We start from the raw sequence: 55,241 nt of genomic DNA, 5'->3' as shown, positions 1-55,241 counted from the left end.
CGGGCCCCCGTCAATTCCTTTGAGTTTCAGCCTTGCGGCCGTACTCCCCAGGCGGAGTGCTTAATGCGTTAGCTGCAGCACTAAAGGGCGGAAACCCTCTAACACTTAGCACTCATCGTTTACGGCGTGGACTACCAGGGTATCTAATCCTGTTTGCTCCCCACGCTTTCGCGCCTCAGTGTCAGTTACAGACCAGAAAGTCGCCTTCGCCACTGGTGTTCCTCCAAATCTCTACGCATTTCACCGCTACACTTGGAATTCCACTTTCCTCTTCTGCACTCAAGTTCCCCAGTTTCCAATGACCCTCCACGGTTGAGCCGTGGGCTTTCACATCAGACTTAAAGAACCACCTGCGCGCGCTTTACGCCCAATAATTCCGGACAACGCTTGCCACCTACGTATTACCGCGGCTGCTGGCACGTAGTTAGCCGTGGCTTTCTGGTTAGGTACCGTCAAGGTACCAGCAGTTACTCTGGTACTTGTTCTTCCCTAACAACAGAACTTTACGACCCGAAGGCCTTCTTCGTTCACGCGGCGTTGCTCCGTCAGACTTTCGTCCATTGCGGAAGATTCCCTACTGCTGCCTCCCGTAGGAGTCTGGGCCGTGTCTCAGTCCCAGTGTGGCCGATCACCCTCTCAGGTCGGCTACGCATCGTCGCCTTGGTGAGCCATTACCTCACCAACTAGCTAATGCGCCGCGGGCCCATCTATAAGTGACAGCGTAAACCGTCTTTCCATCTTCTCTCATGCGAGAAAAGAACGTATCCGGTATTAGCTCCGGTTTCCCGAAGTTATCCCAGTCTTATAGGCAGGTTGCCCACGTGTTACTCACCCGTCCGCCGCTAATCTCAGGGAGCAAGCTCCCGTCGATTCGCTCGACTTGCATGTATTAGGCACGCCGCCAGCGTTCGTCCTGAGCCAGGATCAAACTCTCCGAAGAAATGTTTGACTTGCTCATTTGCTTTTTTGGTAGTGTGTGCTCACTTAAAATTTAACGTTGGCGCTTTGTTTTGTTCAGTTTTCAAAGAGCAATTTTCGTTGTCGTTTACCTCGTAAGCGACTTTTACATCTTATCATGTTTTCAACTTCATTGTCAACATGTTTTTTTATTTTTTTAAGTTGTTTTCGTTTTGATGAAGCTGCGAAAGCTGATGTCCCGCAGCGACATGTATTAATATAACACCTATATTATTAATGGTCAACAATAAAATTGCATTTTTTTAAAAGTTTTTTGATACCCTATAAAACCGATGATATACCTCGTGCCCTTTTGTCTCCGCTTTGATGACGTCGATTACCTTCTTCTCTATCAAATATTCCAATAAAACACCTAGGTCCACTGAATAAAACTTCACTTCAGTATGCTCCATTAGCTCCGCAATCGTCCACGGGTCTTCTTTCGTCCCCATTATTTCAACCAAATGCTGTGAACCCGCATTCGTCCGAGAATAAATAAGAAACTCACTCGCAAGGAATAGAAGCTCCAATCTTTTTTCGAGAGTTTCCTCACTGCTGATCAATTCTTTATACAACTTGAAGATTTCAGGTTCCATATGCTTCACTTGGTTCCAGACCGTAACCTCCGGATAAAAGCCTTGTTCAATTATTTCCAAACGGGCCAAGTGATGCAGGGAATGAACGATATGGTTGTATGCCTCAAGATGATGGCCTTTTTCAAAGAAGCTTTTCCCATCCATGTACCTGCGAATTAACTTTGCAAATTCCATCCCCATCTTTAACTTCCTTCCATAGAAGGGGAACTCACGGATTTCGGTTTTCAAACGGTCCAAATATTCATTCCGGTCAAAAAGGACTTTCCCGTTATATATCCAGTCAATCACTTTTCGGTTCGTGCCTAATAGAAGCCATTCTTTTAACTGGTCTTCCTTTACGATATGCAAGGCTGCCTTTTTATCCTGATAAGTGTAATGTTTTAAAAACACGGCCTCTTCGGCTTCGTCTGCAATTACAAAAAGGATGTAGTCAAATGTATCGGTGATTGCGCTATTATCATCTCTTTTTTCTATTAACAAGATTCCAAGTGTAGATTTTAAACTTGCTCGCTCTTGATAAATCGGGCGAAGGATATCTTCCATCATAAATTCCTCCAAAACCTTTTTTTTTTAGATTTTCGACAAAACTCTTCAAATTCCTGCTTATTTCCCTTACCCCAAACTATTTCAATCCAAAAGTAATATGTATCCTTTATTTCTTTTTTGTTCCATCCATTGTTTATGTTATAGTTAAAGTTATATTTTAGGAGGGACAATCCATGGCTAAATATTCTAGCAAAATCAATAAAATACGTACTTTTGCTTTGAGTTTGATTTTCATTGGCTTTATCGTAATGTACCTTGGACTTTTCTTCAAAACGAATCCTGTTGTCATGACGATTTTCATGGGGCTGGGCCTTTTATTCATCATCGCAAGCACAGGGGTTTATTTTTGGATTGGAATGCTTTCTACAAAATCGATCCAGGTTGTCTGCCCTAACTGCAGCAAACCCACAAAAATACTAGGGCGTGTAGATATTTGCATGCATTGTGAAGAACCATTGACACTTGACAAAAAGTTGGAAGGCGAAGAATTCAACGAAAAATATAACCGAAAAAGCCTGCATGACTAGAGGAATTCCGCTAGCTGAATTCCCTTTCAAGAAGTCTTTAACAATTGTATCATTTCTTGATAACATGAAAAAAAGTTCCAACCAAGTGGAGGAACTTTTTTTAATGCGATTCTTTTTTCGCACAATCCGTACAGTCGCCGTAAATCTCCATCCGATGGTGACTAACATTGAAACCGGTGACTTGTGCAGCGAAATGCTCGACTTCATCCAATGCAGGATAATCGAAATCTACAATTTTCCCGCAAGTTTGGCAAATTACATGATAATGATTCGTCGTCACAAAATCAAACCTTGCTGAAGAATCACCATACGTAAGTTCTTTTACCAAACCAACCTCACGGAACACACGCAGATTGTTATAAACCGTTGCCACGCTCATATTCGGAAACTTGCCTTCCAGCGCTTTATATATATCATCAGCGGTGGGGTGGGACATGGAGTTTATCAAATACTCAAGTATCGCATGGCGTTGAGGAGTTATTCTTACACCGGTATCTTTTAAGGAATCCAACGCTTCTTTTAACTGAACTTCAGACACCGTCATCCACCTCTTTTTCTCATTAAGTATGAATTCTTAAATTATAATATTTATAAATAGTGTACCTTTTATGCGTTGAATTTGTCAATAATTCAATGGCTTAACCATTCTTTTTTAGTTTATTCATGAACACAATGAATCTATACCATTACTGCTTTGAGTTTAGTATCCCCTAGATAAGTCGATTACGTTGGTGAAGTCATTTCCAGCTTTCAGGTATTCACGCATGTTTTTTTCGAAAATGGCAAAGGTTCTTGGTAGATATTCTCCGCTTTTACTTGATAGATGCGGTGTGACTGTGACATTCTCCATCCTCCAAAACGGATGCCCTTTTCCCAAAGGCTCCGGGTCAAATACATCCAAGATGGCATGAGAGAACTCCCCGGCGTCCAGGGCTTCGATCATCACTTCATCGTTAATCAGGTCTCCGCGGCCAATATTCACGAAAACTGCAGATTCTTTCATTGCTTTAAAGTGCTCTTTTTCCAGAAGGCCCTTCGTTTCATCCGTACTTGGCAGGACGGATACGATATAATCGGCTCCCGCTATGGCTTCCAATAAATTATCCAGAGTATAAAGGTGATCGATGGATTCCACTGGCTTCCCGCTCCGGTTCACTCCCATCGTCGTCATCCCAAAGGCTTTCCCAAGACGAGCCACCTCCCCTCCAATTGCACCGGCACCAATAACGAGCATAGTCTTGCCATTCAATTCCCCTACTTCAATCTTTCTATCCCACAATTCTTCCTTTTCATTCTTGATAAGCATTTTCAATTTCTTTTCATATTGCAAAAGCATCCCTATCGTATACTCGGCCATCGGGATTTTATGAATGCCTCTTGCGTTTGTCACCAGAATGCCACGTTCCTCAATGGCTTTAAATGGCATTAATTCCATCCCTGCACTCATGACCATGATCCATTTCAAGTTCGCCGCTTTCCCAATGATTTCTTCAGTTAAGTCTTCACCATATGTAATTAGGATTTCCGCTTCACGAAGCGGCCCATCCGTCCATCCTTTTTGATAAATTAAGTTCAAATCTGGAAAAGCTTCCATCATCTTCGTTTGGATGCCTTCATTCGGAATGACAGTCGAAAGTATTAACATGTTTATCTCTCCCTTTTAATTAACATAAAAAAAAAACACGGGCTCTATGTGTCCCGCGCAACTTTCTCTGAGGAGGTATTCCCTTAATAAAGCATATTCAGGTGTCCCCTTTTTGAGTTGGACAAAAGCCTTACCCTTATTAAAAAAGGCTTTATTTTAAACAATTTGGGTTTAATGCATGTAATTCCGGCAAAATGAAATCGCCATCCCTTCTGATCGGAACGTCGTCAAAATAGATGTCACCGCCCCCATATTCCGGACGCTGGATCAAGACCATATCCCAATGTATCGATGAACGATTTCCATTATCCGCTTCTTCATAGGAGAGCCCAATAGCCAAGTGCAGACTCCCGCTTATTTTCTCATCGAACAATATATCGTCCATAGGTTCCAATATATATGGATTGATTCCAATTGCGAACTCCCCTATAAACCGGGACCCTTCATCAATATTCAGAATTTGGTTCATTTCTGAGTCACGATTGGAAGTTGCTTTAATGATTTTTCCCTTTTCAAAGTTTAATTCTATGTCACTAAAGGTGATTCCTTCATAGGTTGTGGGTGTGTTAAAGGATATCCTTCCATTGAGACTATCTTTTATAGGTGCCGTAAACACTTCCCCATCCGGTAAATTCTTTTTTCCGGCACATATGATGGCCGGCATACCTTTAATGGAAAAGGTCAAATCTGTTCCTGGTGAAACGATCCTGACTTTGTCAGTCCGTTCCATCAATTGTTTTAATGGTTTCAAGGCCGCCTCCATTTTCCCGTAATCCATGGTGCAGACGTTCAACAGAAAGTTTTGGTACGTGTTGAAGGGCATGCCGGCTTTTTGCGCTGATGCGTTGGTGGGATAATTAAGTAAGACCCAACGTCGGTTGTTTACATAGAAAAGAGTGGGGGAATTCATGGCCTCCCCCTGAAGACGGTGCCTCTCGATGGGAACATCAGTCATTTCCACTTCGTTTTCTTCCCCAGTGATGATGATGACTGCATCGATATCTGTATATTTCTTCAGAGCCCATTGCGAAGATGTGTCAAGTTGTTCCTTCACATTCCCTTGTAACAGGTGGCGGCTTATCTCATCGTCTTCGAGTTCTACATATGGATAAGCACCCACTCTGTAAATTTCATCAATCAGCTCTTTCAATAATGGTTTCGTGTTAATATGCCCCCGTATGAGGATTCTCTCTTTTGGCTGTATTTGTATCGAATGATGAATCAGCCTGGCTGCAAGCTTCGTTATTCGCTCATCCTTCATCTGCCTGTCCCTTATTTTTCGAGGTCACGAAGAGTTTCAAGAGCTTCTTCGACGTGGCCTTTGACTTTTACTTTACGCCATTCTTTGACTATCTTACCAGCCTTATCTATCAGGAAAGTTGAACGTTCAATGCCCATATACTCCTTGCCAAAGTTCTTTTTCAATTGCCAAACATCAAATGATTCAGCCGCTTCATGATTTTCGTCAGCCAGCAGCAGAAAAGGCAATCCATGCTTTTCGATGAACTTTTCATGACGTGCCGCTGGATCTGGGCTGATACCAATGATGACCGCGTCCAATTCCTCGAATTGCTCATTATGGTCCCGGAAATCACAGGCCTCCGTCGTGCAACCTGGCGTCATGTCTTTTGGATAAAAATATAAAACAATGTTTTTCCCCTTAAAATCCGATAGGGAAACCATTTCACCATTGTTTGCAGGGAGTTTGAAATCAGGTGCTTTTGCTCCAATTTTAACAGTCATATTGAACCCTCCATTTCCTTCATTATGGTAAGAGTACCCAATAATCGAAAGAAACACAACTTTCATTTATTCCTCCTATCATTCTGTTCCAGATCGATAACTGTCCGAATCACGAACGCTGCCGGTAGTGTATACCCGATGAAAGCCTGAATGGTAGCTATCATCCTGCCCATGCCAATCGGGGCTATATCTCCATACCCTACAGAAAACATCGTCATCGCACTAAAGTAAAAGGAAGTCTTCAACTGTTCATAGAAAGTGCCATCCAGCCGATTGCCCATATCAAGAATCACCGAATGATTCTGAAGCTCGTATAATAAATAAATCAGTGCGAACCCAACCAATATCGTCGCATATAAATTGCCAAGCCACAGCATATCCTCCAGAGAAAACTTCTTTCCTCCCGACTCAACAAGAAATAACGTACGAATGCTCATCACCATGCAAAAAATGATTCCTGCAATCAAGATGTAGAAAGTCATCCCCAACGCCCCATTTCAATACGCCACTCCCTCTATACATACTCCCTGTCCAAACAATATATTCTTTTTTAGGAACAGACCTTATCCTCATCACCCACACACTCAAAAAAACGGATTCTTTTCCCGAATCTCATGTTGACCCTTTTGGTCGGATATGTTAAGATTGTCTAAATTTTTATAATAGTTTTTATTTTAAAAATTTTAGACTTGTAAACAGTTTATAAAGGCAGGTTTTGTAAAATTTCATATGTGGAAATAGGTTCCTAATTATTAATTAGGATTAAAAGGGAAGTCCGGTGTAATTCCGGCACGGTCCCGCCACTGTAATGGGAGTGTTAGCGCCATCCAATATGCCACTGATCAACGGATCGGGAAGGCCCGCCGCTAATGATAATCCCTAAGTCAGGAGACCTGCCTATTTCAACAACACTGTTTTAACCTACGGGAGATAGGGAGGTGTTAGGGACCTTATAATTGTAAGGGGCATTCTGAATGCCTCTTATTTTAAGCATTTCTAACTTTCTCTTTTGACGGTTAGGGATGCTTTTTTTATTGTTCAATAATATGAATTGGGAGGATGGGAATTTTGAAAAGCAGTAGTTTGGGTTACCCTCGAATCGGGGAAGATCGTGAATGGAAACGTACATTGGAAGCTTACTGGTCAGGTAAAATCGATGAAGCGGAATTTACGGCACAACTAAAAGCAATCCGTTTAGGCAACTTACAAAAACAGAAGCAACGGGGCATTGATATCATTCCTGTCAACGACTTCACTTTCTATGATCAAATGCTCGACATGTCCGTCATGTTCGGTCTTGTTCCTGAACGTTATTCAGCCTATGAAGGCGGTAGAGTTCCTCTTTCCGTATATTATTCAATGGCTCGCGGAAACAATAATGAAGTCGCTTCCGAAATGACGAAATGGTTCAATACGAACTATCACTATATTGTCCCTGAATTAAAACTGCCACAGCTGACTTTAACAGAAAATAAACCACTTGCAGCATACCGGGAAGCCAAGGAAAAGCTAGGGATTGAAACGAAGCCCGTATTGATCGGACCTTATACCTTCATCTCCCTTTCCAAAGGCTTCAATAAACAAGAGATCCCTGGCATCATCCTGAGCTTCCTTCCCCTATACACGCAAATCCTGCGGGAGTTGGAGCAAGAAGGAGTGAAATGGGTACAAATGGATGAACCTGCTCTTGTTTCATCCATTTCCAAAGATGATATGCAAACTGTTACTTACCTCTATGAAAAGCTGAATGAAGCAGCACCGAACCTGAACATCATGCTACAAACATACTTTGATGCCGTGGAACACTACCAAGAAGTCATCGAATTAAAAGTCCAAGGAATCGGTCTTGATTTTGTACATGATAAAGGGAGGAATCTAAGTAATCTTGAAGCATTCGGCTTCCCGAAGGACAAAGTACTTGCTGCAGGTGTGATTGACGGAAAAAACATTTGGCTATCTGATTTATCGAAAAAAATTCAATTGATCGAGACTCTTAAGAAAAAGGTAGCCGAAGACCAAATCTGGCTTCAGCCCTCTTGTTCCCTGCTTCATGTCCCAGTGACCGTTCGTAATGAATCCGCCCTTTCAAAAGAAGTGAAACAGGCCCTTGCTTTCGCTGACGAGAAACTTGAGGAAATCACACTCTTGGTCAAAGGGAATAATCAAGGCTTTGAAGCAATCGCCGAAAAAGTCGATGCCAATAAAATTACGGTTCAAACGTTAGCAAGTTCAAATGCACGGAATCATGGGGCTGTACGATCGAAAGTCGAAAAGGTTAAAACCAGGACTGCCGGCCGTCAAATTCCATTTAAAGAGCGTTACCAAAAACAACAGGAATTTTTCAAATTGCCTTTCCTTCCTTCGACTACGATCGGTAGCTTTCCGCAGACACTTGAAGTTAAACAAGCACGCGGGAAATTCAAAAAAGGAGATTGGACCGCTCAGCAATATGAAACATTCGTTAACGAAGAAATCGGCAAATGGATCGAAATCCAAGAAGAAATCGGTTTGGATGTTCTCGTTCACGGGGAATTCGAACGGACGGATATGGTTGAATACTTCGGCCATAAGTTGGGCGGATTCATCTTTCTGGAAAAGGGTTGGGTCCAATCCTATGGATCCCGCTGCGTAAAACCACCAGTCATCTATGGCGACATCCATTTCATCGAACCGATGACAGTCAAGGAAAGTGTTTACGCACAATCACTGACGAAGAAGACGGTAAAAGGAATGCTTACAGGTCCTGTTACGATTTTGAATTGGTCATTTGTCCGTGATGATATTTCCAGGGAGAATGTTTGTTATCAGCTGGCGCTCGCTTTGGAAAAGGAAGTCATTGCATTGGAATCTGCTGGAATTAAAATGATTCAGGTTGATGAGCCTGCACTTAGAGAAGGTCTGCCATTGAAAAAAAGCGATCGCGACGAGTATTTGAACTGGGCTGTAAATTCATTCTTGATATCCACATCAAGCGTGGAGGAAACAACCCAAATCCATACGCATATGTGCTATTGCGACTTCAACAGTTTCATGGATGTCATCTCCTCCCTCGATGCCGATGTAATTTCCATCGAAACATCTCGTAGTCATGGGGAGCTTGCTTCCGCATTCGAGGAAAAAACATATGAAAAAGGCATTGGCCTGGGTGTGTATGATATTCACAGCCCGCGTGTGCCGGCAGTGGAAGAAATGGTCGATATGATTGAACGGGGCATCAAGGTATTGGATAAAGACCAGTTTTGGATCAATCCCGACTGCGGCCTGAAAACAAGGGGTATCCCGGAAACCGTCGCTTCCCTGAAAAACATGGTCGAAGCAGCAAGAATCGTCCGTGAAAACCTTTTGGCCAAACCAACAGGCCTATGATGGAAAAGAATGTGGCCCATCCAACACAGCAATCACGGACTTTTTTAACCGACCTTGTTTTTCCACCGGATACAAATCATCACAATACCATCTTTGGCGGAAAAGTAATGGCCTATGTTGATAAAATAGCCTGCATTTCAGCTATGCGCCATTGTCGAAAACCCGTTGTGACTGCTTCAAGCGACTCTTTTGATTTTTTGGCCCCCATCAAGACAGGGGATGCGATCAACCTTGAAGCTTATGTCACCTGTGCTCATCGCACATCAATGGAGGTATTCGTGAAAGTGGAGCGTGAGAACCTATTAACAGGTGAAAAACAGCTTACAGCACGCGCTTTTTTAACGATGCTGGCCATTGATGAAGACGGTAAGCCGACAAAAGTACCTCAGGTCATTCCGGAAACGGAAGAGGAAAAGCAGCAATATGTTGAAGCACAAGCAAGATATATTGAAAGAAAGAAAAAAAGGAACTAAACAAAAACCCCTTCAACATGAATGCTGTTGAAGGGGTTTTTTTAGTTCCCTGCCCCGCGGTACCTCTTCACTCCCTGATTCCATATGAAAACGGATATCACGAAAAAGGCGACCCCGATTACAGGTGTGGCAAATGCATATGCATACCACTCTTCTTTTCTTAGGAAATAAGATGCCGGATAGACACCAACAAACGCGAATGGCAGCACCCACGTAAGGACAAAACGGATGACCTTATTATAAATATCAACTGGATAGCGCCCGTAGTTCCCGATATTGTACATCATTGGCATGATGGATGTTTTCGCATCCGACCAGAACCCGATACTAGCTATCGCAACGAATATGGCTGCATAAGCAAGGGCCCCTCCTATTGCAAAAATGATGAAAAGAATCGGGTCATACCACGCAAGCTGAAGATCCAATGAAATCCCCGAATAGAATATAATGATCAAACCGGTCACAACACCAAATAACGCTTCTAGCTCGATTCTTTCTAAAATAACTTGAAAGAGGCTATGTATCGGCCTTGTTAATATCCGATCCATTTCACCTTTGACGATATAGCGGTCATTAAAATCCCAGATGTTGAAAAAGGCAGAAAAAAGGGCAAACGGGATGAGGAAGAATCCATAAATGAATATGATTTCTTCACGGCTCCAGCCGTTTAAAAATTGGGTATGCCCAAAAACGACTAAGATAAATACCAGATTCACGACCTGATTCAGCAGGTCAGATAGGATTTCCATGAAGAAATCGGCTCTATATTGCAATCTGGTTTTCATATATTGACTCACATATTGAAAAAACATCGATACATAAAACATCCCGTCAACCTCCTTGAATAATCAGCTGTTTTTTTGCGACTATCCATAAAAGCTGAATCGGTATTATGAGAATGATGCACCAAATTAACTGTTGTAAAAGCGCCATGGCAATTTCGCCTGAACTGTACCCGTTCGTAAAAATCATGCTTGGTACATAGCTGATCCCTTGAAAGGGTAGATATTTCATCACTTCCTGCGCCCATACCGGATAGAAACTGATGGGCAGCAGCAGACCGGAAAATAAATCAATGATAACCCTTTTAGCCCGGATCAATCCGGCATTATTATATAAGAAAAAGGTAGTGATTCCCGTCAATAAGTTAATTTGTGTATTGATGATGAAACTGAACAGCAAGGAAATGCCGAACATCCCCCATGTAGCCGGCTCGTGCGGCAATTCGATAGGAAAAATGAAAGCTACCAGCAGCATTCCTGGAATCGAGAAGAAGAAGAAACGGAATATCCCTTCCCCAAGTCCTTGCATCGTTTTCATGCCTAAATAGTTATACGGCCGGATCATTTCAATGGCTACCTTGCCGTCTTTAATTTCAGTGGCGATTTCGCGGTCAATATTATTGAAATAAAAAGCGCGCGCCATCCATGCAACCGCGACATAGGTTGTCATCTGCATACTTGATAGTCCTTCGATGGAGCTTTTCTCTCCATATATCGCATTCCATAAGAAATAATAGGCACCGATATTGATGCTATAAATTAAAATGCCGGTATAATAATCCGTTCGATACGCAAGCATCATCAAAAAACGCATGCGGATCATTGCAAGATACTTTCCCATGGCCCTCCCCCTTCTTGATAGACACGTTGTTTCTTAATGATAAGAGAGTCAGACAGTGCCTTCTTCGTAAATGTTGCGAACAATCTCTTCAATGGACGTTTCATGGATTTTGATGTCCTTTATTTTAAAATGAGATACAACAGCCGAAACAAGCTGTGAAATATGATCATTTTCTTCTTTCAATAAGGCAATGTATGTTTGATCTTTCTCATCATAAACCCAGTTAGCAGTAAATGGGAGCGCCAATGATTGCAATTCCTTCAATGCGATCGGCTCGATGAATTGAAAATGGATCTGTTTTTCCTCAGCCCAGTTATCTTTCAAACTCTGTAATTCCCCATCATAAATGATCTGTCCTTCATCAAGCATGATTACGCGCTCACATAATGCTTCAATGTCACCTAAATCATGGGTTGTCAAAAGGATCGTCGTATTATATTTCTCATTTATTTCTTTCAGGAACTCACGAATCTTCATTTTCACGAGTACATCAAGTCCAATCGTCGGCTCATCCAAGAACAGCAAAGGCGGATTGTGGATCAATGCTGCCGCAAGCTCGCAGCGCATTCGCTGACCAAGTGAGAGCTTACGCACTGGCTTGTCCAGCAAAGGTCCGATATCGAGCGTCTTGATGACATGTTCCATATGATCGTTATATTGTTCATCCGTTACCTTATAGACCTTTTTTAGCAGCCTAAAGGATTCTTGAACTGCAATATCCCACCAAAGCTGTGAGCGCTGACCGAATACGACTCCGATTGTCTGAGTGAACTTTTCCCTTTCTTTATGTGGATTCATTCCATTGACCGTGATTTCACCTGCTGTCGGTTCCAAAATACCTGTCAGCATTTTGATCGTGGTCGATTTCCCTGCACCATTTTCCCCGATATAAGCTACCATCTCACCCTTTTTTACAGTAAAATTGATATCATTGACGGCAGGGACGATTTTATAATTTCTGGTAAGTAAATCCCGGAAGGCCCCCTTTAACCCTGTACGGCTTGATGCCGACTTAAATTCCTTCCGAAGCTGTTTCACTTGAATTGCATCACTCATCCTGTTACATCCTCCGTAATCTCTTGTCCTAATGAATTAGTTTATCCAACCTACCCTTTTTAGACAATAAAAATGCTTGGATGCCCAATACCATTTTCAGGGCGAAAAGATCGTTGTATCAGACACATATATAAAGGAGACGAGTATGCTATGAATATCAAAAAATTATTACTATCACAAATTGAAAAGGTCGTTTTCGACCTTCGATATGACTTCCTTTATGAAGATGAGTACGGGGAATTATTATGCCAGGTCATCCAAAGGGATTCCAGCGGGTCGATTGAAAGCACCCCCATCAGTTTCCATCTTTGCATTAATGAAGAGAAAGGGACCGGCCAACTAATCTATTACCACGCCCAGGGCGAAATGAACCGTCAATCATTCGACATCGAAAACCCAGAAACCATCTTGGCCATCCTTACTTTCATAACCGGATTTTTAGGATCCTCCCCCATTTCGCAAACAAAATGAAGTCCCTGAATCCTGATGTTCTAGGGGTGCAGTGCTTCCATGAGGGGACGAATCACATTTCCTAGCCTTCGACCCAGATTTACGGACGGAAAAGTGCTATGATTAAGAGGAAATATGTTTATATTTTTTAGGAGGTTTTAAGATTGGATTTTAGTAATTCGGAGCTTTTACATAAAGAGGCATTGGAACATATCGTTGGCGGGGTTAACAGTCCATCCCGTTCTTACAAAGCTGTAGGAGGCGGTTCACCTGTTGCGATGGATCATGCCAAGGGTGCTTATTTCTGGGATGTTGACGGCAATAAATATATCGATTATTTAGCTGCATATGGCCCGATCATCACAGGTCATGCGCATCCACATATTACGGAGGCTATCGTTAAAGCTGCAGAAACGGGCGTTTTATACGGCACTCCGACAAAACATGAAGTCAAGTTTGCCAAAATGTTGAAAGAAGCCATACCATCCATGGATAAAGTCCGCTTCACCAATTCAGGAACCGAGTCCGTCATGTCCACCATCCGCGTTGCCCGCGCTTACACAGGACGGGATAAGATCATCAAGTTTGCAGGCTGTTACCACGGACACTCCGACCTTGTTCTCGTCGCTGCAGGTTCCGGCCCGTCCACTTTAGGTACACCGGACTCTGCCGGCGTTCCAAAAAGCATCGCACAAGAAGTCATCACGGTACCTTTCAATGATATCAAGTCATTTAAAGAAGCACTGGATAAATGGGGCAATGAAATTGCTGGCGTTCTGGTTGAACCGATCGTCGGCAACTTCGGAATCGTGGAACCAAGCCCTGGCTTCTTGGAAGAAGTCATTTCATTATCTCACGAAGCCGGATCACTCGTAATTTTCGACGAGGTCATCACAGCATTCCGCTTCATGTATGGAGGGGCACAGGACTACTTGGGAATTCAACCCGATTTGACCGCGCTCGGAAAAATCATCGGGGGCGGGCTTCCTATTGGAGCCTATGGCGGTAAAAAAGAAATCATGGATTCTGTCGCCCCGCTGGGACCAGCCTATCAAGCGGGTACAATGGCAGGAAATCCAGCTTCCATGCTTTCCGGGATCGCTTGCTTAGAAGTGCTTAAAGAAGACGGGCTGTATGACGAGCTTGACCGGCTGGGGAAAATCCTTGAAGAAGGCATCCTGAAAGCGGCTCGCCAATATAATGTACCGATCACCATCAACCGCCTTAAAGGAGCGCTGACGATTTATTTCACGACAGAAAAAATTGAAAACTATGAGCAGGCGGAAAATACGGATGGCGAAATGTTCGCTAAGTTCTTCAAACTCATGCTCAACCAGGGAATCAATTTGGCACCGTCAAAATACGAAGCCTGGTTCTTGACAATTGCTCACACGGATGACGATATCGCTTATACTCTAAAAGCGGTTGAACATGCATTCAAAAACCTAATATAATAAATCGAATCAGCATAATTATTCATTTTTTATACACCCTCAGGATGTACATCTATCTTGGGGGTTTCTTATTTCCATGTAATAAATCTTTAATATTGGCATTTTAGGCCACTTTCCACCTAAATCCCATCAATCACAGCATCCATCCCATTGTATAAAAAATTGATTTCTGAATATTTAAATGATATGATATGGATACATTTATACACTTTCTTTCAATCTATCAAAACTTGGACTATTGTTCGGGTTTACTAATATTTCCCCCACTAAACACATGCTACAGGAGGTGAAAGGCAGAGAATAAGGGTAACCTTATTCATGCCACATTTATGGCCCAACAATGGACACCTGCTACATTCAAGGAATTTCACAAGGAAGAACATGATGCCTGCGGTATCGTTTCCTGCATCGAAAAAAAGAAAATCCCTACTAACGAAAACATCTTTGCCTGTATCGACGCCCTGGTTAAAATGAACCATCGCTGTGGCTTCATCAATGGTGAGGGCGATGGCGCCGGCATCCATATCGATATTCCCCGGGCTCTTTGGAAAAAGAAGCTTGAAGCGGTAAATGTCGATTCAAGCATCGTCGATCAAGATTCCTTCATAGTCGCCCACTTATTTTTAAGCAAAAAAACAGAAGCTAACGACTTAAAAATCGAAGTCAAGGAGAAACTGCTCCAGCATGGTCTCTCATTGATATTCGAAACGGATAAAGCCTACCGTTCCGAGGCATTGGGACCGATTGCCATTCAAGAAGACCCAGTGTTCTGGCAATTTGCCTGTACCTCCACCATCAATAATGACCAGGAGCTTTCAAATGTTCTTTTTGAGCTGACTTCCGACATCGAAAAAAGTGATTTCATCCATGTTGCATCTTTAAGCCAGCATCATGCGGTATACAAAGTGATGGGCGCGGGGGATACGCTCCCTGCCTATTATCTTGATCTTGCTGACCCTTTGGCTGCCTCCACCATGACACTGGGACATAATCGTTTTTCAACTAATACCCTCTCAAGCTTCTTCCGGGTCCAGCCTTTCAGTGTACTTGGTCATAATGGCGAAATCAATACCATCGCCAAATTGCGTGATGAAGCGAAAATGATTGGAGTTCCCATCGCTAAAGATGGAAGCGACTCACAGGATTTAAACAAGACGATCGAGACTTTCATCTGCCGTCATGGCTACTCTTTATTTGAAGCTGTCGATCTTATGTTCCCGCCAATCATCAACGAAATCAAGGAGTATCCAGAGCATTTACAAGACTTATATACGTATTTAAGGGAAGCATGGGGTCATTTTGCACAAGGTCCGGCAGGCATCATCTCCCGTTTCGGCGATGAAGCCGTGTTCTCTGTCGACTCTTTAGGCTTGCGCCCACTATGGAATATAGAAACGGAATCATCCTATATGTTCACTTCCGAACCGGGAATCATCCCTTCCAGTGAATATACCGGAGATCCGAAACCGATGGGTCCTGGGGAAAAAATCGGTTTGAAATGGAACGGCGACCGTATTGAATTGTACACATACAAGGATTACCAGGATAAAGTATTTGAACTCTTCAATGATCGTTTTGTCCTTTCCAATGACCGAGTCCGCTTACAGTCCCAAGTTTTTGAAAAGGTTACCTCCATGACAAACACGCAAGCCATTCATAATGGTCAATATAAAGCCTTTGGGTGGGAAAGGGAGCATGTACAATTAGTGGAACAGATGGCCGAAAAAGGCGCTGAGCCCATTCGTTCACTTGGTCACGATGCGCCACTGGCAGCACTTAATCCCCAAAGGACCAACATCGCTGATTTCATCAAGGAAAGTGTGGCCGTTGTAACTAACCCAGCGATCGACCGTGACCGGGAAACCGAGCACTTCTCAACAAGAACCATCATCGGAAAACGTCCTTCCCTATTCGAAGCGAATAAGGCAGGAAATGTCACGGAGCTGCTGACTCCTTTATTGATTGAAGGGTCAACGGGTTATGAGTGCTCGTCAATCGTATCGCAGCCAAGCTATGATCAGTTCATTAAATATTACCAAGATCAAAAACTCGTGCACTTCATTTCAAGCACGTTCAAAGAGGATGAAAACATCAAAGATGCCTTGACCAGGATAACGGATGAAAGTGTCAATGCAGTGGATGAAGGAAAAACGCTGCTTGTTCTGGATGATGCCCTTGCCCATCAAAACGGCAACCTTTGGCTTGATCCCCACCTTGTCACTTCAGCCGTCGACCAAGCATTGGTCCGCACAGGCAAGCGCCGTGATTGTTCCATCCTTTTACGTTCAGCATCGTTAAGGTCACTGCATGATATCATCGTTTCTTATGGTCTAGGGGCCAACTTAATCAGCCCCTATTATATGTTCCTTTCTTTATCTTCAGATGACATCAAGGGGGTTACCAATCTATATAACTCCTTGACGAAAGGGCTTGAGAAAGTCATCTCCACCATTGGCATTCATGAGCTGCGCGGCTATGGAAGACTTTTCTCAAGCATCGGTTTACATGAGGAAATCGCGGAATATTTAAATGTGGCTAACTTCTTCGGATCGAATGATCTGGACTATAATTTTGATAAAATCAAGGCAGATGCCATTCAGCGGGCGGAAGATTACGCCAATGAAAAAGAACGTATGGGTAAGACCTTCCATCTGTTCCCCAGGATTTGGAAGTCTATCGGGGAAGTTGCTTCAACCGGGGAGTATGATGCTTATCGCGAGAAGATCACCGAACAGGAAGAATCCAATCCTACGACGATCCGCCACTTGACATCATTAAAAACTTCAGATGTTTCCATCCCTTCTGAAGAAGTCAGTCTTTCGGTCGGCGAACAGGAATTGCCGTTCGTCATAGCATCCATGTCCTTTGGATCACAAAATGAGATTGCCTTCCGTGCCTATGCGGAAGCTGCCGAGAGGTTAGGCATGATCAGCATGAATGGTGAAGGCGGGGAAATAAAGGATATGCTGGGCAAGTACCCGAAATCCCGCGGCCAGCAAATAGCTTCCGGCCGTTTCGGTGTCAATGCAGAACTCTTGAACTCTTCAAATCTATTGGAAATTAAAATTGGGCAAGGGGCAAAACCTGGTGAAGGCGGTCACCTTCCCGGTTCCAAGGTCACAGCGAAAATCGCGGAAGCCCGAAATGCAACAATCGGTTCCGATTTGATCTCCCCTTCCAATAACCATGATATATACTCAATTGAAGATTTGGCCCAAATGATCCATGAGCTAAAAACGGCAAATGACAAAGCGAAAGTTGCTGTCAAAGTACCAGTCGTTCCAAACATCGGCACGATTGCTGTCGGCGTCGCAAAAGCGGGGGCCGATATCATAACGCTGTCCGGTTTTGATGGCGGAACGGGTGCTGCCAGGATCCATGCACTCGCACATGTCGGTCTACCAGTTGAAATTGGTGTGAAAGCGGCCCATAATGCGCTGCTTGAGTCAGGTATCCGACAGAATGTTGAAATTTGGGCTGACGGTGGGCTAAAAAGCTCAATGGATGTATTAAAGGTAATGCTCCTTGGTGCAAACCGTGTAGGTTTTGGTACCCTTTCGATGATTGCCGTCGGCTGTACAACGTGCCGCGGATGTCACCTTGATACTTGCCATGTGGGAATCGCCACCCAAATTGAATCGGAAGCGCAGGCGAAAGAACATGGGCTGCGCCGTTTTGTTCCACGAAAATTCGATTTAGCCGTTCAAGGATTAACGAATATGTTCAGTGCATTTGCAAAAGAACTTAAATCTTTGACCGGATCACTTGGGGTGAAGAATCTTCAGGAAATCGTCGGACGTTCCGATTTGCTCCAGCAAGTTAAAGGTCAACAATCATTGGATTTAACCTATTTATTAAAAAACCTGGATATTACTCCGTTCTCCCATAAAGAAACGGCGGCATATTTGAATGAAGGCTCCATGCAGGTAGCCGTTGGCGCTGAATATCTTGATTCGCATGTAGATGATCTGCAGCAATCCCGCAGCTATAACTCGATCACTTCCGAGCAGCGTGTACTCGGCAGCAGGGTGTCCTGTCACCGCGTTAGGGGCAGATTGGATGGATCATACAAAAAACTTCCTCCCGTTCACCTATCCTACCAGGATGGTTCCATCCCGGGCAATGGACTTGGGGCATACAATACGGAGGGAATTTCAATCAGCGTGAATGGCGGTGCCCAGGATGGCATTGGCAAAACATCGATTGGCGGTAATATTGCCATCTTTAAATCTCCAGGAAAAGATGGGAAGTTCTACAATGGCTCCGTTGGTAAGGGCTTTGGTTACGGTGCACAGCATGGTCTCCTCATTGCCCAAGGCGATGCCGATGCCAGGGCGGGAATCCGGCTTTCCGGAGCGGATATGATCATTGGGGGATTATTAAAACAACCGCTTCCTGAAAAGGAAAACGGTAATATTGCGGTAACTTCCAATATTAAGGGATTCGCTTTTGAATACATGACAAATGGAAGAGGTTTAGTTCTGGGTGATCCCGGTCCATGGATTTGCGCAGGGATGACAGGCGGTGTCGTTTATTTACGGCAACAGCCCGAATCCGGATTAACCAAAGAGGTCATTAAGAAGCGGGTTGCGAAAGGGGCAAAGATTTCCATTGAGCCCCTATCCGAAAAAGGCCTGCAGGATGTGGCCGAACTTCTGGGCAAATACACGGCCCTCTTGAAGGATCATGGTCAACCCGAAGAAGCGGCCTTTTTAGAGACACTGCTTCAAAATCCTGGGGAGCACTTCCTTCAGGTCGTTCCAGTTAAAGAACAGGCGGATCCTGCCGTATCCACGGAGTGATGCCAAAAGTATATAAAAAAGGCTGGTGCTCTTCAATTCGAGCATCAGCCTTTTCCAGTCATATACCTCTGGGATAGTCTTTAAACGATGGAAAACATAGTTGAAAGGCTCAAGAAATTGCCTATCGTTTCTTTATATATTAAACTTGATTTTAGCAACCCTTAGGAAAATCCTGTATATTACTTTTTGTTTACATCTTCTTTTTTTAGTGTAAAGTACTAACAAATAAGTTAGAATACAACTTTAGGCAAAAGTCTATATATAAATAGAGTCTTTTCGTACCACGTTCCATTACAACACAAAGAAAGGATTAACCCATATATGAAGTTTGGTGCCCGCATTCTCAAAACAGGAATAGCAATTGTTTTAGCGCTTTATCTATCGGAACTGCTTAATCTTCCTGCTCCTGTCCTTTCTGGGATTGCTGCAATTTTTGCAATACAGCCGACCATTTACCGTTCATATCAAACGGTGTTGGAGCAAATTCAAGGAAATATCATCGGAGCATTGGTTGCTGTCTCCTTTGTTTTGTTGTTCGGAAATGATATTTTTATAATCGGTCTTGCCGTAATGGTTGTCATAACCATCAATTTAAAACTGAAAATGGATAAAACGATTGTCCTTTCTATCGTGACGGCCATTGCCATCATGGAAAGCCATGACGGGGAATTCCTGAATTTTGCCTTTATTCGTCTCTCATCCGTTTTGCTTGGTATCATTTCTTCGTTCATCGTGAATCTGGTTTTCATTCCTCCAAAGTACGAAGCAAAGCTTTATGCACGCATTACAGATGTAACGGAAGACATCTTGAAATGGATCAGAATCAGCACAAGGCACGCTACAGAACACACTTTATTGAAAAAAGACATCAGCCGATTGAAGGCGGAGTTACTCGATCTGGAACAGATCTATTCCATGTACAAAGAGGAACGGGAATATTTCAAGAAGAACAGTGTGGCTAAAGCAAGAAAGCTTGTCGTTTATCGTCAGATGATCATAACGACAAAAAAAGCGTTTGAAACCTTGAAGAGAGTCCATAAATTCGAGAATGAAGTATATCAAATGCCTGAAGATTTCCAACGGAGCATCTTACAGCAGCTTGATTCCTTGATCCGCAAGCATGAACAGTTGATATTACTGCATATCGAAAAAATCAAGGCCATCGACGAAATTGAAGATTGGGACCAGGATTGTCTAAGTCGTAAAGAGCTGCTCGCCCACTTTTTCGAACAGCAAAATCAAGTGGACGAAATGCATGATAATCTGGGCCATCTCTCTGCCCGCCTTGTACCATTGATTTCCGCAGTCATAGAATATGACGAACAATTGGAACATCTTGAAAAGCTGATCGTCAGCTTCCAGTCCTTCCATAAGGAAGATAACGAATTATCTGTCCAGTATGTAGAAGATTAAAAAAAGACGGTTCCCGGGAACCGTCTTTTTTCGTCTCTATTTCGAGCAGGCCCCTCATTCAATTATCCAAAAGGTTCTTATCAGCAGCCTTTTCAATCGTATCCAATTTATGCAAAAGATCCTGCAGCTCATCTTCTGAGAATGAGTTGAAGTTCTTGCCCATCAATTGGTTATGATCCGCAAGGACTCTCCCCAAAATAGCTTCCCCTGCCTCTTTCAATTCAAGATTGATGACCCTGCGATCCTTTTCAGAGGGCTGCCGTTTCACATAATCCATTTCGACGAGCTTATCTACAAATACGGTAATCGCACTTGGCTTTACTGTTAAGAAGTCAGCCAGCTTGGTCGATTTGATCGACCCCTCTTTTTTCAAAATCAATAATATGAAAAACTGAGGCGACGTTAATCCATAAGGCTGAAGATTTTTTGCTACGATGGCCCTAAGCTTCTTCCTAATCCGAAAAATCTGCATTTCTATACTATTAGTTACTTCCCATTTGAATTCCAGCCTTCTCACTCCTTATATAGGACAATCCTACCTCTTAAATTTAATTAAATGCCATTCCATTGTCAAATTTACTTTCCATATATCCTTAAAACTAAAAAAAATTCAAATTTTTACTATTCAACTGTATTTATTTCCCATTATTATTCAGAATATTTTACATGACAAAAAATAATTAAACTGGTAAACTCTTTACTTATAATATTAATACTTACAAAAATTAATATTTATTAAAATTAATAAATAAACATAAGAATAGGAGGCGATATCATTTCTGGCTAATGAACGTTAATCAAAGGGAATACATCATCAATATTTTTGGAGGCGAAACAAGTGAATAGAGGACGTTTAGTTTTAATCAATGTCATTGGTTTGGTTATTATAGTAGCGGTATTAGCCGGTGGGGCTTATTACTATTATGAAAGCACGAATTTCATTAAAACGGATGAAGCGAAAGTGTCGGGAGAACTATATACCATCGTTGCCCCCGCTGCCGGTAAATTAGCGGATTGGGACTTGCACGAAGGAGACAGTGTAAGTAAGAATGACCAAGTTGCCAATGTAACCACTTTAGATGGAAAAGAAGCAGTAAAAACCGCAGCACAAGGTACAATCGTTAAAACACAAGTGCATGATGAGCAGCTTGTTCAAGCGGGTCAAACGCTTGCTCAGACCATCAATATGGATGACCTGTCCATAACGGCTAATATTGAGGAAAATAAATTGAAGGATATCGAAAAAGGTGACAGCGTCGATATTATCATCGATGGAGATCCCGATACTGTTTTCGAAGGTACATTGGAACAGATCGGTTATGCCACAACGTCTGTCTTTTCAGTGATGGGCAATCAAAACAGCAGCGGGAACTATACGAAAGTCACTCAAAAAGTACCAGTTAAAATCTCCATTAAAGCACCATCCGATAAAGTTCTGCCTGGAATGAACGCAGAAGTGAAAATTTCAACTAAATAAACCAGCTACACAGTTATACAGAAAGGAGGCTTTTCAATAAATGGCTTCTCAAACCATCTCAGTAAATGAAAACAAGGGAATGAAACAGTTTGCCCCCATGTTAATTATCTTAATGCTAGGTTTGTTCATGGTCATTTTGAATCAAACTCTGCTTAGTGTCGCCATGCCGAGGATGATGGCAGAATTCAATGTAGCTGCGACTACGATTCAATGGTTATCAACTGGATTCATGCTCGTGAACGGTGCCTTGATCCCACTGTCCGCTTTCTTAATAGAACGGTTTGGCACGCGGGTTTTATTCCTTGCTGCCATGTTTCTATTCACTGTCGGGACATTCATCTGCGGGATTGCACCTAATTTCCCCGTCATCCTTACAGGCCGGCTGATCCAGGCGGCTGGCGGCGGGATTCTCCAGCCATTGGTCATGACGATTATCCTTTTCATCTTCCCTCCGGAAATGCGCGGGAAAGGAATGGGGATATTCGGACTTGCCATTATGTTTGCCCCTGCCATCGGCCCGACTTTATCAGGTTGGGTCATTCAGGAATATAGCTGGCGGGTGATGTTCTACGCAATGGTGCCATTAGGCATTATCGTAATAATACTTGCCCTTCTAAGCATGCATAATGTAGCAGAACCAAAGAAAATCAAATTGGATTTATTGGGCGCCTCTTTATCCTTGCTAGGTGTTGCATCATTACTATACGGTGTCAGTGAAGCAGGATCCAAAGGCTGGACGGATTCACTCGTTCTGGGAACGATCATCATCGGGCTGACCCTATTGACCCTATTTGTGGTTCAACAGCTAAAATCGGAAACTCCTATGCTCGACTTCCGTGTATTCAAGTATGACATGTTCGTATTATCGAATATCATTTCCGCCATCGTCACAGTGGCCATGTTCACCGGGATATTCTTATTGCCAATATATTTGCAGACCTTAAGAGGCTTCACACCAGTTCAATCCGGTCTATTGATGTTACCCGGAGCACTTGTGATGATGGTGATGTCGCCCATTTCAGGAGCATTATTTGACAAAATCGGTCCTCGTCCATTAGCACTTTTTGGTTTAGCGATCACTGCAGTCACAACCTTCGAATTTGCTAATTTGACTACGGAAACGTCCTATTCGACTTTGGTCATCATCTATGCCATCCGTGCACTAGGAATGTCTTTACTGATGATGCCGATCATGACAGCTGGGATGAACCAGCTTCCTAAGCATTTGAATACCCATGGTACGGCAATGAGCAATACGCTGAAACAAGTTACCGGAGCCATTGGTACGAGTTTCGTGACGACCATTTATACTACCCGTGCTTCATTCCATGGAACTGCTTTAGGAACGGAAATGAGTACGAGTGATCCCGGTTTTGTTCAGAATTACCAAACAATCGTCCAATCCATCATGAGTTCGATGAATCAAACTAGTGAACAGGCACAGGAAACTGCCATGTCGCTGATTTCTTCCCAAATCCAGGGCCAAGCAAATGTAATGGGAATCAATGATGCATTCTTTTGGGCAACAGGCTTCGCAATTGCCGGTATCGTTCTCTCACTGTTTTTGCGTGACGTTCGGAAGGACAAAGCAATGAAAAAAGCTAAACAGGAACATTTGGATGTACCTTTGCTTCCTTCACCAGTAAAAAAATCGGTTTAACTAAATGGGGGAATAAAAATGAAGATCTATGTTGTTTACGACAGTGAAGGCAACCATACGAAAGCACTTGCCGAATCAATAGCTCAAGGAGCCTCTTCGGTTCCTGGGGCTGAGGTTCTCATTGACCATGTTAACGAGGCGGATGTTTATAAGCTTCAGGAAATGGATGCAATCATTTGGGGCTGTCCCGGTCATTTCGGCACCATCAGTTCGAGTTTGAAAACATGGATTGATAAACTTGGTTATCTATGGGCGGAGGGTGCGCTGATCAATAAAGTGGGGGCAGTATTCTGTACGACGGCCACCGTACACGGCGGACTCGAGGCTACCATGCTGAACTTAATCACACCAATGCTTCATCAAGGCATGATCATTGTGGGCTTACCCGGCACTGTTCCGGAAAACGCCTTATACGGTTCCTACTATGGAGTAGGGATAAGCTGTCCGCCCGGTGTAGATGACAACATCACCAAAAATGACTTGCAGCTTGGAGAAGCATTAGGAAAACGGGTAGCCCATGTCACACGTTCATTCATAAACGAGCTCTAGGAGGCTTGATTCAATGGGCATAATTCTAATTATCATCGTTGCCATAATAGCGGTTACGGGCTTGATCACATTCAATATCAAAGCCCTATCACCTGAAGATAAGCCGCCGGGTGTCGAGGAAGAGAACTCATTGGAAGAGTCCTCTATCTCTTCGGCAGATGATTCCGTTACCGAAATCATCTCCCCAACAGACAATGATGAATTGAAAATGAAAGATCAGGATTATCGTTTGGCTCTTTCCAAGCTTCACAATCAAAAGCCAAATGATGAGCCAACTGCAGAAAAAAAGCCTAATCTTCGCAAAATGAAAGACGCGGAATATCGTGGTACTTTGGAAGACTTCCAGGAAAATCGTGACTGAAACACATCCCCCCATTAGGCTATTCGCCTCTTTTTGGGTTTTCAATTACTATGTATGAAAGGAACATTTCCGACCTCCGCCGCCGCCTTTAGCTTAAAGATCGACTGCTGGTTTAACTTATTTTTCTGGTTGACAACTATTCACAAAGACTTTAAGCTAAGGTAATGCAACACAAACATTTTTTTAAACTCAACTTTTGTTGAGAGACGGAATTTTAAAAGGATTTCCTTTTTTCGTTCGTCACTTGCCTTTTTGGCAGGTGGCGATTTTTATTTTTTCAGGGGGGAAAAACATGCAACTTTTGAAGTATTCCATAATGGTCTTAATCGGTTCGATCTCATATGGCACATTATCCACGATGATCAAATTTGGATTCATGGATGGCCATTCTTCCGGGGAACTGGTCGGCAGTCAATACCTCGTCGGTTGGCTGATTGTCTCCGTGTTATTTCTTTTTTCGTTTAAATATAAAGTTTCATGGAAGAGTGCCGGATTACTATTAATCACGGGCATGATGTCCACTTTCGTCGGAAAGGCCTATGCCGTTTCCGTATCCGAGCTTCCCGCTTCGATTGCCGTTGTCTTTTTATTTCAATTTACCTGGATTGGCGTCCTTATAGAAAGTTTCTTAAATAAAAGACGCCCCGATAAAAATAAACTCATTGCCATCTTCGTTCTCTTCATCGGTACATTATTGGCGGGGGCGATCTTTGGTCAGTCACTATCCGGTCTAAGCCTGAAAGGCGTATTGTTTGGATTATTGTCTGCGTTGCTCTTTGCACTGTATATGTACTGCAACTCTCAATTCGCAGTTGGGGAATCTTCAATGAAACGGTTGTTTTTCATTGCAACGGGTGCCATGCTGACTGCTGTATTCACGACTAACCCCGTCACACTTGTGACGAATCTTGTCCAAACGAACCTATGGTACTACGGTCTGCTGCTCGGCACATTGGGTGTTTTAGTTCCTTTCTTTTTCTTTGCTGTCAGTTTGCCGAAAGTGGGTGTCGGGCTTGGAACGATTCTTTGTGCAGCAGAGCTTCCTTCAGCGATGGTCGTTTCCGTCATCTTCTTGAATGAACAGGTTACGTCACTGCAATGGTTCGGAATGTGCTTGATCATCGTCGGCATCGCCTTGCCTGAGGGAATAAAGCATCTGCCGCGATTTCTTCCTGACAGAAAAAAAACGCTGCATGAAAAAAGGATTTCATAACATTATCCACCGGTTCGGATAAGAATAAGAAAGACCATTCCCGTTAGCGGAATGGTCTTCTTTTATATATTGTTTTTCCTTTTCTCCTTAAGCATCCAATTGTTGCACTTGAAATAGGTTGTAATAATGCCCTTGCTTTTTCATGAGTTCTTCGTGTGTTCCCATTTCCGTAATTTCCCCATTATCGATATGAACGATCCGATCGGCATGGGTGATGGTCGATAACCGGTGGGCCACGATGATGGTGGTCCGGTTTTTCGCCAAAATATCCAGCGCCTCCTGGATATAGTGTTCACTTTCCAAATCCAATGCCGATGTGGCTTCGTCGAGAACAAGGATTGGCGGGTTTTTCAAAAATACCCTCGCAATGGCCACCCGTTGTTTTTGGCCTCCGGATAATTTAACTCCCCGCTCCCCGACTTTCGTTTCATATCCTTCTTTTAGACCCATGATGAAGTCATGAGCATTCGCCGCCTTTGCCGCTTCAAATACTTCTTCATCACTTGCATCAGGCCGTCCCATAAGGATATTGGCCTTAACCGATTCACTAAATAAGATATTATCCTGTAGAACCATTCCTATTTTATCTCTTAGGCTGCGGACTTGATATTTACGGATATCCGTCCCATCCAATAATACCCTTCCCTCCGTCACATCATAGAAACGGGAAATCAAACTGACAATCGAGGATTTCCCGCCTCCGCTCATCCCGACAAGTGCAATGGTTTCCCCTGGTTTAACATCCAAATTGATATGTTTTAAAACGGGTGCCTCTTTCTCGTCATAAGAAAACGATACATCCTGAAAGGTTATACCGCCATCCACATGCTTCAACTCTTTCGCCCCTGGTTCGTCATCGATATCATACTTCTCATCCACAAACTCAAAAACCCTGTCCATGGACGCCAATGTCTGGGTCATTGTCGTCGAAGAGTTAACTAAACGTCTGAGGGGATTATATAGCCGGTCTATGAAACCGACGAAAGCAACCATGGTACCCAGTGACAATTGGTCATGAATGACCTGATAACCGGCAAATCCTATAACGAGCAGGGGGGCAATATCCGTGATCGTATTCACGACAGCAAATGACTTAGCATTCCAGCTCGTATGCTTTAGGGCCTTATCGAGGAAATTCTTGTTCTGCTTCGCAAACAATTCCTGTTCCCTGTCCTCTATCGCAAAGCTTTTGATGACCGACATCCCTGAAACCCGTTCATGTAGGTGACTCTGTACATCCGCCAACGCTTGGGACCGAATCCTTGTATAGGTTCTCAGCTTACCGAAGAAATGCTTGATCGAAAATGCGTAAAATGGAAGCATGATGATGGATACAATGGTTAGCTTCACGTCCATCGTAAACATGATGACTATCACTATGATGATCGTTGCGATATCGAGCCAAAGGTTCATCAGACCCGTGATGACAAAGTTCTTCGTTTGTTCCACATCCGTGATCATCCTTGAAATGACCTCGCCCACTCTTGTATTGGAATAATATTTAAAACTCAGTTTCTGTATATGAGTAAATAAATCATTACGAATATCATATAAGATTTTCGTTCCGGTCCATTGAGCGAAATATTGACGGTAATACTCAATCGGCGGTCTGACTGCAACGAAAATGAATATCATGATGGCCATTGCCCATAAAAGGCGTTCGGACTTCACGGCTTTGGACAGGTCACCATTTCCGATGATGTCATCCACAATATACTTACTGAGCAATGGAAGCAAAAGCGGAATCGCGAACTTTAGCAATCCAATCAGTACCGTCCCGATTATCTGCCATTTATATGGTTTGACGAATTGCAAATATCTCTTAATGCTCCCCACGGATTTCCTCCTTTTCTGAATCATTAAATCCAAATGATAAAAAAAGTCCATAACAGTCCATTTGGAATCTTATTTCTTAAATGCACCATTCAATTATATTTTCCTTTTCGATGATTAACTATCAAAAGGATTTCATTCACTACCTTTCATAAACATATATAGGAGGTTTAATGGTTCCTGCATTCTTGAAAGATTGAATCAGATGTGTAGGCACGATACATAATGAAAAAGCCTGCCAATTATGCAGCAGGCCTTTTCTATCATCGATAGGTTAAAAAGCGTTCATACCAACTATCAATAAACTCTGCGGAGAATGGTCCTTTTCGCTGGCGTATCATATAAATCAAATAGTCTACGTTCTGTTTCAATATTGAATCGATGGCATCCGGGTAATTCATTTCTTTCCGATGCCTTTCATATTCATCCTCATCCAGCAAATTAAACGTCATATCTGGGAATACTTTAATGTCCAGGTCATAGTCAATGTATTTCAATGCTCCCGATTCGTATGTGAACGGCGAACTGATATTGCAATAGTAATAAACCCCGTCCTCTCTCAACATACCAATAACATTAAACCAATACTTTGAATGAAAATAGCAAATCGCCGGCTCTCTCGTAATCCAGGTCCTTCCATCTGATTCCGTTACCATAGTACGGTCATTCGCTGCTATCACCAGATTTTGGGTCCCTTTTAAAACGGTCGTCTCTTCCCAGATACGATGGATATGTCCATTATGTTTATAGCTATGGATTTGGATTTTTCCTCCTTCGGCAGGAACAATCCCCATTTATCTCTCCCTACTTTCTATAGACACCCTGACAGCGTACTGTGCCCTATTCCGTTTGCAGTTGTTGTGTGTATTTAAAAATATATACTTTTTTCCATTTACCCTATATTCCTATATTATAGCGATTTATTCATAAATTTAAAACAAAAGTGGCTAATCTCCCAGTGAAAATGTGTAAATAAGTCGAAAAAGTCTGACCATCCACCCATTTTAACTAAGAAATTAGCCGTTTATTCATCGTATGGCAGCCTGTCCTTGCTGAAAATAACGGATGACTTCTTCCGTTTGCTTCTCGAACATATCATGGATACTTTTCAATTCCTGCTTTTTGAGTTGAATCTCTTCCTGAATGGTGACTGCTTCACTCTCCTCTTCCAGGGCAAGGAGTTGCTTCTCTATATCTTGGCATCTTTCGATTTCGGATTGTAAAAGTAAAAGCTTATCCATCGTTTTCAACTGGTTGTTTATAAGCCGGTTAAATTCCTCCATGAATGCACCTTCCTAATCTGTATTTTTTCTATAGTATGTATATTCTATTTTTATCCGTTTTTTCCTTTGACATAATATGTAAACACAAAGAAACATTTGTCGAATCCAATGAAAGTAAAAAAAAGCACCCTTCAAAAGAAGGATGCTTTTCATCGGCGATTAGCCTTGGCTTTTATTGCTTTGAGATTTTTGATTTTGTTGTTTTACTTCTTGAACGTTAGTTTCAGAAGCAAACTCTGTACCGAATTGGCCTTGTGCTTGACCTTGACCTTTTTTTTGCTGAGACTGCGCGTTTTGTTGTCTCACTTCTTGAGCGTTAGTTTCAGAAGCAAATTCTGTACCGAATTGGCCTTGACCTTGCTGAGATTGAGCGTTTTGTTGTCTCACTTGTTGAACATCAGTACCTGCTTGTGATTTATTCATGTTTTTAGCCATTGATATCACCTCCACGATAATAAGATAACCATTATCCAGGAGTGTTATCCAACTAAAAACATTTAAATTTTTCCAGTTACATTAAACAAGCAATGAAATGCCTCCATCAACTATTAAGGTTTGTCCACGAATCATACTGGCTCCGTCGGAAATTAAAAATAGGATGGTATTCACCATGTCTTCCACCTCGACCATCCGTCCAGCCGGAGTCTGTTCTGCCGCCTCGGCAAGCATTTCATCCCGATTCGGGAAAGACTTCAGGGCATCTGTATCGATCACACCGCCTGAAACGGCATTGACACAAATATTTTTTTCAGCCAATTCGACCGCTAAATATCTTGTCAGGGCTTCAAGCGCAGCTTTGGAAACTCCAACAGCTGTATAATTTTTCAAATAGCGAATGGATCCTAGCGAACTGATGCTGACGATTTTCCCCCCGCCGTTCCTCTCCATTAATTTCGCCGCTTCCTGTGCACAGAAAAGAAGGGCTTTTGTATTGATGTCCATCGTCCAGTTCCAATGGGATTCCTCCAGCTCCATCAACGGACGCTGCACTCCTGAGGCCGCATTATTGATGAATATATCCAAACGTCCATAATAAGCATCGATTTCCTCAAACATGCTTTTCACTTTCGCAACGTCACCGACATTTGCCTTAACTACAAGGGCTTTACGCCCCAACGCTTCAATTTCGGCTGCCACTTCTAATGCTTTTGACTTGCTCCGGGCATAATTAATAACGAGGTCGTAACCTTCCTCCGCAAGCTTTATTGCCGTGCTTCTGCCTAAACCTTTACTGCTACCTGTAACGAGTGCCACTTTTTGTTCCATTCGTTTATTCATCCTTTCTGAGTAAACACCGAGTAATAAAAATCATTTTTTTAAGGAGTGTTACTGTTATGTATATTGGACGTGATATGACAGAGTTGTCGATGATGAAAAAATCGGATTGGGAAAATAGTGAACTTGCCTATTTTCATCACTCCCTTCAACAAATGGTACCTTATTTAAACCAAGAAGGACAGAGTATCCATAGCGAAATCATCAAAGAAATTGAAAATAGAGGCGGACTTAACAGGCAGGAAGCCGATTATACTCATGGAACGAAAACCCTTTACGATTGATTTTATACGGATATGACTTTGAAAACCAACAAAAGAAAGAGGATATCTTAGCCGATATCCTCTTTCATACTCCCCGTTTCACTAGCGCCTTTTTTTAATCACAATTTTATTATAAGACGTTATAGCCATTGCGCAAATCAGGGCTGTCCCCAAAAATGTTAACGAATATAAAGAAGGTGAAAGGACATTACCGAATACCGTTTCATTCTGGAGTGCCCCTACTTGTTCCCATGCATTTTCAATATCCGGTTTATATCTGCTCGTTTTTATGGACCCGACCATTATCATACTCCCAAAATATAAAGCATGAATGATGATTGAACCTATGAATGCTTGAATGACTATCCTCATTCCATCGCCCCCTAACACCCTTATATTACCATATATTCAAAAAAAGCCTTTATTCAATATGTTCTTTTTCTTTATACGCCTTCATCATTTTTTGGTGGGAAACCGGAAATGCCAACTCCTCCATCTCTGCCTCACTCACCCACTTAAGTTGCTGTTCTCTTAGTGTATCTTCACTGATGGCCTCTTTGACCGCTCCGATATATGTGTCCACTTTCCAAACGAGATGTGAGAAAACATGTTCAATTCTCACAAGGGATTCAGTGATTTCAGGTTTGACGCCATACATTTCCTGAAACCGACTCACGAAGAATTCCCGCTTATGCAAAAGGGATGAATGGTTTTCGAAGTTCGGATATTCCCAAAGATTTGCAAGCAACCCTTCTGATGCTCGCTTATGAATTAAATATTCACCTTTTTCATTCGTTAGAACGGCAGCTACAATTGGTACATCCCGTGTTTTTTTCTTTTGGATTTTCACCGGCAATTCCGACTGAACCCCGGATTCAAATGCTAGACAATGACTTTGAACAGGACATAATAGGCAGGCAGGCTTACCTGGTGTGCAGATTAATGCACCAAGCTCCATCAAGGCTTGATTGAAGGCAGAGGTATGTTCATGATCGATCAGCTCTCTGACGGCAGCTTCGAATGTTTTTCTTGTCTTTGGCTTTGCTATGTCTTCATATATCATCAATATCCTTGATAAAACACGCATGACGTTTCCATCAACGGCTGGCTCAGGCTTGCCGTATGCGATACTAAGAATCGCACCAGCTGTATAAGGGCCGACACCTTTCAATTTTGAAATTTCCGCGGGATCATCCGGTACGATTCCATTATAGGAAGCCTTCACTTCCTGAACGGCACTATGCAGATTCCTTACACGTGAGTAATATCCCAGCCCTTCCCATGCTTTTAGGATTTTCTCTTCATCGGCATTGGCAAAATCCTCGAGTGTTGGGAACCATTCCACAAATCGGTTGAAATAAGGAATCACCGTATCCACTCTCGTTTGCTGCAACATTATTTCAGAAACCCAAACACGGTATGGATCTTTATTTTTCCTCCATGGCAATTCTCGTTGTTCTTCGAGAAACCAGGAAACCAAATCTTTTTGAAATTCTTCGATTGTTATTTTTTCTATTGTCGGGATCGTTATTTCTTTCACATCAGTTCCTCCAAAGATGTTAAACTCTTATCAAAAATGGGAATACCTATAATAGGTCATTCTTTTTTTAATAGCATGTTCATATCCATTTATTTATAACGGGCACGGAAATAAGTAAAAATTTTATTCATTTGATGGTTATTATATAAATACGGTATGATGAGAGAAGATCATTTTTTTCAAATTGTGGCAGGGAGGTTAGTTTTTTGGATACAGGTACTCACTTTGTCATGGGAATTGCTCTTGGAGGTCTTGCCACATTAGATCCTGTCATTGCGCAGAGCCCAGTCACCGCAAGTGCAGTCATAGCAGGTACGATATTGGGATCACAAGCTCCAGACATTGACACCGTTTTAAAATTAAGGAATAACGCTGTATATATTCGAAATCACCGTGGAATCACGCATTCCATTCCCGCTGTTTTACTTTGGCCCTTGATAATCAGTGGAGCACTTTTCGCCATCATACCTGAAGCAAATTACCTTCATCTTTGGCTTTGGACCTTTTTAGCCGTATTCCTTCATGTATTCGTGGATATATTCAATGCTTATGGGACCCAGGCTCTTAGGCCAATTTCATCAAAATGGGTAGCTTTAGGGGTCATCAATACATTTGATCCGTTCATTTTTGGAATACATGTTGCCGGCCTGATATTATGGGGCTTTGGATTTCCTCCAGGCTATTTATTTCTTTCCATTTACGGAATACTCGTCATTTACTACATTTCCAGATTTAGGGAACAAGCTTTTATAAAGAAAGTGGTCAAACGGCAAATTCCTGGAGCAAGGAAAATTCTTTTATCACCGACCATGCGTTTTCACCGCTGGAAAATTGCGGTTATTACTGAAAAGAATTATTATGTGGCACGAGCTGATAATGGATATGTGACGATTCTTGATACGTTCGATCGAGTGCCCTTACCTGAAAGTGAAATTCTCGAAGCCGCCAAGAAGGATATCAACTTGGCAGCCTTTCTGTCCTTTTCTCCGGTTTACCGCTTTGAAATTGAACAGATAAAAGAATATTATGAAGTCCGTTTCATCGATTTAAGATACCGAAGCAATGGATATTACCCGTTTGTGGCAGTGGTCCATTTAGACAGCGAATTGAATATCTTGAATTCTTATACCGGCTGGATTTTCAGCGAAGCGAAACTGCAGAAGAAATTGAATATTATTTTGTAGTCGCTGTATATTGAAAAAGAGCTGATTCCAGGGAACCCCTCTGGAATCAGCTTTTTTAATGCAGTAGATTCTGCTGATTTAATAACTGTCGATATTTAGGGTTCTTTGCAATGAACTCGTGGAATTGCTCACCATAGTTATCAATCCAGGTCCTTACAACGCGTGATGTCATTTCTTCTCCGGCATATTCATGCCCAGCCTTTGCATAGGTCGCTTCGAAATCTTCCCATAATAATTCCACCCAAGTCAAAGCTTGCTCATACGTGATGTGTTCATTTTTCTCAAGCAGTATCTTGGTTAACCTTTCATGGTAATCATTCATTTGAACCACCTCATTGCCAATATTTTTACAGAATGAACTATACTGTCCCATACCCATACTAGTTGTAAGCGGAAACGCTTCTTTCTTTAATCTGATGCTTGGAGGAGAAAAATTTGCGAAATAAACAAAAAGGATTCCCCAACCAAAACAATAATAAATTCCAAGGCGAGCCTCGTGCAAAGGCAAGATATGCTTCAAAGCGTGCAGATGGCAGTATTAATACACACCCTCAAGAAAGAATGAAAGCATCAAACGAGCGATCGAATTAACTCGTACACCAGAAGGAATCGGGTTTCTTCCCCGATTCCTTTTTTATTTCAGCATTGAAATCGGAAGTGCTTCTTCCTTACCGCTACCACCTAAGCGGTAACCCCAGGCGAATACGCCGTTCATATAATCAATTTTGAAATAGACCCCGGGATCTCCGTCAATTTGATATATTTCACCTTTTTTGAAATCATCCGGATTTAACAAATAGGCCTTGGCCATCGTCACTTTTCGTTCCAATACAGAGTATTCATTAACCATTCCCAATTGCTCTGCTTTTCTCGCTTTTTCTGTCAACGCTGCAATTTCCTGTTGTAGTTCATAGGCGGACAACTTGCTGTATCTTACGTCACTCATATATATGACTCCTTAAATGAAATATTAATTTACTTCTATATTAAACAAAATTTAGTGATTTGGCTATCGATGCACTTAATCCGCATCTGAATTGGAAAGAAAACGGTCAATCAATTCTATTGGAAAACCTTTTCGGTATAATGCCTGCTTAATTTTTTGTTCATATTCGAAGCCTTCATGGTTTTTATATCGGCGTTGCATTTTTTCGGCATGGTGGCAAAGAGAATCCCATTGTTCATCTTCATCCTTTTCAACCGTCACATCTTCAAGTGCTTCATGGATGACATCTCTAGGGAAACCTTTCCGTAACAAGGTTTGTTCAACTTTCAACCTTAAAGCTCGTTCGGAAATGTTTTTTTCCTTTTTGACCGCTTTTCCAGCAAGTTTCCTTGCATGTTCAATCTGAATATCATAGGGGTATTCCTTCAATGCCTCGATAACCAACTTTTCTTGCACCCCTTTTTCCTTAAGCTCGAGCTTAAGGGTAGTGGGCCCTTTATTGCCTCCATTCACATGGGTCCGTACGTAAGCCTTGGAAAATTCAAGGTCATCTAAATAGTTAAAACTGTATAGTTTATGTATCGCTTCTTTAATGATCGGCTCTTCCGTCTCCTTCTTTTTTAAATAAAGGCGAATTTCCGATTCCGAGCGCATTCGGTATGATAAATAATTAAGTGCATCGGTAAATGCTTTTTGGATTTCATCATGGAATTGTATTTCTGCCAAAAGCAGGTCATCAAGTTCCATACCCTTTTTCAAATGAAATTTCATTAGCACTTCTTCATCTACACTGAAGGCATATTTTTCGTCAACGAAAATGTTATAACGATCTTTACGTTTCTTTTGGGTTGTTATTTTTGTTATGTTTGGCATAAATCCACCCCCACCACTACTTTACCCCTTTACGTTTACCATTTCTATATATAGCATGTCTAAAAATGAAAAAAGAACATGGACATGTTAAAGTGAAGGAAAGAAAGGGAAAGGAAGTGGTTTTCATGAAAATAGCCATTGCTGGTGGAAGCGGTTTTGTCGGCACAGCCCTTATTGATGAATTATCAAAAGAAAATCATGATATATATATTTTGACCCGTCATCCCAAAAAATTTAAAAAACAGACTAATTTGACATATATTGGATGGTTGACCAAGGAGGCACAGCCGGAAAAGCACTTGGCGGGGCTAGATGTTTTCATTAACCTTGCTGGTGAATCCCTTAACAGCGGGCGTTGGACACCTGAACGAAAACGCCGGATTGTCGAAAGCCGGGTCGAAGCTTCCAAAGAGATGAACCGGATCATCTCCATGCTGCCCGATAAATTGTCCGTCATCATTAATGCAAGTGCAGTCGGATATTATGGTATTTCGGACGATGAGACCTTTACCGAAACCTCTGGATCCGTTGGTGATGATTTCCTGGCCCGTACTGTTCAACTATGGGAAAAGGAAGCGGCTAAATCACGCTCTTACAGTAATAGATTGGTCCTAACAAGATTTGGGGTGATTCTTGGAGAAAAAGGTGGCGCACTGCCAATGATGGTCCTTCCCTATAAACTATTCGGCGGAGGAAAGATGGGCAAAGGGAATCAGTGGCTTTCCTGGATTCATATCCATGACGTGGTCCGGGCAATCATCTTTTGCATGAATGATCAGCGGATAGATGGTCCAGTCAATTTTACGGCGCCGAACCCCGTTCAGATGGATACATTCGGGAAAACGATAGGAGCTATCCTGCACCGGCCACATTGGTTACCCGTACCTCCCTTCTTCCTCAAAAAACTGCTGGGGGAAATGAGCATACTTGTGCTTGAAGGACAAAATGTCCTTCCCACTAAACTTAAAGACGAAGGATTCACTTTCTCCTTTCCAATCCTTAAAGAAGCTTTACAAAATATCTTGAATGAAGATTCTCACGTATGAAAGGGTCATTTTAGGAAAAAATAGGGATATTAAGTGAAATGGAGATGATCAAATTGCTCAAAAAACACGATAAAGAGAAAAGTAACTTAACTAGTACCCAAGCGATTCTTTATGCTCGTGAATTTAAAAAAGCAGATCGTGCTGGCGGTTATACCGAGAAGAAATCCCGTCGTTAAGTTTGGAGTTTTTTCCCGTACATTTTGAATAGCCACCCAACACAAAATAAGCTGGAGATGATTAGTGAATTCATCTCCAGCTTATTTTATATTCTAGGGGGCGCTAACATGGGACGAAATGGCATACACCATAATCGAGATAAGAACAAACAAAAACTTCCTCAAGTTCCTAAAAACCTGAAGAGTGACGGACTTGACGTTGAATATTCTTCCGAACTGGCTGACCAGGAAGACATCAAGGCACAAGCCCGGGCAAATGCAGCTGACCGCCGTGCTCATAATCGCCGTTAATAAGCATGATAAATCAAACCAAGGGGTTGTAAATCAGCCCCTTGTGTTTTCTTTATTTACATAGCTTATCCACATACCTGTGTATATTGTGGATATATTCTGAAAATACTGACAAACAATAAGTACAATAACACACTTTATCAACATGAAAATAATGTTATTTATGGATAACCCTGTGGATTATGTGGATAGATGGAATGTTATGCTACCCACGCTGTATCTTTGTTGTGGATAACTATTCTCTCTACTTGATTTGTTCCACAGGGTTATTATTTATATAATCTTTCATCCATAATTGTTACGCTCTTTATTAAATTTCTTCCTTCCAAGTATGATCGCATGCCAAGCAATTCTAAATGACTCCCCCCTAACTTGTCAGTGGTTGCATCCGCTACTGACCCCGGCATTAAAGAAAGGTCCCCAAACTTTCTCCATTAATGTTTTCTTCTAACTGTTTACGAAGCATGAACTTTTGTATCTTCCCGCTGGCGTTACGAGGCAGCTCATTACAGAAAATATATCTTCTTGGACGTTTATAGTTCGCTAGCGTAACACTGTTTTTACACCAGGCTTCTAAATCGTTTTCCGCTAGCGAAGGGTCTTTGGCTACGATGAAGGCCGTCACCGTTTCCCCCCATTGATCATCCGGCTGACCAAGTACTGCACAGTCGAGAACTCCATGATGCTCATATAGTGTATCTTCCACTTCACGTGGATAAATATTTTCCCCTCCAGAAATAATCATGTCGTCCACCCGGTCCTTGACCCACAGATATCCGTCTTCATCCAGGAAACCGATGTCACCGGAATGGTACCAGCCTTTGTAAAGCGCCTTTTCGGTCTCTCTATCTTTTTGAAAATACCCCTGCATGATACACGGACCCTTCACAAGAATTTCCCCTGTTTCCCCAGGTTCCAGCATATCCTCGGGATCCGATGGCCCTTCGTCATTCGGACGGGCAATGATTATTTCATGATCGGAACATGCCTTGCCGGCAGAACCTGCTTTCCTAATTTGGTCTTCCTCCAATAGGAGAGTGATCGCGGGACCCATTTCAGTCATTCCATAAGCTTGGATGAACTGGATGCCGAGTTTCTCCTGACAGGCACGTACAAGTGTTGGAGCCATCGGGGCTGCCCCATAAAGCCCAAGCCTCAAACTCTGGAATTTGTACTCATCCAATTTTTCCTGGAGGAGCATGTTCCACATCGTAGGTGCAGCAAAAAACTTGGTGATCCCTTCCGATTCAATCAGTTCCATGACCTTTTTGGGATTAAACTGATGTAATATGACATTTGCGGCACCGACCTGTATGCGAGGTAAAAAGGAACAGTGCAATTCGGCACAATGAAACATCGGTGCAGTGATCAAACCGATATCAGAGCGTTCATACTTCATGGCCTCAATTAGAATCTCGGCTTGTTTGACCATGTCTTTATGAAGGTGAATGACCCCTTTTGGACGTCCGGTTGTCCCGCTCGTATACATGATGGCATAGATATCATCTTCGTGAACGTCCACTTCATCTGGCTTTGATGAGATACTTGCCATTTTCTGGCGGTAACCTTTTGCATATCCAGGCACATTATCATCAATATACCAAAAAGCCGTTTCCGGAAATCGCTTTTCAATCGCGGCAACGTTCGTTTCCAGTTCGTGTTCGAATAAAACGACCTTTGGAGCAGCGTCGTTCAAGATGAAGGCCAACTCTTCCGGCATTAATCGGAAGTTGATCGGATTAAAGATTGCGCCGATTTTTGCACAGGCAAAGAATGCTGTTGCAAGCTCTTCATTGTTGTAAAGGTACGTAGAGACCCTGTCCCCTTTTCGCACCCCTTCCGCTTGGAGGGCCGCCGCCAATCTATTCACCTGCTCATTCCATTGAATGTACGTATAGCGGATATTTCTTCTCACGTCGTAGATAGCTTCTTTAATGGGAAATTTCTGAACCGTATGATCAAAGATATTTTTAATCGTTACTGACATATCATGTTCCTCCTCAAGTAACCACCATCAACAGGCAGAGTTCAGGCAAATCCTGCCGATGGTCGGCTTCATCCCTTTTTCAGCTTTTACTTTCGTGCGAATTACGAATGTTCATAAATCGATAGTCCGGCTTCCGCTCAATCTTTCAATGATGGTTGCATTTGCCATGCCGTGGCCTTCACACATTGTTTGCAGCCCATAACGGCCGCCCGTCCTTTCTAACTCATGGATCATCGACACCATCAATCTGGCCCCGCTTCCGCCAAGAGGGTGACCCAGGGCAATCGCCCCGCCATTTGGATTCAGCTTTTGGGGGTCTGCCCCCGTTTCTTTTAGCCAGGCAATCGGTACAGGAGCGAAAGCCTCATTCACTTCAAAGATATCGATATCATCAATTGTAAGACCTGCTTTTTCCAAGGCTTTTTTGGTGGCGGGAATCGGTCCCGTAAGCATCAGGGTGGGATCTGACCCGACAACAACCCGTGTATGCACTTTAAAGCGCGGTTTCAATCCAAGTTCTTCGGCTTTACTGCGTTCCATCAATAATAAAACGGCAGCACCATCACTGATTTGACTGGAGTTCCCTGCATGGATTAAACCGCCTTCCTGAAAAACCGGTTTCAATCCAGCAAGCACTTCAAGCGTGGTTCCATCCCTTGGGCCTTGATCTTCCGTAACTTCGATTAGATTTCCTTCATTATCAGTACCCGTTATTGATATCATTTCACGGTTAAAATGCCCTTCTTTTTGAGCGCGTATTGCCTTGGCATGGCTCTCAACGGAAAACTGATCACAATCTTCCCGTGTTATTCCCCACTTATCGGCGATTCTCTCAGCTGACAAACCTTGGTTGATCACCTCATACGAGTCCATATACTTTTGACTTGTTCCAGCACCTTGATAATTAGACCCCATGGGAACTCGTGACATGTTCTCCACACCACCGGCCACTACCACATCCATATCACCTGACAAGATGGCCTGGGAAGCGAAATGGACTGCCTGCTGACTTGATCCGCATTGGCGGTCAATCGTCGTTCCCGGCACTTCAATTGGAAATCCGGCAATCAGTGCAGCAACCCTTGCTATATCACCGGCCTGTTCGCCCGACTGTGAAACGCAACCTAAAATAACATCATCGACAATAGCTGGATCGATGCCCGCCTTTTCAATCAGCTTCTTCATTACTTCCCCTGCCAGATCATCAGGGCGAACGTCTTTCAAGACACCGTTCCTTCTGCCAACTGGCGTGCGTATCCCTTCAACGATAACCACTTCCCGCATATACTCTCTCCCCTTCTCATCGTTTTATTATAGACCCAGATTCTTGGCGATGATTTTCTTCATGATTTCATTTGTCCCGGCATAGATGCTTGCAACGGGAACATCCCGATACCTTCTGGCAATCTTGTATTCCTCCATATATCCATAGCCGCCATGGAGCTGCATGCATTCAATGGATATTTTTCGGGCAGTCTCCGTCAAACGCCATTTTGCCATCGAAACTTCATTTACAACCTGTTCACCAGCCATATGTTTGGCGATCAATTGATCTAGGAAGGCACGCCCCATTTTGATTTCCGTTGCCATTTCCGCCATTTTGAATTGGGTATTTTGAAACTGACTTACGGATTTTCCAAAAGCTTCCCTGCCCTTCACGTACTCAATCGTATCGGCCAGCATATCCTCAGATGCGGTTTGAGCACAAATCGCCACCACAAGGCGTTCCTGCTGCAATTTTTCCATTAAGTAAGTAAACCCCTTGCCTTCTTCACCAAGCAGGTTTTCCTTTGGAACACGGCAATCCTCGAAGATGAGTTCTGCTGTATCCTGACTGTGCAAGCCAAGTTTCTTCAGTTTTCTCCCCCTGGAAAACCCGGGTGTATCCCTTTCGACCACGACTAAGCTAACGCCTTTATGTTTCGGAACGGCACTTGGATCCGTTTTACAGGCAACGATGACCAAATCCGAATGAATGCCATTTGTGATGAATGTCTTTTGGCCATTTAATATGTAATGATCTCCATCCAAAATGGCAGTCGTTTTAATATTGGCCAAATCTGAACCCGTGCCAGGCTCTGTCATGGCAATGGCTGTAATGATTTCCCCTGTCGTGCATTTAGGAAGCCAGCGCCTTTTCTGCGACTCATTTCCGTATGCGGAAATATACGGAACGGTGATGTCACTGTGAAGTCCGAAACCAATGAAACCAGAACCGACTCTTTCCAATTCCTCATTAATTATGACAGCAAAGCCCCAATCTACCCCGGAACCCCCATAATCTTCTCCAAGGTCTGGACATAAAAAACCCTGTTCCCCCATTTTCACCCAAAATGACCGGGGAATGATTCTCTCTTCTTCCCATCGTTCATAGTTGGGAACTGCTTCTTTCTCTAAAAACTTTCGAAATGACTTACGGAAAATTTCATGATCTTCACTTAGGTATGGATGCTTCATCTGTTTTCTCTCCTCTCCATTTCCTTGCCGGAGGCTCTTTTTCCAGTTTACAATGGATTTCCCTGAAGGAATTAACAACTTACCTGGGTGCCATTCTAATGGCCCCATCAAGCCTGATGGTTTCCCCATTCAGCATTGGATTCGTTATGATGCTTTCCGTTAGTTTAGCGTACTCTTCGGGATACCCGAGCCTTGGTGGGAATGGCACGGTTTTACCTAATGACATCCTGGCTTCTTCAGGCAATGAATCGAACATCGGAGTATGGAATAGACCGGGTGCAATCGATACGACACGTATCCCTTTGGTGGCAAGCTCCCTTGCAATCGGGAGAGTCATGGCAGCAATCCCCCCCTTAGAGGCACTATATGCGGCTTGTCCGATTTGTCCTTCAAAGGCAGCTACCGAAGCTGTATTGATAATGACCCCACGCTCCCCCTCTTGGTTCGGTTCATTTTCGACCATTTTTTCAACCGCAAGCCGGATAACGTTAAACGTACCGATCAAATTGATCTGCACGACATTTGAGAACGCTTTCAATTCGTGTATACCTTTTCTGCCTATGACCTTCTCTGCAATCGCAATGCCTGCACAGTTGATGACCGTATTGATGCTCCCGAATTTTTTCATTCCTTCATCCAATGCTACCGATACGCTTTCTTCACTGGTTACATCCGTTTTAATAAACAGCACTGAATCTCCCAATTCCTGCACCATTTTAGCGCCGTTTTCTTCCGAGAGGTCAAATATGACCGCTTTTCCACCTTTTTTAATGATATTTCTTACTGTTGCAGCTCCCAGACCAGAAGCCCCGCCTGTCACAACTGCAATGGTTTCTTGAATTTCCAAATTCCCACCCCATTTGTTTTCTAGAATATATATTCATCTCTTCCTATCATCAAAACCTATTTTCAAGATTAATTACACCGCTTGCCTGTTTTATCGTTCACTTTCAAGTCATGAAGGGTTTCGGTAAATCCTTTGATAACCCGTTCAAAATCTTGCTTTAATCCATCCAGCTCTTTAATGCGTTCATTAATTTCGTTTAATTTCTGTCCTGCAGTTTCAATCGTTTTTTCCAATTGCTTAATGCCTGTCCTATCCTTATCGAATAAAAGGACTATATCCTTTATTTCCACTAACGAAAAACCATACTTCTTACCGCGCATTATGATTTTGAGCTGTGCATATTCTTTCTTTCCATAAACTCTTTTTCCCGTTTCGGTACGCTTTGGCCTAAGCATACCCAGTTCCTCATAATAACGGAGGGTCCTTGTCGTCAATCCGAATTCTTTTGCTAACTCAGAAATGGTGTACATGTTAAAACCACACTTTGCAAAGGGATTATTTACCTTTATTCTAACATTGACGTAAACGTAAACTTCAATAAATATTCACAAAATTTATAATATATGAAACTATATGAAAGATTTAAATTGATATACTATAGGTATATTAATTAAATGAAGGGAATGATCGATCAATGCTATGTTCAAGGATATTAGTTGCTTATGATGAATCTGAATTGGCACTTAAATCTTTAGAAAAAGCGATTGAATTAGCGAAGCTGGATCCCGCTGTGGAAATCCAAGTGCTTCACGCTGTAACATTGCCAATCAAATCAAATATATATGGCAATGCATTTCAGGAAATTGAAGAATCCATGCTCAAGTATGGCAAGGAAGTGGTTAAAAAAGCGGAAGCGCTTTTATCCGAAATCCCGAATGCATCCCAAACATTTGTCGTAGAGGGCTCAGCCATCACGACTTTATTGGAACATGCAAAATCCCAGAATTGTGACCTTATCATCATGGGCAGCCGCGGATTGAGTGGTTTCAAGGAATTCCTTGGCAGTGTAAGCCACTACATCGTTCAACGTTCCCCAGTGCCCGTCTTGTTGGTCAAATAAAATTTACGGCGGATATTATTGCCAGTCTTTTCATAAGCTGGGTTCCCCTTGGGAATCCAGCTTATTTATGCGTGCATGAAAACCAAGTAAAGCTTACTATGTTTTACAAACACTTCCGTTTACGGGTAAAATGAAACTAATTTTAAACGAGGATAACAGGTGACGCAATGGATATTAAACATTTGCAATACTTTATAGAAGTAACTAATTTCAATAGCTTCACTCGTGCTGCCGACCATTTATTCATTACCCAGCCGACAATCAGCAAGATGATTAAAAACCTGGAAACCGAGCTAGGTGTTGAGCTTTTTGATCGTTCACGCAAGCAACTGATCTTGACCGATGCAGGCAGGGTTGTCTTAGAGCAGGCAAAATTGATTGATAAGGCCTTTCACAATTTAGAAACGGAAATGGACAATTTATTAGGTTTAAAAAAGGGACATATACGCATCGGGCTGCCGCCGATCATCGACGCTTCTTTCTTCCCCCGGATTCTTAGCCGTTTTCACGAGAACTATCCCAATATTACCTTTCAATTAGTAGAGGATGGTTCAAAGAAAATAGAAGAATCCGTCCAAAATGACTTAATTGATATAGGAGTAATAGTCCTGCCAACCAACACCGCACTTTTTCATCATTTTGCTTTTTTGGAAGAAGACATCAACTTGATTGTTCATCCCACCCATCCGCATGCATGTAAGGAAGAAATCGATTTGGCCGACCTGGAAAACGAATCTTTCATCTTATTCAATAAAGATTACGTCCTCCGAGATCTCATCATTTCATCCTGTAATGAAGCTGGTTTTTCTCCACATATTGTTACTGAAAGCTCACGCTGGGATTTTATTGAGGAAATGGTCTACTGTAAACTTGGCGTTGCTCTATTACCGGAAGGTTTATGCCGCCATGATGAGCGCGTAAAGACAATCAAGGTTAAAAACCCCTCCATCAGTTGGAATTTAGGATTTATATGGAGTAAGGACCATTACCTTTCATACGCTGCAAAAGAATGGCTGAAATATACGAGGGAAGCGCTATCTCAAAAGTAGTGAATTATCTAGCATGATTGATGTAAGCACTATCATAGATTTGAGTTATGCACATGATAACATCTAACCATTTTACAAGGCGTTACGGCGAGGGTAGACTAGTATAAGTAAAATGCACGGTAAATGCTGATGGATCCAATATATTCTAAAAAGGAGATATTCATGATCACTTTATCTAGTGTCGATGAGTTACAGGCAACAGAAGCAGCTCTGGAGAAAATTAAATATTCTTACCCCGAACTATTTAATAAACTGCTCCATGTCGTTGCCTTAACACGGGCTCTTCAATTTAAATATCAATTTATGGGCACATTAATCATGGAAGAAAATCCAAACGAATATACCCCTGAATTCGTTATGCCCTCCGTTATCGGATTATATATAGAGGAAGTTCAAAAGTTAAAGGATGATCCGAATATCCAGGTATTACTTCAGACCTTCTCCCAAATTAAAAATATTGGATATGCCAAAATCAGTATGCTCGTGCTCGGTAAAAGCCCTGAATCGCTTTTAGGAGCTTCATACATCAAATGAAGCCCCCTGATATCCTGATATGCTCCGAAAAAAACCTCCCTTAATGGAAGGTTTTTTTCTTTACGTGTAATTAAAGCACTTTACTCAAAAAGGCTTTAGTTCTTTCCTGTTGGGGATTATTAAAAATCTCACTTGGAATATTTTCTTCAATAATATAACCTTCGTCCATGAAAATCACGCGATCTCCAACTTCTTTTGCAAACCCCATCTCATGGGTCACAACTACCATGGTCATGCCTTCCTTAGCCAGTTGCTTCATGACCTCAAGAACTTCACCGACCATTTCCGGATCTAGAGCGGAAGTCGGCTCGTCGAATAGCATGATTTTGGGCTCCATCGCCAACGCCCTGGCAATTGCGACACGTTGCTTTTGTCCCCCCGATAATGAATCCGGATATGCCTTCGCTTTCTCGGCAAGTCCCACTTTCTTAAGCAGTTCCATCCCTCTTTGGGAAGCCTGTTCTTTGGATATTTTGCGGACCTTTATAGGCGCAAGCATTATATTTTCAAGAACAGTCTTATGTGGAAATAAGTTAAAATGCTGAAATACCATGCCAACTTCCGTCCGGACTTTATTGATATTGACCTTCTTGTCTGTCGTATCAAGCCCTTCAATGAAAATATGGCCTCCCGTTATCGTTTCAAGTTGATTGATACACCTGAGGAATGTGGATTTACCCGACCCAGAAGGACCAATCACCACGACTACTTCCCGAGGGGAAACGATTGCATTGATATTTTTCAATACCTCATTTTCGCCAAATGACTTCTTTAGATTCTCCACCTTGATCATTCTGTTTTCAACCTTCTTTCGAGTCTATTTAATACGAAACTTAAAATGAGGGTCAGGAATAAATAGATGAAGGCACACGCCAAGTATGGCTCCCACACTTTAAAGTACTGACTCCCCATCGCTTTCCCCCAATACATCAATTCCGGGGCAGCAATGACACAAAGCAGGGATGAATCCTTCAATAATACGATGAATTCATTTCCTAACGGAGGAATCATTCGTTTGAAAGCTTGGGGCAATACAACATGTATCATTGTTTGGGTATGGGTCATTCCCAATGAACGCGCCCCTTCCATTTGCCCTTTATCGATGGATTGAATGCCCGCCCGGAAAATTTCGGCAATGTATGCGGCTGCATTTAAAGATAAAGCAATGACACCGGCAGTTACTGCATTCGTTTCCCCAGTAAAAAAGGGCACAATTCCAAAATGGATTAAAAAGATTTGAACTAAAAGCGGTGTTCCGCGAAAAACCGTGACATAACAGTAAAATGGAAAGGCAAGCACTTTGTTTCTCATGATTTTCCCTAAACCGATCAATAACCCCAAAAAAGTTCCGATGAGGATGGAGGAAACCGACAGCCCTATTGTAAGCAACGTTCCTTTTAATAAGAAAGGAGCATATTCAAAAATAATATCCCAGCGAAAACTCATATTGTTTCCCTCCTAAGGCCAAAAAAACTGCGTAACTTCACACGTAAAGTTACGCAATCTTTTACTATCCATTTGTTTTTATTGTTGTGCTTTCAACGTTTCAATATCTGGATCAGTACCAAACCACTCTTTATAGATTTCTGCATATTTCCCATTTTCATAAATGGCATTCACAGCTTTATCGAACTCCGATTTCAATTCACTGCCTTTTGGGAACATAAGACCATAAAACTCCTCATTAAAGCTTTTGCTATCTTCAACGACTTTCAGTTTTTGATCGGGGTTATTTTTCACATATTCTTCAACGACTGTATTATCAGCTACGACAGCCGAAGCTCCGCCTTTAAGTAATTCCTGAATGGCCAGGTTATTATTTTCGAATTTTTTAATATCCTTGTGATTCTTTCCAAGGAGTTTCTCTGTCGCTTCCTGTCCAGTAGTACCAGTCTGAACGGCAATGACGTTTCCTTTCAATTCATCTCCAGATTTTATATCACTATTCTCAGGAACGAGAATCTTATTTGTGGATAAGAAATACGGAACAGAAAAGTCATAAGATTGTTTTCTTTCGTCATTCACTGTAATCGCAGATATGGCGACATCCGCTCTCTTACCTTCGATTTCAACAAAAATCGGATCCCAACCAACACTTTCCAATTTAACTTCATAACCCGCTTCTTTTGCAACGGCATTGATGAAATCAACATCGAACCCTACAATCTTATCTCCTTCAAGATATTCAAATGGAGCATAGTTGGCGTCCGTCACGATCCTCAGTGTTTTCCCATTGGACCCTTCTTCTTTACCAGTTGTCGAGACTTCCTTATCCTTCCCGCATCCTGTCAAGACAAGTAACAAAAAAGCAACCATGGCAAACACTAAAAAAGAAACCTTTTTCAAAATAATCCCCTCTTCTCTCTCGTAAACTCCCTTTTTTTAAAAAAACAGATAAATCTAACTTCACAGAACTTTCAGTATATTCTTTTAAGAATATTATACGTTTATTTGTTTTTTTATGCAATAAAAAGTCGATAAATAACTTTAGTAAAATAAAAATTTAATCAATTAACTTGGTAAACCAAAAACGCAACTATGCTCTAATAGGGAGAGACGCACTCTTTTCCCCTTTACTCAAATTAATGGATATTATATTGAAAACAGTTAGCGCCATCTTTCAAAAGGTTTAATGGAACAAAAATAAGCAGCAGCCATATTAGCGTGGCCGCTGCTCGAATGATTATTATGGGACTTCCGTATTCCCCTCTTCAATATCCAACATATCCAACAGGAAGATGAAGATCGGTATTCCGATGATCAATCCCCATATTCCAAGGAAATGCTCGGAAAACAAGAGGATGATGAAGGTGAAAAATGTTGGAAGATTTGTTTTTGCCGACATGAATTTCGGATTTAAAATATAGCTTTCAATTGAATGGATCACAACAATCATGATTAATACAGCAATCACTTTGGGCATGCCGCCGATACTATAGGCAATCATGCTCAGTGGAATGAGGGAGATGATGACCCCTGCAACCGGAATCAAACCCAGGAAGAAAATCATGATTCCTAGACCGAGCAACTGCGGGAAGCCAAGAATCCATAAGAAAGTTACAGATAGGACAGCATTCGTGATGGCTATCAAGAACTGGACCTCAATCACCTTTCCGAATGAATTGATGAATTTGACGCCAAAGTGGCTTAGGTTTATAAAGAAAGATTTAAATTTGGCCCGCTTGAATTTAGCAGTGAAACGAATGATTTTATCCTTTTCCAATAAGAAAAATAGACTAAGCAACATGGAAATGAAAATTTGAAATGCCAGTTTACCGAAATCGGATATATAAAGATAGAGTGTATTCATCTGTTTTTGAAGATCGAGCGGCGATTCCAGCTCGTTCATTATATTAATGGCATATTGAATGACCCTACTATCTGGTGGATGTTGAAAGAAGAAAACGATCTGTGTCACTAATTCCGTGAATTGCAGCGTAATGACCGGTAGATATTTATAAAGTACGATGGCTAAACAAGAAATGACGACTACATATAAAAAGCTTATAACAACCTTGGAGTTGATATGCATGACTTTATTCAGCCGAATCATGATAAATTGCTCCAGCCTTCCCATCAAGAAAGTGAAAACAAATGTGAATAACACGATATTAACCATACTACCGATGCTTATTAAAAAGAGGACTAACACAATTAATGTAATTAACCTTGAAAAACCTTCACTTTGCAAATACTCTTTTACCACTTACCTATCTCCTAACTACCGTTCTGCCATTATAATTCCTTTACCTTTTATTTTACACGGAATTGAGGAATTCTACTACAATTACCTTCCATTGACAACAAAATTATTTGAATGATCAGTAAAACCCATGATAGAGACGCCGTTATGACCTTTTTGGAAAATTCAAGCCTTTATCCCAAGCCATTTCTGCATGAAAAAACATCTGCCAAACCGGCAGATGCTAATCTTCATCCTTCACATCGATATCTTCGGGGATGGGTTCGTTATAATAATCCGCTAATTCCTTCTTATACTTCTCCATCTGTTCAAGATGCATATTAAACTGATCTTTAAAAATCAAATGCTGCTCACCATCATAAACGGTTCGAATTTTATTTTGAACGATCAAACTTTCTATATAAGATTCCGGCATCGATAGATATTCCGCAGTCTCTTTTACTGTCAAGTACATGCCTTCACCCCTTTTCCTCCTAACTATACTAGATATGAAGGATATTTTGAAGTGCTTGGTTTTTGATTTAAGCCCCCTTTGCCTGAGGACGAAACTGGCATGCAACCTCCACAGCTTAATCGAGTTCCGTTAATGGAACGATTTGTTCAAAAAACTTACAATCCCTTCCGAGAACATGTAAGATAATGTTAAAGTAATATACCCATATATTTAGAGGAGTGGACAAAGATGACTTTCTTTTATGTCATTCTTGCGGCAATTTTTACTGTTTTACTGGTCAATTTCGTTAAAGGACTAAGTGAACCAGCTAAATTAGAACGCTATCAAAATGAATTCCGTAAATACCATGCTGAAACTTTAGATCTGCATGCAACGGAAATCGTTTCAGAAGCATTGATGGAAAAGCTTAATCATGCACTGGATTTCAATTATATGGAGAAGGTCAATACTGAATTCCGCCTGAAGCATCCACGGTACTCACAGTTAAAGGTCAATCAGGCTTGGCGTGAATTGAAACGCTACTTGATCATGGCTGCAGTGTTTGGAAAAGTTGAAATGTTTAATTCAGTCATCGATGAGTTGTGGCACATCATGCTGAAATCTAGACGGGAATATGATGAGTTTTGCCAAGCTTTCATCGGTAGGACCATTCAGCACCATCCTCATTCAGAACCTGTTTTCAAACCCGATGAGCGCACTCTTTTCGACTTTTACTATGTTCAGCTATTTACCGTGGATTCCAATTCCATTCAAAAGTGGGGCAAATTTTTCAAACATGATAAAGGGCAAACGCTTCTACGTGATTTTGAAATGTTGGAACTGGAGCAGTTAAAAGAGAAATATATGAGGAAACCGACAAGTATGCAAGCGGAACGGACCTTTGAAACTTTCACTTCCCGATTTAAAGAAAATCGCCCCATGACAGAATTGAATTGGCGGAAAACGTACGACCAGACGGACTATGCGGCTCCTGCCTATTTCACTTATGCAAGCACCGATGATTTTGACAGCGAATTTAAAGATATTTTCGGGAATGAAGCGAACACAGTTTCCTCTGGATCCGGCCATGCCGATCATGGCGGTCATAACGGTTCCCATGACGCCAGTTCTGATTCCTCTTCAAGCTGCTCTTCATGCAGCTCTTGCTCGTCTTGAGCTTCACAAGAAACGCTTGGTATGCCCAAGCGTTTTTTATTTTTTCAAATTTTCCCTCTTCATTAATTCCACCGATTGAACCAATTCTTTATCCTTTGTTTATTTTTCTCAAGTACTTCCTTCGATGTCCGGTTGTCTTTTTGTTTTTTCCATTCAAAGAAAGATGCAATTCCGATAAGCAGACCGCCGCCGATGATTAAATACAGCCACCATGGCATCTCGCCCCACATCGAATTGGTATTCATATAGACATTGAATAAAATGGTCCCAGTTCCAGCGATGAAATAGGATTTGTATTTCATCATGAATCCAAAGAGCATAGCTGCCAATGACACCGTGCCGATAATGAGCGCATCATATAAGGTGTTTCCTGCCATTGCATCAATGATCAAGACTGAAAATAAGAGGAAAACAATACCACTTTCGATATATTGTGTGATCTTGCCTTTAACGAAGATTTTCCTCAGCAGAGTGGTGCTGACAATGAATAGCGGCAGAATAATCACCTCCTCCTCTAGTACAGGAGGTATCGTGAGCTGATCGACAATGACCCAATATGGATATAAACTGAACAATATCGCTGCAGCCAACTGGGATTTTCTTTCCAACATTCCTGTCGTCGTGCTTCTCATCAAAATGAAGTAGGCCGGAATCAGAAGCGCCACGAAGATTTCCAAAATGAAATGTGCTGGCCCCCCCGTCAAAACATCTATATTCATGGCAAGAAGAAACAGCAGACCATAGACTCTGTAAAAATCCAATTGAAGTCCTGACCCACCTTTATATAGCGAGCCTTTAAAGAATTTCCTGCTTAGCAGTACCATTATGGCCGTACACCCAAAAAGGACTGCCACGCCAACGAAAGGCCGTAATGTATCCGCGTACATGATGATGGTCCAATAGGGATACAAACTGAGAATTCCCGTCAGCCAAACGTAGATGCCCTTTTCTTTTACATCCTTTGTGAAACTTCCAATCAAGATGAAGTAAACCGTTATCAAGAGCGATACGACAACCTCGAGTAACTGGCTTGATGTTTCAGTTACTGGAATTCCCCTATTCATGGCGAGTAAGAAAAGCAGGCCATATATCCTGTATGCATCGATGGAAATGCCTGTTTCTTCCCTTTTTATTAAACCATCGAAATAACGCCGGCTTAAAAGCAACATCTCTGACATACAGCCGAAAAGGATCATCAATCCCATTTCAACCGATAGGCTGTCGGCATAGCCGACGATGACTAGGAAGGGATACAGACTGACTAGTGCAGCAATATTGGAATAGATTTTCCTTTCTGGCTTTTCCGCTGTCATGCTTCTCGGGAAAATGAAATAAGCGGTTAACAGAAGCGATACAAAGACTTGGAGTAACTGATGTTTAGTATCATTAAAAACTTCCGCATTCATATCGATCAAAAAGAATAAACCATAGATCCTGAAAGGATCAAAGATGACGATGCCTGATCCGTCTTTCTTGAGTAACCGGCTGGAATACAGCCTGCTTAACAATAGCATTCCTGCCATACAGCCAAAAAGAACGGCCAAACTCGTGATGATTGGGAGTGCATGGGCAAAGTCCAAAATATTGATGAACGGGAAAAGTCCGATGATGGCCGCTATTCCCAAATAATTGCTTCTTTCTTTCTTATGGATTGTGAATCTTTCCATAAGGATGAAGTAGCCAGGCATCAGCAGGGAAACAAAAATCCCCAAAATTGCAGAACCCGTACCGCTCATAAACACTTCAAGATTTAGGGTGCACAGATATAACAAGCCAAAAATCCGATAATAATCAATGACTCTCTTCGTTCCCTCTTGGTTGACCAATCCTTTGAAATGGTGTCTGCTGACCATCACCATCACAGTCATGCATACAAGCAATACGATGATCGCCATAACCAAAGGTAATGTATTTACATACATATTATAAAAGATGAAGGCCATGCTTAGAGGAACGACAACATAGTTCCGCCAATTCCTTTTCATGAGCAGATACCAGGCAAACAAGAACTGTACAGTCATCACTCCTACCCAGACCAATTCCCTGTTAAGCGGAAGACCCCGGATGGCCGTTTCCAATATGGATATGCTTATTCCTAAATGAATGAATGGAATAAGATAATACTCCATGATTCCTTTCCAATTCTTATTGGAAACCGACCACAGGATGGTTATGAGCCCTGCTGTAATCATCATGGATATTGGTGTTATGAATGCCCTTTGCCCCACGTTTGCAAAAAATAAATGGACCTGCAGGAAAAGGGCTGAAAACCCTAGGTACGTAAAAACGTATTTTTCCCATTTCACATGTGTCCTTAAAGCACTCAACATATAAATCAACAGTTGTGCAGCATATAGGAACGGAGAACTTTCCGTATAAACAATGAGCAAATATCCAACAGGAATCGCCAGTAAATTGGCAAGGTGACTAGTATATTGGAAGTACAATTTCCCTTTGTACGAATATTTACCAAGCCATTCTCCTAAAAGGAAAAAGATAATAGGACCTAGCAGCACAAACGCAAGCTTCAATACCATTAAACCAAAATCAAAAACATCGTAGAGTGAGGCATATAGGCCTGCACTTGTAATCACGACAGGCACCCAGAATATGTGCTTCCGATGTATATGGACGGCCCAGCCGTTTATTGCCGTAGCAATGGCAATGACCCCGCTTTCCTCCAAAGGCTTCAGTGAATCGAATGGAATCGATATCAAGGAAAGGAAGGAAAGAATCTGTGCGCTATATGCAAAAACAGGAAAGAATTTATGATAACCCCTTCTAAATGTGTAAGCTGCACCGATGGAAATCAGTGAAACCCCCATTAAATAGACGCTGAGCGTTATATTTGACCGGACCCACTCTAAACTCTCCAACAAATATGGATTGAAAGCAACCAGAGCCAGTACGAAAGTGATTGGAAATCCGTATATGGCGTTTTCCTTCATATGCTTTGAATCGACTTTTATATATGTGATGAAGAAAAGTCCCGAGATCACGGCGAGTGCAGCACTAACTGCAAGCCAATCCATTTCACTGACTTTAATGGTCAGTATCACTAACATGATCATTGGGGAGATAAGTAAGATACTCTTCTTAAACAGGCCGTACCTTGGGTGACGGTTATATAAATATACTCCAACATATTGAATGGCCTGAAGAACGAAAACAAGACTTAAAATGGTAGAAAAAGAGACTGGCAAAACAAAGAAAAGATACAGGAACGCTAAGTTGAAAACAACAACAGCCGGGTACGTGAAGCCTGAATTTTTCGATTGAAGGGAAACATGGACAAGCTGAGCGGATACTATCATGAGCGCGACGAATATTTGCGCATAGTTCTCCTGGTACACCATCGCGTTACAATATAAGAAAACGATCCCGCTCTCAATCAAACTGGTGAACATGAAGTTCTTGGAAAGCTTAGTCATTTTGGATTTTGCCAGATATTTTGATAGCATAGTAAAAATGATTGGTACAAGTGCAAAAGCAATGATCATATACTCACTTAAAAATGAGTTAAAGATTAAATGGATATATCCATACGTGAAAACGGCGCTAAAAGCCATTTCATAATATTTTTTTTGGAATTTGACCGAAAAAATTAAAAACAAAACAGAAAAGACCATCAACGTTAGCGAGTACACCAAGTTACTTGAAAATAACGTCAGGATCACAAAGGCTTCCACGATGATCTTAAACTGGATGAATTGAAAAATGAATGGTTTGAATAACGTTAATGCTTGTTGATTCTTCAATTGCTCAATATTCCATAATAGTATTAAATTAAGAATGCCAATCGCCAAAAACATCCACTCAATAGTCGGTGTCACAAAGGCCAATCCGAAATAGCCGGTTAAGCCAAACGTGAATATCGAAATGAAAATGAATATTTTCGACTTAAAGTAGTCAGCGATCTTACAATAAATCGCTAAACAAAGTAATCCCCCAAGAAACCCCAGTAGCCCCCTCCCCCCACCATTAAGTGAAAAGTACTCTCCGAAAATCCGATAATATGAAGCTGATAAAATCGTAATCGGAATGAATAAACCCGCTAGTGTCAGGAATGCAAAAGCGGTCTGTTCAATCTTCAGCTTTGAAGCGATGAAGGCCATCCCTGCAAAAATGACGGATACCATTCCAATAAAGAAAACTTTCAGGACCGCATTCAGCTCCCCCCATGAGGAAGTTGCTAAAATCAACCCGCCGAACAGAAGCAATATGACCCCGGTGAGCAAGATGACTGAGATATTCCGTTCCCTGATTTGCTCAGGTGTTTTCCTCGGCTTTGCCAGTTTTACCTGTTTCTCCCGTTTGATGACCTGCTTTTGAATACCAGGTTTCCTATCAGTGATCTCCTTGACAGGTTCAAGACTTTCCTCGAAAGCCGATCCATTAGTTTCATACGAGGACTTCTCATCTTTCGTTATCGTTTCGTTCACTCCACTGGATTCACGTAATTTCAATGAAGATTTCTCGATTAGGCTATCTTGTCCCCTCACCTCTGCACTTTCACCGATAATCGTTTCATGTCCTTGGATCTTTTTTTCCTGTCCTAAGCGCTTTTGTTTATGGAGGGCTAATTGGAAATGCCGATCATATGCCCTGCTAATCCGGATATATTCTGATTTAGGGATGAGCCGCCTTTCCCATAAAGCACCCAGCTCTTCTTGGAAAATACGCTTCCTTCTTTCTATTGTCATTTCCTCGTTTGAAGAATCATTCATCCCAAGCTTCCCCTTCCTTCAAATTGACCTTCTATCATCTTATGTATATTCTCTTTTCGATAATAACAAAGTTTTTACATTTATTGAATATTAAGGGCGTAATGAAAAAACAGTGGTGTTCCCCCTACATCAAAAAAAAATGACTTCTATTGAAGCCATTCAACGTCTTTCCACTGATTTTATTTTATCCTCGCCTCTGATGATGGACAAATAAACGATCATTGAAATGAAAATGGAGGCGGCTGCCGTGATATAGATGCTCCTATAGCCGAAGAGGAAGCCTATTTGCCCGAACACGATGGCACCTATGCCCACTCCAAGATCGAAAAATGAAAAGTATGTTGCATTCGCCATCGCCTTCCGATTTGGTGGCGTCTTTTCAATCGACCATGCCTGAAGCGCCGGCTGGACAGAACCGAATCCAAATCCATAAAGCACTGCTGCAATGTAAAGAACGGTTTCACTCGGCATCCACGCAAGCAACAGCATCCCAGTCATGATGAGTAATGTTGAAGGCACGAATATGGCTCGATGTCCCCTTCGGTCATATAATCGCCCCGCGAATAATCTCGTGACCATGAGGGCCATTGCATATACTAAAAAGTACCACTGAATGCCATCTACACCTTTTTCCGCTGTGTATAGCC

At 42.0% G+C, this 55,241-nt stretch carries 54 protein-coding genes, 1 rRNA gene and 1 riboswitch; of the genes, 22 read left to right on the top strand and 33 right to left on the bottom strand.

The window, feature by feature from the left end; translation table 11 throughout:
* A 16S ribosomal RNA gene (locus tag ACFVSH_RS04650) occupies window positions 1-940 on the bottom strand; the annotation flags it as partial.
* 280 nt (window positions 941-1,220) lie between these two features.
* Window positions 1,221-2,096: a nucleotidyltransferase-like protein gene (locus ACFVSH_RS04645; protein ID WP_387705079.1), complete on the bottom strand. Its 876-nt coding sequence runs from the start codon at window positions 2,094-2,096 to the stop codon at window positions 1,221-1,223.
* A gap of 176 nt (window positions 2,097-2,272) precedes the next feature.
* On the opposite strand from ACFVSH_RS04645, the gene ACFVSH_RS04640 reads away from it, so the two are divergent.
* Window positions 2,273-2,626, top strand: a complete 354-nt coding sequence (locus ACFVSH_RS04640) for a YgzB family protein (RefSeq protein WP_076371179.1) — start codon at window positions 2,273-2,275, stop codon at window positions 2,624-2,626.
* 100 nt (window positions 2,627-2,726) lie between these two features.
* Here the strand turns inward: ACFVSH_RS04640 and perR are convergent, their stop codons facing one another.
* From perR to ACFVSH_RS04615, 5 genes are all read right to left on the bottom strand, one after another.
* Window positions 2,727-3,170, bottom strand: a complete 444-nt coding sequence (gene perR / locus ACFVSH_RS04635; RefSeq protein ID WP_260287948.1) for a peroxide-responsive transcriptional repressor PerR — start codon at window positions 3,168-3,170, stop codon at window positions 2,727-2,729.
* A gap of 156 nt (window positions 3,171-3,326) precedes the next feature.
* Window positions 3,327-4,271 carry a D-2-hydroxyacid dehydrogenase gene (locus ACFVSH_RS04630; protein ID WP_387705077.1) on the bottom strand — a complete coding sequence of 315 codons (945 nt, stop codon included), beginning with the start codon at window positions 4,269-4,271 and terminating at the stop codon, window positions 3,327-3,329.
* 151 nt (window positions 4,272-4,422) lie between these two features.
* Window positions 4,423-5,532 carry an aminopeptidase gene (locus ACFVSH_RS04625; RefSeq protein ID WP_387604502.1) on the bottom strand — a complete coding sequence of 370 codons (1,110 nt, stop codon included), beginning with the start codon at window positions 5,530-5,532 and terminating at the stop codon, window positions 4,423-4,425.
* An 11-nt stretch (window positions 5,533-5,543) separates the two neighbouring features.
* Window positions 5,544-6,014 (bottom strand): thioredoxin-dependent thiol peroxidase, encoded by a 471-nt coding sequence (gene bcp, locus ACFVSH_RS04620; protein ID WP_387604636.1) that lies wholly within the window; start codon window positions 6,012-6,014, stop codon window positions 5,544-5,546.
* Between the two features lie 62 nt (window positions 6,015-6,076).
* Complete coding sequence (locus ACFVSH_RS04615; protein WP_387604504.1) at window positions 6,077-6,496, bottom strand: ion channel; 420 nt, start codon at window positions 6,494-6,496, stop codon at window positions 6,077-6,079.
* Between the two features lie 240 nt (window positions 6,497-6,736).
* Window positions 6,737-6,929: riboswitch (cobalamin riboswitch) on the top strand.
* 144 nt (window positions 6,930-7,073) lie between these two features.
* Between ACFVSH_RS04615 and metE the strand changes: the two genes are divergently transcribed.
* Both metE and ACFVSH_RS04605 read left to right on the top strand, forming a co-directional pair.
* Window positions 7,074-9,380, top strand: a complete 2,307-nt coding sequence (gene metE, locus ACFVSH_RS04610; protein ID WP_387705075.1) for a 5-methyltetrahydropteroyltriglutamate--homocysteine S-methyltransferase — start codon at window positions 7,074-7,076, stop codon at window positions 9,378-9,380.
* Entirely contained in the window at window positions 9,380-9,853 is a 474-nt protein-coding gene (locus tag ACFVSH_RS04605; RefSeq protein WP_387604508.1) for an acyl-CoA thioesterase, read from the top strand. The genes metE and ACFVSH_RS04605 overlap by 1 nt, the downstream gene beginning before the upstream one ends.
* Before the next feature lie 41 nt (window positions 9,854-9,894).
* On the opposite strand, the gene ACFVSH_RS04600 is transcribed toward ACFVSH_RS04605, so the two are convergent.
* From ACFVSH_RS04600 to ACFVSH_RS04590, 3 genes are read right to left on the bottom strand one after another with little or no spacing between them, the layout of a single operon-like run.
* Window positions 9,895-10,680, bottom strand: a complete 786-nt coding sequence (locus tag ACFVSH_RS04600) for an ABC transporter permease (protein ID WP_387604510.1) — start codon at window positions 10,678-10,680, stop codon at window positions 9,895-9,897.
* A 4-nt stretch (window positions 10,681-10,684) separates the two neighbouring features.
* Window positions 10,685-11,476: an ABC transporter permease gene (locus ACFVSH_RS04595; RefSeq protein WP_098370625.1), complete on the bottom strand. Its 792-nt coding sequence runs from the start codon at window positions 11,474-11,476 to the stop codon at window positions 10,685-10,687.
* Between the two features lie 48 nt (window positions 11,477-11,524).
* On the bottom strand, window positions 11,525-12,532 hold the full coding sequence (locus tag ACFVSH_RS04590) for an ABC transporter ATP-binding protein (RefSeq protein ID WP_342615108.1): 1,008 nt from the start codon (window positions 12,530-12,532) through the stop codon (window positions 11,525-11,527).
* 150 nt (window positions 12,533-12,682) lie between these two features.
* Here ACFVSH_RS04590 and ACFVSH_RS04585 point away from each other — a divergent pair, with 150 nt between their 5' ends.
* The 4 genes from ACFVSH_RS04585 (at window position 12,683) to ACFVSH_RS04570 (ending at window position 20,651) form a co-directional block, all read left to right on the top strand.
* The gene (locus ACFVSH_RS04585) at window positions 12,683-13,003 is read left to right on the top strand and encodes a hypothetical protein (protein WP_387705073.1); all 321 of its coding nucleotides are present in this window, start codon (window positions 12,683-12,685) and stop codon (window positions 13,001-13,003) included.
* A 143-nt stretch (window positions 13,004-13,146) separates the two neighbouring features.
* Complete coding sequence (locus ACFVSH_RS04580) at window positions 13,147-14,436, top strand: glutamate-1-semialdehyde 2,1-aminomutase (RefSeq protein ID WP_342615107.1); 1,290 nt, start codon at window positions 13,147-13,149, stop codon at window positions 14,434-14,436.
* Window positions 14,437-14,765: 329 nt separating this feature from the next.
* Entirely contained in the window at window positions 14,766-19,238 is a 4,473-nt protein-coding gene (locus tag ACFVSH_RS04575; protein WP_387604514.1) for a glutamate synthase-related protein, read from the top strand.
* A 321-nt stretch (window positions 19,239-19,559) separates the two neighbouring features.
* Window positions 19,560-20,651, top strand: a complete 1,092-nt coding sequence (locus tag ACFVSH_RS04570) for an FUSC family protein (protein ID WP_387604516.1) — start codon at window positions 19,560-19,562, stop codon at window positions 20,649-20,651.
* Window positions 20,652-20,709: 58 nt separating this feature from the next.
* On the opposite strand, the gene ACFVSH_RS04565 is transcribed toward ACFVSH_RS04570, so the two are convergent.
* A complete protein-coding gene (locus ACFVSH_RS04565) occupies window positions 20,710-21,168 on the bottom strand; it encodes a MarR family winged helix-turn-helix transcriptional regulator (RefSeq protein ID WP_260287935.1) in 459 nt (152 codons plus the stop codon).
* A 321-nt stretch (window positions 21,169-21,489) separates the two neighbouring features.
* Here ACFVSH_RS04565 and ACFVSH_RS04560 point away from each other — a divergent pair, with 321 nt between their 5' ends.
* The 5 genes from ACFVSH_RS04560 (at window position 21,490) to ACFVSH_RS04540 (ending at window position 25,911) form a co-directional block, all read left to right on the top strand.
* Window positions 21,490-22,128: a biotin/lipoyl-containing protein gene (locus ACFVSH_RS04560; protein WP_098370619.1), complete on the top strand. Its 639-nt coding sequence runs from the start codon at window positions 21,490-21,492 to the stop codon at window positions 22,126-22,128.
* A gap of 40 nt (window positions 22,129-22,168) precedes the next feature.
* On the top strand, window positions 22,169-23,788 hold the full coding sequence (locus ACFVSH_RS04555) for a DHA2 family efflux MFS transporter permease subunit (RefSeq protein ID WP_260287933.1): 1,620 nt from the start codon (window positions 22,169-22,171) through the stop codon (window positions 23,786-23,788).
* A gap of 18 nt (window positions 23,789-23,806) precedes the next feature.
* Window positions 23,807-24,337, top strand: a complete 531-nt coding sequence (locus tag ACFVSH_RS04550; RefSeq protein ID WP_387604519.1) for an NAD(P)H-dependent oxidoreductase — start codon at window positions 23,807-23,809, stop codon at window positions 24,335-24,337.
* Between the two features lie 13 nt (window positions 24,338-24,350).
* Entirely contained in the window at window positions 24,351-24,698 is a 348-nt protein-coding gene (locus ACFVSH_RS04545) for a hypothetical protein (RefSeq protein ID WP_260287931.1), read from the top strand.
* A 292-nt stretch (window positions 24,699-24,990) separates the two neighbouring features.
* Complete coding sequence (locus ACFVSH_RS04540) at window positions 24,991-25,911, top strand: EamA family transporter (protein ID WP_260287929.1); 921 nt, start codon at window positions 24,991-24,993, stop codon at window positions 25,909-25,911.
* Between the two features lie 87 nt (window positions 25,912-25,998).
* Here ACFVSH_RS04540 and ACFVSH_RS04535 read toward each other — a convergent pair whose 3' ends face one another.
* The 5 genes from ACFVSH_RS04535 to fabL form a co-directional block, all read right to left on the bottom strand.
* Entirely contained in the window at window positions 25,999-27,747 is a 1,749-nt protein-coding gene (locus ACFVSH_RS04535; RefSeq protein WP_387604521.1) for an ABC transporter ATP-binding protein, read from the bottom strand.
* Window positions 27,748-28,007: 260 nt separating this feature from the next.
* Window positions 28,008-28,538, bottom strand: coding sequence for a nucleoside tri-diphosphate phosphatase (gene ntdP / locus ACFVSH_RS04530; protein ID WP_063234823.1), 531 nt, complete (start codon window positions 28,536-28,538; stop codon window positions 28,008-28,010).
* A gap of 234 nt (window positions 28,539-28,772) precedes the next feature.
* Window positions 28,773-29,027: a YgaB family protein gene (locus tag ACFVSH_RS04525; protein WP_063577340.1), complete on the bottom strand. Its 255-nt coding sequence runs from the start codon at window positions 29,025-29,027 to the stop codon at window positions 28,773-28,775.
* A 159-nt stretch (window positions 29,028-29,186) separates the two neighbouring features.
* On the bottom strand, window positions 29,187-29,462 hold the full coding sequence (locus tag ACFVSH_RS04520; RefSeq protein ID WP_387604523.1) for a gamma-type small acid-soluble spore protein: 276 nt from the start codon (window positions 29,460-29,462) through the stop codon (window positions 29,187-29,189).
* A gap of 81 nt (window positions 29,463-29,543) precedes the next feature.
* Entirely contained in the window at window positions 29,544-30,293 is a 750-nt protein-coding gene (gene fabL, locus ACFVSH_RS04515; protein WP_387604525.1) for an enoyl-[acyl-carrier-protein] reductase FabL, read from the bottom strand.
* Window positions 30,294-30,361: 68 nt separating this feature from the next.
* Here fabL and ACFVSH_RS04510 point away from each other — a divergent pair, with 68 nt between their 5' ends.
* Window positions 30,362-30,586, top strand: a complete 225-nt coding sequence (locus ACFVSH_RS04510; protein WP_260287924.1) for a hypothetical protein — start codon at window positions 30,362-30,364, stop codon at window positions 30,584-30,586.
* 81 nt (window positions 30,587-30,667) lie between these two features.
* On the opposite strand, the gene ACFVSH_RS04505 is transcribed toward ACFVSH_RS04510, so the two are convergent.
* Together ACFVSH_RS04505 and mutY are read right to left on the bottom strand one after the other, a co-directional pair.
* Entirely contained in the window at window positions 30,668-30,937 is a 270-nt protein-coding gene (locus ACFVSH_RS04505) for a hypothetical protein (protein ID WP_260287923.1), read from the bottom strand.
* A gap of 49 nt (window positions 30,938-30,986) precedes the next feature.
* Entirely contained in the window at window positions 30,987-32,105 is a 1,119-nt protein-coding gene (gene mutY / locus ACFVSH_RS04500; RefSeq protein WP_387604527.1) for an A/G-specific adenine glycosylase, read from the bottom strand.
* A 206-nt stretch (window positions 32,106-32,311) separates the two neighbouring features.
* On the opposite strand from mutY, the gene ACFVSH_RS04495 reads away from it, so the two are divergent.
* Complete coding sequence (locus tag ACFVSH_RS04495; RefSeq protein WP_076371135.1) at window positions 32,312-33,289, top strand: metal-dependent hydrolase; 978 nt, start codon at window positions 32,312-32,314, stop codon at window positions 33,287-33,289.
* A gap of 55 nt (window positions 33,290-33,344) precedes the next feature.
* Here ACFVSH_RS04495 and ACFVSH_RS04490 read toward each other — a convergent pair whose 3' ends face one another.
* The gene (locus ACFVSH_RS04490; protein ID WP_387604529.1) at window positions 33,345-33,611 is read right to left on the bottom strand and encodes a YfhJ family protein; all 267 of its coding nucleotides are present in this window, start codon (window positions 33,609-33,611) and stop codon (window positions 33,345-33,347) included.
* A 113-nt stretch (window positions 33,612-33,724) separates the two neighbouring features.
* Here ACFVSH_RS04490 and ACFVSH_RS04485 point away from each other — a divergent pair, with 113 nt between their 5' ends.
* On the top strand, window positions 33,725-33,880 hold the full coding sequence (locus ACFVSH_RS04485; RefSeq protein WP_034305387.1) for a small, acid-soluble spore protein K: 156 nt from the start codon (window positions 33,725-33,727) through the stop codon (window positions 33,878-33,880).
* Between the two features lie 43 nt (window positions 33,881-33,923).
* Here the strand turns inward: ACFVSH_RS04485 and ACFVSH_RS04480 are convergent, their stop codons facing one another.
* Together ACFVSH_RS04480 and recX are read right to left on the bottom strand one after the other, a co-directional pair.
* Window positions 33,924-34,235, bottom strand: a complete 312-nt coding sequence (locus ACFVSH_RS04480) for a YfhH family protein (protein WP_034305394.1) — start codon at window positions 34,233-34,235, stop codon at window positions 33,924-33,926.
* A 75-nt stretch (window positions 34,236-34,310) separates the two neighbouring features.
* A complete protein-coding gene (gene recX / locus ACFVSH_RS04475) occupies window positions 34,311-35,108 on the bottom strand; it encodes a recombination regulator RecX (protein WP_387604531.1) in 798 nt (265 codons plus the stop codon).
* A 125-nt stretch (window positions 35,109-35,233) separates the two neighbouring features.
* Between recX and ACFVSH_RS04470 the strand changes: the two genes are divergently transcribed.
* The 3 genes from ACFVSH_RS04470 (at window position 35,234) to ACFVSH_RS04460 (ending at window position 36,621) form a co-directional block, all read left to right on the top strand.
* Window positions 35,234-36,154, top strand: a complete 921-nt coding sequence (locus tag ACFVSH_RS04470; protein ID WP_387604638.1) for a TIGR01777 family oxidoreductase — start codon at window positions 35,234-35,236, stop codon at window positions 36,152-36,154.
* Window positions 36,155-36,192: 38 nt separating this feature from the next.
* The gene (locus ACFVSH_RS04465) at window positions 36,193-36,330 is read left to right on the top strand and encodes a YfhE family protein (protein WP_387705071.1); all 138 of its coding nucleotides are present in this window, start codon (window positions 36,193-36,195) and stop codon (window positions 36,328-36,330) included.
* 108 nt (window positions 36,331-36,438) lie between these two features.
* Window positions 36,439-36,621 carry a YfhD family protein gene (locus ACFVSH_RS04460; RefSeq protein WP_260287920.1) on the top strand — a complete coding sequence of 61 codons (183 nt, stop codon included), beginning with the start codon at window positions 36,439-36,441 and terminating at the stop codon, window positions 36,619-36,621.
* Between the two features lie 406 nt (window positions 36,622-37,027).
* On the opposite strand, the gene ACFVSH_RS04455 is transcribed toward ACFVSH_RS04460, so the two are convergent.
* The 5 genes from ACFVSH_RS04455 to ACFVSH_RS04435 all read right to left on the bottom strand — a co-directional run bounded on the left by ACFVSH_RS04455 (window position 37,028) and on the right by ACFVSH_RS04435 (window position 42,382).
* Window positions 37,028-38,608: a fatty acid--CoA ligase gene (locus tag ACFVSH_RS04455; RefSeq protein WP_387705069.1), complete on the bottom strand. Its 1,581-nt coding sequence runs from the start codon at window positions 38,606-38,608 to the stop codon at window positions 37,028-37,030.
* Between the two features lie 111 nt (window positions 38,609-38,719).
* Complete coding sequence (locus ACFVSH_RS04450) at window positions 38,720-39,892, bottom strand: thiolase family protein (protein ID WP_387604537.1); 1,173 nt, start codon at window positions 39,890-39,892, stop codon at window positions 38,720-38,722.
* Window positions 39,893-39,919: 27 nt separating this feature from the next.
* Window positions 39,920-41,065: an acyl-CoA dehydrogenase family protein gene (locus tag ACFVSH_RS04445; protein WP_387705067.1), complete on the bottom strand. Its 1,146-nt coding sequence runs from the start codon at window positions 41,063-41,065 to the stop codon at window positions 39,920-39,922.
* 79 nt (window positions 41,066-41,144) lie between these two features.
* The gene (locus tag ACFVSH_RS04440) at window positions 41,145-41,912 is read right to left on the bottom strand and encodes a 3-hydroxyacyl-CoA dehydrogenase (protein WP_387604540.1); all 768 of its coding nucleotides are present in this window, start codon (window positions 41,910-41,912) and stop codon (window positions 41,145-41,147) included.
* 68 nt (window positions 41,913-41,980) lie between these two features.
* A complete protein-coding gene (locus ACFVSH_RS04435) occupies window positions 41,981-42,382 on the bottom strand; it encodes a MerR family transcriptional regulator (RefSeq protein WP_387604542.1) in 402 nt (133 codons plus the stop codon).
* A 164-nt stretch (window positions 42,383-42,546) separates the two neighbouring features.
* On the opposite strand from ACFVSH_RS04435, the gene ACFVSH_RS04430 reads away from it, so the two are divergent.
* From ACFVSH_RS04430 to ACFVSH_RS04420, 3 genes are all read left to right on the top strand, one after another.
* Complete coding sequence (locus ACFVSH_RS04430; protein ID WP_387604544.1) at window positions 42,547-42,972, top strand: universal stress protein; 426 nt, start codon at window positions 42,547-42,549, stop codon at window positions 42,970-42,972.
* 167 nt (window positions 42,973-43,139) lie between these two features.
* Window positions 43,140-44,021, top strand: a complete 882-nt coding sequence (cidR, locus tag ACFVSH_RS04425; protein WP_387705065.1) for a cidABC operon transcriptional activator CidR — start codon at window positions 43,140-43,142, stop codon at window positions 44,019-44,021.
* 162 nt (window positions 44,022-44,183) lie between these two features.
* Window positions 44,184-44,555 (top strand): hypothetical protein, encoded by a 372-nt coding sequence (locus ACFVSH_RS04420; RefSeq protein WP_260287910.1) that lies wholly within the window; start codon window positions 44,184-44,186, stop codon window positions 44,553-44,555.
* A 70-nt stretch (window positions 44,556-44,625) separates the two neighbouring features.
* On the opposite strand, the gene ACFVSH_RS04415 is transcribed toward ACFVSH_RS04420, so the two are convergent.
* From ACFVSH_RS04415 to ACFVSH_RS04395, 5 genes are all read right to left on the bottom strand, one after another.
* Window positions 44,626-45,348, bottom strand: a complete 723-nt coding sequence (locus ACFVSH_RS04415; protein WP_387604548.1) for an amino acid ABC transporter ATP-binding protein — start codon at window positions 45,346-45,348, stop codon at window positions 44,626-44,628.
* The gene (locus ACFVSH_RS04410; protein WP_061461716.1) at window positions 45,345-46,001 is read right to left on the bottom strand and encodes an amino acid ABC transporter permease; all 657 of its coding nucleotides are present in this window, start codon (window positions 45,999-46,001) and stop codon (window positions 45,345-45,347) included. Before ACFVSH_RS04410 ends, ACFVSH_RS04415 begins: the two co-directional genes overlap by 4 nt.
* Window positions 46,002-46,079: 78 nt before the next feature.
* Complete coding sequence (locus ACFVSH_RS04405; RefSeq protein ID WP_387604551.1) at window positions 46,080-46,901, bottom strand: basic amino acid ABC transporter substrate-binding protein; 822 nt, start codon at window positions 46,899-46,901, stop codon at window positions 46,080-46,082.
* Between the two features lie 340 nt (window positions 46,902-47,241).
* The gene (locus ACFVSH_RS04400) at window positions 47,242-48,261 is read right to left on the bottom strand and encodes an AI-2E family transporter (protein WP_387604553.1); all 1,020 of its coding nucleotides are present in this window, start codon (window positions 48,259-48,261) and stop codon (window positions 47,242-47,244) included.
* A 220-nt stretch (window positions 48,262-48,481) separates the two neighbouring features.
* Window positions 48,482-48,712, bottom strand: coding sequence for an excisionase family DNA-binding protein (locus ACFVSH_RS04395; protein WP_260287907.1), 231 nt, complete (start codon window positions 48,710-48,712; stop codon window positions 48,482-48,484).
* A gap of 228 nt (window positions 48,713-48,940) precedes the next feature.
* On the opposite strand from ACFVSH_RS04395, the gene ACFVSH_RS04390 reads away from it, so the two are divergent.
* Window positions 48,941-49,867 (top strand): glycine-rich domain-containing protein, encoded by a 927-nt coding sequence (locus ACFVSH_RS04390; RefSeq protein ID WP_387705064.1) that lies wholly within the window; start codon window positions 48,941-48,943, stop codon window positions 49,865-49,867.
* Between the two features lie 62 nt (window positions 49,868-49,929).
* On the opposite strand, the gene ACFVSH_RS04385 is transcribed toward ACFVSH_RS04390, so the two are convergent.
* Both ACFVSH_RS04385 and ACFVSH_RS04380 read right to left on the bottom strand, forming a co-directional pair.
* Entirely contained in the window at window positions 49,930-54,594 is a 4,665-nt protein-coding gene (locus tag ACFVSH_RS04385; protein ID WP_387705062.1) for a hypothetical protein, read from the bottom strand.
* Between the two features lie 159 nt (window positions 54,595-54,753).
* A partial coding sequence (locus ACFVSH_RS04380) for an MFS transporter (RefSeq protein WP_387705060.1) occupies window positions 54,754-55,241 on the bottom strand: 488 nt, incomplete at its 5' end.

It is taken from the genome of Peribacillus sp. NPDC058002 (assembly GCF_042886655.1).
GTDB lineage: Bacteria > Bacillota > Bacilli > Bacillales > DSM-1321 > Peribacillus > Peribacillus aracenensis.
The sequence above is the reverse complement of the archived record's forward strand: the minus strand, read 5'-3'. Positions and strand labels throughout refer to the sequence as shown.

Coding starts and splice junctions, on each gene's coding strand:
- perR (WP_260287948.1), bottom strand. CDS start 3,170: ATGACGGTGTCTGAAGTTCAGTTAAAAGAAGCGTTGGATTCCTTAAAA.
- ACFVSH_RS04505 (WP_260287923.1), bottom strand. CDS start 30,937: ATGAGGATAGTCATTCAAGCATTCATAGGTTCAATCATCATTCATGCT.
- metE (WP_387705075.1), top strand. CDS start 7,074: ATGGGAATTTTGAAAAGCAGTAGTTTGGGTTACCCTCGAATCGGGGAA.
- ACFVSH_RS04525 (WP_063577340.1), bottom strand. CDS start 29,027: ATGGAGGAATTTAACCGGCTTATAAACAACCAGTTGAAAACGATGGAT.
- ACFVSH_RS04435 (WP_387604542.1), bottom strand. CDS start 42,382: ATGTACACCATTTCTGAGTTAGCAAAAGAATTCGGATTGACGACAAGG.
- ACFVSH_RS04575 (WP_387604514.1), top strand. CDS start 14,766: ATGGCCCAACAATGGACACCTGCTACATTCAAGGAATTTCACAAGGAA.
- ACFVSH_RS04395 (WP_260287907.1), bottom strand. CDS start 48,712: ATGTACTTGACAGTAAAAGAGACTGCGGAATATCTATCGATGCCGGAA.
- ACFVSH_RS04645 (WP_387705079.1), bottom strand. CDS start 2,096: ATGGAAGATATCCTTCGCCCGATTTATCAAGAGCGAGCAAGTTTAAAA.
- ACFVSH_RS04625 (WP_387604502.1), bottom strand. CDS start 5,532: ATGAAGGATGAGCGAATAACGAAGCTTGCAGCCAGGCTGATTCATCAT.
- ACFVSH_RS04390 (WP_387705064.1), top strand. CDS start 48,941: ATGACTTTCTTTTATGTCATTCTTGCGGCAATTTTTACTGTTTTACTG.
- ACFVSH_RS04545 (WP_260287931.1), top strand. CDS start 24,351: ATGGGCATAATTCTAATTATCATCGTTGCCATAATAGCGGTTACGGGC.
- ACFVSH_RS04430 (WP_387604544.1), top strand. CDS start 42,547: ATGCTATGTTCAAGGATATTAGTTGCTTATGATGAATCTGAATTGGCA.
- ACFVSH_RS04640 (WP_076371179.1), top strand. CDS start 2,273: ATGGCTAAATATTCTAGCAAAATCAATAAAATACGTACTTTTGCTTTG.
- ACFVSH_RS04465 (WP_387705071.1), top strand. CDS start 36,193: ATGGAGATGATCAAATTGCTCAAAAAACACGATAAAGAGAAAAGTAAC.
- ACFVSH_RS04470 (WP_387604638.1), top strand. CDS start 35,234: ATGAAAATAGCCATTGCTGGTGGAAGCGGTTTTGTCGGCACAGCCCTT.
- ACFVSH_RS04455 (WP_387705069.1), bottom strand. CDS start 38,608: ATGTCAGTAACGATTAAAAATATCTTTGATCATACGGTTCAGAAATTT.
- bcp (WP_387604636.1), bottom strand. CDS start 6,014: ATGACTGTTAAAATTGGAGCAAAAGCACCTGATTTCAAACTCCCTGCA.
- ACFVSH_RS04595 (WP_098370625.1), bottom strand. CDS start 11,476: ATGGGAAAGTATCTTGCAATGATCCGCATGCGTTTTTTGATGATGCTT.
- ACFVSH_RS04630 (WP_387705077.1), bottom strand. CDS start 4,271: ATGTTAATACTTTCGACTGTCATTCCGAATGAAGGCATCCAAACGAAG.
- ACFVSH_RS04570 (WP_387604516.1), top strand. CDS start 19,560: ATGAAGTTTGGTGCCCGCATTCTCAAAACAGGAATAGCAATTGTTTTA.
- ACFVSH_RS04550 (WP_387604519.1), top strand. CDS start 23,807: ATGAAGATCTATGTTGTTTACGACAGTGAAGGCAACCATACGAAAGCA.
- recX (WP_387604531.1), bottom strand. CDS start 35,108: ATGCCAAACATAACAAAAATAACAACCCAAAAGAAACGTAAAGATCGT.
- ACFVSH_RS04605 (WP_387604508.1), top strand. CDS start 9,380: ATGGAAAAGAATGTGGCCCATCCAACACAGCAATCACGGACTTTTTTA.
- ACFVSH_RS04600 (WP_387604510.1), bottom strand. CDS start 10,680: ATGTTTTATGTATCGATGTTTTTTCAATATGTGAGTCAATATATGAAA.
- cidR (WP_387705065.1), top strand. CDS start 43,140: ATGGATATTAAACATTTGCAATACTTTATAGAAGTAACTAATTTCAAT.
- ACFVSH_RS04420 (WP_260287910.1), top strand. CDS start 44,184: ATGATCACTTTATCTAGTGTCGATGAGTTACAGGCAACAGAAGCAGCT.
- ACFVSH_RS04490 (WP_387604529.1), bottom strand. CDS start 33,611: ATGAATGATTACCATGAAAGGTTAACCAAGATACTGCTTGAGAAAAAT.
- ACFVSH_RS04410 (WP_061461716.1), bottom strand. CDS start 46,001: ATGAGTTTTCGCTGGGATATTATTTTTGAATATGCTCCTTTCTTATTA.
- ACFVSH_RS04555 (WP_260287933.1), top strand. CDS start 22,169: ATGGCTTCTCAAACCATCTCAGTAAATGAAAACAAGGGAATGAAACAG.
- ACFVSH_RS04415 (WP_387604548.1), bottom strand. CDS start 45,348: ATGATCAAGGTGGAGAATCTAAAGAAGTCATTTGGCGAAAATGAGGTA.
- ACFVSH_RS04615 (WP_387604504.1), bottom strand. CDS start 6,496: ATGACTTTCTACATCTTGATTGCAGGAATCATTTTTTGCATGGTGATG.
- ACFVSH_RS04450 (WP_387604537.1), bottom strand. CDS start 39,892: ATGCGGGAAGTGGTTATCGTTGAAGGGATACGCACGCCAGTTGGCAGA.
- fabL (WP_387604525.1), bottom strand. CDS start 30,293: ATGGAACAAAAAGTGGCACTCGTTACAGGTAGCAGTAAAGGTTTAGGC.
- ACFVSH_RS04585 (WP_387705073.1), top strand. CDS start 12,683: ATGAATATCAAAAAATTATTACTATCACAAATTGAAAAGGTCGTTTTC.
- ACFVSH_RS04520 (WP_387604523.1), bottom strand. CDS start 29,462: ATGGCTAAAAACATGAATAAATCACAAGCAGGTACTGATGTTCAACAA.
- ntdP (WP_063234823.1), bottom strand. CDS start 28,538: ATGGGGATTGTTCCTGCCGAAGGAGGAAAAATCCAAATCCATAGCTAT.
- ACFVSH_RS04385 (WP_387705062.1), bottom strand. CDS start 54,594: ATGAATGATTCTTCAAACGAGGAAATGACAATAGAAAGAAGGAAGCGT.
- ACFVSH_RS04445 (WP_387705067.1), bottom strand. CDS start 41,065: ATGAAGCATCCATACCTAAGTGAAGATCATGAAATTTTCCGTAAGTCA.
- ACFVSH_RS04540 (WP_260287929.1), top strand. CDS start 24,991: ATGCAACTTTTGAAGTATTCCATAATGGTCTTAATCGGTTCGATCTCA.
- ACFVSH_RS04590 (WP_342615108.1), bottom strand. CDS start 12,532: ATGAGTGATGCAATTCAAGTGAAACAGCTTCGGAAGGAATTTAAGTCG.
- ACFVSH_RS04480 (WP_034305394.1), bottom strand. CDS start 34,235: ATGAGTGACGTAAGATACAGCAAGTTGTCCGCCTATGAACTACAACAG.
- ACFVSH_RS04460 (WP_260287920.1), top strand. CDS start 36,439: ATGGGACGAAATGGCATACACCATAATCGAGATAAGAACAAACAAAAA.
- ACFVSH_RS04510 (WP_260287924.1), top strand. CDS start 30,362: ATGTATATTGGACGTGATATGACAGAGTTGTCGATGATGAAAAAATCG.